Source organism: Mesorhizobium sp. M0960, assembly GCF_040319055.1.
Classification (GTDB): Bacteria; Pseudomonadota; Alphaproteobacteria; order Rhizobiales; family Rhizobiaceae; genus Mesorhizobium.
Map to the genome: position 1 here is coordinate 1 of NZ_JAMYNN010000008.1, position 53,951 is coordinate 53,951.

A 53,951-nucleotide genomic window follows, 5' to 3' on the forward strand; every position below is an offset into this window, starting at 1 on the left:
GAAACCCCAAACAAGACGTCAAATCCCCCGCAAACAAGCGAACAACCGCCGCAACCCCGCCGCCGCAAGCTTTGCTCATGACTGCCCAACAGGTCCACAAGGGGAGAAGGGAAGGTTTCTACGCATCCGCCCTGAACGTCTGCTTCTGGATACCCAGCCCTTCGATACCGAGCTCGACCACATCGCCGGGCTTCAGGAACACCGGCGGCTTCATGCCGAGGCCGACGCCGGGCGGCGTGCCGGTCGAGATGATGTCGCCTGGATGCAGCGACATGAACTGGCTGAGATAAGACACGAGATAAGCGACGCCGAACACCATGGTCTTGGTCGAGCCGTTCTGCATGGTCTTGCCGTTGACCGTCAGCCACATCGGAATGTTCTGCGGGTCCTTGACCTCGTCCTTGGTCACCAGCCACGGGCCGATCGGCCCGAATGTGTCGCAGGACTTGCCCTTGGTCCACTGGCCCTGCCGCTCGGCCTGGAAGGCGCGTTCAGAGACGTCATGTGCGACGCAGTAGCCGGCGACATAGTCCAGCGCCTCGGCTTCGGTGACATATTTAGCGGTCTTGCCGATGACCACGCCGAGCTCGACTTCCCAATCGGTCTTCACCGAGCCGCGCGGGATCAGCACGTCGTCGTTCGGCCCGACAATGGCCGAGCTTGCCTTCATGAAGATGATCGGCTCCGGCGGCACGGTTGCGCCGGTTTCTGCGGCATGGTCGGAATAGTTGAGGCCTATGCAGATGAATTTGCCGGTGCCGGCGACGCAGGCGCCGATGCGCGGTTTGCCGGAAACTGCCGGCAGCGATTTCGGATCGAGCTTCGACAATGACTCGAGCGATGCCGGGTCGATCGCCCTGCCGGCAATGTCGGTGACATGGGCGGAGAGGTCGCGGATCGTTCCATCCGCATCAAGGAGGCCAGGGCGTTCGCTCCCCGCCTCGCCATAGCGTAGCAGTTTCATGCAGTTTTCTCCCAGTTGCGACCAGAGGCCGTTTGCAAACTCGCTCCGCTGCGGCGAATGGCGTGGGTTTCGAGAACCGGAGCGGAGCGTACTTAAAGTACGTGAGCCTAGGCAAGCGCGGACGCCGCGCCAGGCGCCCGGCAGAATTGGATTTTCAGACTCCTAGATCGACCAGCCACCGTCGATATTATAGGCCTGCCCCGACGTATAGGTGGCACCGGCGAGATAGACGGCGAGGTCGGCGATTTCCTCGGGCGTGCCGAGCCGGCCCATCGGCTGACGGGCGATGAAGGCGGCGCGGGCTGCTTCGTAGTCGCCCTGCGCGTGCATGCGGTCGTGCAGCGACGGGCTTTCGACCGTGCCCGGGCAGATCGCATTGCAGCGTATGCCCTTGCCGACATAGTCGGCGGCAACCGATTTGGTCAGGCCGATAACGGCCGCCTTGGTCAGGCCATAGACGAAACGGTTGGGCACGCCCTTGGTCGAGCTGGCCAGCGACGCCATGTTGATGATCGAGCCGTCGCCGCGCTCAAGCATGCCGGGCAGCACGGCGCGGATGGTGCGGATCATCGAGCGGACATTGAGATCATAGGCAAAGTCGAGATCGCCGTCCTTCATCTCGAGGATCGAGCCGGAATGGACGAAGCCGGCGCAGTTGAACAGCACGTCGACGGCGCCGATCTCGGCAAAAGCGACGTTCACCGCCTCGTCGTTTAGGACATCCAGCTTGCGGGTCTTGATACCGGGGGTCTTGCCGAGGTCGGCGAGCACCACTTCGTTGATGTCGGTGGCATGGACGACGGCGCCGGCCTTGGCGAAAGCCAGCGCACTTGCCCGGCCGATGCCTTGCGCCGCCGCCGTGACGACAACGACCTTGCCTGTCAGATCCGCCATGCTTTTCTCCTCGCCCGTCTGTGATCGTTCGGCTTTTTACCGGCACAAGGCCGGGGCGCAATGTGCCAGACGGGCACCACCATTCCGCCTGTTTCGATATTCGCCCTGCCGGCCAAATGTTTTTTCTCGGTAAAGAACATCTTTTGGCCCGTCAAGCCCGGACGTCCCTCCGGGACACTCAGTCGCCGTAGGGCACCCAGACGTTCTTGACCTCGATCGCACGGCGCAGCAAGGCATCGCCGGCTGCTTCGCCCGATGTCCAGTCAAGGCTGTGGCCGTTGCCGGTCCAGACACGCTTGAGATTGCCGATGGACTCGGCCTCCGCCTTGGCACAGGTCTCGGCATCGGCGAACATCCAGAGCCCGTCGACATCGTCGTGCTTGGCCAGCACGCCGGCCAGCTCGGCGCTACGGCCCGTAACGATATTGATGGCGCCCGCCGGAACGTCGGAATATTCGATGACCTGGTAAAGGTCGGTGGCAAGCAGTGGATATCGTTCGGACGGCACGGCGACCACGGTGTTGCCCATGGCGAGCGCCGGCGCAACCAGCGAGATCAGGCCGAGCAAAGGTGCGTTGTCCGACGCGACGATGCCGACGACGCCGACCGGTTCGTGCAGCGCCAATGTGACGGCACGGGCCGGCGGCTGGTGGACGCGGCCCTCGAACTTGTCCGCAAGCCCGGCATAGAGGAACAGCCGCTCGATCGATAGCTCGACCTCTTCACTCGCCGCCTTGGCCGTCGCGCCGGTGAGCTGGATCAGACGGGCGGCAAACTCGTCGGCGCGGCCGGACAGGTTTTCGGCCAGATAGTAAAGCACCTGGCTGCGATTGTAGGCGGTCGCTTCCGGCCAGGCCTTGCAGGCGCGCGCGGCCGCGACGGCGTCGCGGATATCCTTGCGGTTGCCGAGACCGACCTCGCCGGCGAGCTTGCCCTTGGCGCTGGCGACGGCAAGGGAATAATTGCCGTCCGGCCGGACCTGCTTACCGCCGATGAACAGCTTTGCCGTGCGGTCGATGGCATCGCCTTCCGGGCGCTCGATGGGCTGGGCAGTGGCCACAGCCGGTTTGATGATCGGGCCGAGCGGCAGTTTTGCCGAGAGGTACTCGAACATGCCCTCGCGCCCGCCTTCGCGGCCGAAGCCGCTCTCGCGATAGCCGCCGAAGCCGCAGGCGGCGTCGAACATGTTGGTGCCGTTGACCCAGACGACGCCGGCCTTCAATTGCGGCGCGACGTGCAGCGCAAGATTGATGTTCTCGCTCCACACCGAGGCGGCTAGGCCATAGCGTGTGTTGTTGGCGAGCTCGACCGCTTCCTCGGTATTGCGGAAGGTCATGGTCGCCAGCACCGGCCCGAACACCTCTTCCTGGGCCAGAATGTTAGCCGGCGAAACACCTGTCGCCAGCGTTGGCAGATGGTAATAGCCCGAGGCGGGCAGTGCCGAGTCCGGCTGCCAGCATATCGCGCCCTGCTTGGCGCCTTCGGCAATCAGGCCCTTGACGCGGTCGAGTTGGGTCAAATCGACCAGCGGGCCGATATCGGTGTTCTTGTCGAGCGGGCTACCGACGCGCAGCCGGCTCATCCGCGTCTTGACCTTGGCGATGAAGGCGTCGGCGATGCCTTCCTGCACCAGAAGGCGCGAGCCGGCACAGCAGACCTGGCCCTGGTTGAACCAGATGCCGTCGACCAGACCCTCGACGGCGCTGTCGAGATCGGCATCCTCGAAAACGACGAAGGCCGACTTGCCGCCAAGCTCCAGCGAAAGTTTCTTGCCCGAACCGGCGGTGGCCTTGCGGATGATCTTGCCGACCTCGGACGAACCGGTGAAGGCGATCTTCTGGATGCCGGGATGATTGACGATTGCCCCACCCGCTTCCGGCCCGCCCTGGACGATGTTGACGACGCCCTTCGGCACGCCGGCGCGTTCACAGATCTCGGCAAACAGGATGGCGGTGAGCGGCGTGAATTCCGCGGGCTTCAGCACCACGGTGCAGCCCGCAGCGAGCGCCGGCGCGATCTTCCAGGCCAGCATCAAAAGCGGGAAGTTCCACGGGATGATCTGGCCGACGACGCCGACGCCCTTATGGGCTGGAAAGTCCCTGTCCAGCGCCTGCGCCCAGCCGGCATGATGGATGAAATGACGGATCGCCAGCGGCACGTCGATGTCGCGGCTTTCGCGGATCGGCTTGCCGTTGTCGATCGATTCCAGCACCGCGAACAGCCGTTGGTGGCGCTGCATGGCGCGGCCGATGGCATAGAGCACTTTGGCGCGTTGATAACCGGTGCTGGCGCTCCATTTCGGCAGCGCTTTTGTGGCGGCCGAAACCGCCGCATCGATATCGGCAGCACCGGCATCCGAGACCTTGGCCAGCAATTTGCCGGAGGCGGGATCGCTGGTGTCGAAGGTCTTTCCATTTGCAGCTGCTTTCCAGTCGCCGCCGATGAACAGGGCTTTCGAGAAATCACGGGTCGTCAGCCAGGCATCGGCCTCGTTGCGGGCCTCCGGCGCCGGGCCGTAATCCATGGCGTGATAGCGTTCGAGAATGTTCATGAAGCGCTCCGAATCACGCCATTGCGTGGCGATGATTGGCCGAGTAGTGGCCGGTCAGGTGATGCTCGAGCTGGCGCTCGATGTCGGTCAAAAGGCTCGATGCTCCGAAGCGGAACAGCTCCGGCTCCAACCACGGCCGGCCCAGCTCTTCTTTCATCAGCACCAGCCAATCGAGCGAGGCTTTTGCCGTGGAAATGCCACCGGCCGGCTTGAAGCCGATGAGATAGCCGGTTTCCTCGAAATAGGCGCGGATGGCGCGCACCATGGCAAGGCCAACCGGCAGTGTCGCGTTGACGCTTTCCTTGCCGGTCGAGGTCTTGATGAAGTCCGCACCCGCCATCATCGCCACCATCGAGGCGAGCATGACATTGCGCAGCGTGGCGAGGTCGCCTGTGCCGAGGATCACCTTCAGATGCGCCTCGCCGCAGGCGGCCCGCATCGAGACGATCTCGTTATAGAGCTCCTGCCATTTCGCCCCAAAAACCAAGCCGCGCGGGATGACGACGTCGATCTCGTCGGCGCCGTCGCGGACCGATGCTTCGATCTCCTGCAGACGCGTCGAAAGCGGAGCAAGGCCATGCGGGAAAGCCGTGGAAACGGCGGCGACACGGATGCCGCTGCCGCGCAGTGCTTCGACGGCAGTGGCGACGAAGGGATGATAGACGCAGACCGCCGCCGGACGGATGTTTTCACCGGCAATGCCGAGCCCCTCGGCAATGTCGCGGCGGAACGGGTTGACCGCCTTGGCACAGAGCCGGCGCACGCGCTCTTCCGTATCGTTCGAGTTCAGCGTCGTCAGGTCCATGCAGGCGACGGCGCGCAGCAGCCAGGCAGCCTGGTTATCGGCCTTGATCGAGCGTCTTTTGGTCAGGCTGGCGACGCGGCGTTCCAGCGCCGAGCGGTTGACGCTGCGCATTGATTCCATGAAGCCAAGATCGAGCCTCATGCCGGGATTGCGAGCAATAGCATGGGCCTGCGGCATCGGCGCATTGGCGGCGGCGCGCGCCGGCAGCGGCGTGATCTTGGACGTGCCCAGATCGGTTTCGCGGATTGTGCTGCTCATCTCCTGCCCCTTGTTCAGCGACTTATGCCGAAGATAGACCGTGAAGCAGCGCTTCACGAGTCCTTCAGGCGGTCATAGCGGAAAAAGACAGTCAAGGCAGCCGATTTTTGACCGTCCGGTCAAAATCAGGGTCTCAAAGCAGTGGACGCTGAACTGCCGCGTCTCAGCCGACGAAGGCGCGCTCGACTACGAAGCTTGCCGGATGATGCAGCGAGCCTTCCTGGAAGTCGAGGCTTTCGGCCAGTTCCTTCACGTCTTTCAGCATATGCATCGAGCCGCAGATCATGATGCGATCGGTCTCGGGATTGAGCTTGTCGATGCCGAGATCGGTGTAGAATTTGCCCGAGCCGATCAGCGCGGTGATGCGGCCCATGCGTTCGGACGTCTCACGCGTCGTCGAATTATAGAGCGTGACGCGGCCGCCGGTCAGTTCGCCGATCAGCGGGTCGTTCTCCAGCGCGGCCACCAGTTCCTGGCCGTAGATGAGCTCGGCATTGTCGCGGCAGGTGTGGGTCAGCACGACTTCACCGAACTTCTCATAGGTGTCGGGATCGCGCAGCAGGCTGGCGAAGGGCGCAATGCCGGTGCCGGTCGAGATCATGAACAGGCGCTTGGCCGGCGTCAGCGCGTCGACCACCAGCGTGCCGGTCGATTTCTGCCGCATGATGACGGTATCGCCGATCTGGATCTTCTGCAGCTCCGAGGTAAGCGGGCCGTCCGGCACCTTGATCGAGAAGAATTCCAGCTCGTCGTCCCAGGACGGGCTGGCGATCGAATAGGCGCGGAACACCGGCTTCTCGGCATTGGGCAGGCCGATCATGACGAACTCGCCGGAGCGGAAGCGCAGCGACTGCGGCCGGGTGATGCGGAACGAAAACAGCCGGTCGGTATAGTGCTTCACCGAGACGACGGTTTCGGCATAGACATTGGCCGGTATCGGAAACTGCAGCGGCCGCGCGCCGGCGGTGTTGAACGCGGATGTGGTGTTCATCAAACCTAACCTTCTGGGCCAGCTCAGCGCCCGCGCCAAATCTTCACCTGCGCGCCCGAACCGGTCAGGTTCCTGCGTGCCCTTGCACACTCCGAAGCGGTAAGCTCTTGTGTCCGGAATTTATTAGTATACAAACGATATTTGCGTCAAGACGCCGCCGTAAAACAGCTTTCCAAACTGAGGCATGTAAGCAGTTCGGGCATTTCGGGTTTCGACAATGGAACAGAATTTTTCGGCGCAAGCTCTGGATTCGAGGGGCAGCGTCGTCGCCGGTATCGATGTCGGTGGCACCTTTACCGATCTGCTTCTGATCGACGGCCGTGATGGTGGCCGGGTGCATATCGCCAAGACCCCGACCACGGTCGACAACCAGGCTTTCGGCGTCGTTGCAGCTCTTGGTGCCACCGGCTTTCGCGTGGACGGCATCGACCTCATCGTGCACGGCACGACGACCACAACCAACGCGGTGCTGGAGCGCCGGCTGGCCAAAACCGGCATGATCACCACGCGCGGCTTTCGTGACGTCATCGAGCTTGGCCGGCGGACACGGCCGCAAGCCTATGGCATGACAGGCACCTTTGTGCCGATCATTCCGCGCAATCTGCGGCTCGAAGTGTCGGAGCGGGTCGAGGCCTCGGGCGCGGTGCGCATACCGCTCGACGAGGCCGAGATGCGGGCAGCGATTTCACAACTGATCGAAGCCGGCTGCGAATCGCTCGTCATCCATTTCCTGCATTCCTACGCCAACCCGGCGCATGAGCGGCGCGCGGCCGAGATCGGCGCCGAGCTTTGGCCGAACGGCTACATCACGACAGGCCATGCGCTGCTTTCGGAAGCGCGCGAATTCGAGCGCGGCGTTACCGCTTCGGTCAACGCCTCGGTGCAACCGATCCTCGAACGCTACGTCGAACGGCTGCGCAAGGAGCTGGCGTCAAAAGGCTACGCCCGCGACTTCCTGATCATGAACGGCAATGGCGGCATGATATCGGCCCGCTTTGTCACACGTGAATCGGCCAAGACCGTTATGTCCGGCCCCGCCTCCGGCGTCATTGCCGCGGCCTATACCGGCAAGCGCGCCGGCTTCGAAAACCTGGTCACCTACGACATGGGCGGCACCTCGACCGACGTGGCGCTGATCCGCAAGGCCGAACCGGCGGTGTCGAACGAGATCGAGATCGAATATGCGATGCCGATCCACGTGCCGATGGTGGCGGTGCACACGGTCGGCGCCGGCGGCGGCTCGATCGCCCGCGTCGACGCGGCCGGCCTGATCCAGATCGGCCCGGAAAGCGCCGGTGCTAATCCCGGCCCGATCTGCTATGGACGCGGCGGCGTCGAGCCGACCATCACCGACGCCAATCTGGTGCTCGGCCGGCTGGCGCCGAAGAAGCTGCTGGCGGTCGAGAACCCAGTCACCGTCGAGCATGTCACCGGCATATTCGAGGACCGGATCGGCCGACCAACCGGCCTGTCCGGCGTCGAGGCGGCGGGAGCGGTGCTGCGACTGGGCAACATGAAGATGGCCGGCGCCATCCGCATGGTCTCAGTGTCGCGCGGTCACGACCCGCGCGATTTCGCGCTGTTCGCCTTCGGCGGCGCCGGGCCGCTGCATGCGACCGCCCTGGCGCGCGAGCTCGGCCTGCCGCGGGTGCTGGTGCCGGCGCGGCCGGGCATTACCAATGCGCTCGGCTGCGTCGTCGCCGATCTGCGCCATGACTTCGTCAACACGGTCAACCAGCCGGTGGCGGGGCTCGATGAAGCCCAGCTCCACGCTATATTGGAACGGCACCGAAACGAAGGCGAAGAGTTGATCAGCAAGGAAGCGGTGAAGCCGGAGACGATCCGCGTCACGCATTCCGCCGACATGCAGTTCGTCGGCCAGACGCATATTATTAACGTGCCGCTGCCGTCGTTTGCGGTGACGCGCGAGGTCCTGCAGCAACTGTTCGAGAAGGCCTATTTCGCCCGCTTCAAGGTCGAGCTGCCGGAAATCCGCGCCAATCTGGTCAATCTCAACACCTCGGTGACCGGCGTGCGGCCGGCGATCGATCTGTCGCGGCTGATCGATCCGGCTGGCCGCGCCAAAACGCTCGAAGAGGCGCGGCGCGAGATCCGGCCGGTCTGGTATGGCGGGCGCTGGTACGACACGCCGGTCTACAGTAGGGAAAAGTTGCCGCTTGACGCCATCATCGAAGGCCCGGCGATCCTCGAACAGATGGATGCCACAACCGTACTCGAGCCCGGCGACCGGGCGCGCTCGGATGCCGACGGCAACATCATCATCGACATTGGTGAGGCCTGAGATGCAAAAGCTCGACGCCATCACCCTTTCGGTCCTCCAGGCGGCGCTGCAGCAGGTCTGTGACGAGATGGACCTGACGTTTTCGCGCGCCGCTTTCTCGCCCGTCATCGCCGAGGCCAATGACCGCTCCGACGGCATCTATTCGGCAGTCGATGGTTCGCTGATCGCGCAAGGCAGCCAAGGCCTGCCGGTGTTCGTCGGCGTCATGCAGTATTCGACCAAAACGGTGATCGAGATGATCGCCGACGGACGCTGCCTGCCGCCCGAGCCGGGCGATATCTACATCGTCAACGATCCTTATCTCGGCGGCACCCATCTGATGGATGTGCGCTTCGCCATGCCGGTCTATCGCGACGGCAAGATATTCTGCTGGCTGTCGAACACCGGCCATTGGCCCGACATTGGCGGTTCGGTGCCGGGCGGCTTCTCCGCCTCGGCGACTGCGGTGGAGCAGGAAGGCTTGCGGCTGCCGCCGGTGAAATTGTTCAAGAAGGGCGTGCTCGACCCTGAGATCTACGCCATCATCTGCTCGAACATCAGGGTTGCCGACCAGCGCATCGGCGACATCCGCGCGCAAGCGGCAGCACTGCTGATCGGCCAGGACCGGCTCAACGGCATTTCGGATCGTTACGGAGACGAAACAGTCGTCGAAGCAATCGCCGAATTGCGCCGCCGGGCCGCTGAACAGATGCGTGCCAACATCGCGGCAATTCCCGATGGCATCTACCGGTCGCAGGCCTTCGTCGATTCCGATGGGGTGGTGAACGAGCCGCTGACCATTGCGCTTGCCGTCGAGAAAAAAGGCGACACGCTCCGCTTCGACTTCTCAGGCTCGTCAAAACCCTGCGCCGGGCCGATGAACAGCGTGCTGGCGACGACCTTGTCCTCGGTCTACCTCGCCATGCGCCACATTTTCCCCGACGTGCCGATCAGCGCCGGCGCCTTCGAGCCGCTCATCGTCAAGCGGCCAGAAGGCACCTTCCTCGATGCCAAATATCCGCGGCCGGTATCGGGCTGCGCGGCCGAGGTTTCGCAGCGCATCGCCGAGGCGGTGTTCGCGGCCATGGTGCAGGCGCTGCCGGACAGGGTGACTGCGGCTCCCGCCGGCTCCAGCGGCAATTTCGCGCTCGGCGGCAACGATCCGCTCCGTGGCCGCGACTACGTCATGTACCAGATATCCGGCGGCGGCTATGGCGGCAATGCCGATCATGATGGCCTGACCAATGGCTGCTCGACCATCGGCATTTCCAAATCGCCGCCGGTCGAGATCATGGAACAGGCTTTCCCTGTGCTCTATCGCCACTATGCCTTGCGCGAAGGCTCGGGTGGCGCCGGCAAGCATCGCGGCGGTTTTGGCCTCGCCTATGAGGTCGAGATCCTGCGTGGCGACGCCCGCGCCTCCTTCGTCATGGACCATGGCCGTTTCGGCCCGCAAGGCGCGCTCGGCGGCAAGGACGGCGCGGTCAACACGGTGACCGTGTTCCGCGACGGTGAGGCCCATGTGCCGCCGCACCTCTCCAAGGAACAGGACATCGCGCTGAAGGCCGGCGACCGCGTGCGAGTTGGCACGCCGGGCGGCGGCGGCTACGGCAATCCCTGGCAGCGTGATCCGGAATTGGTCGCTCGGGATATCGCCCTAGGCTATTACACACCCGCAGAAGCCGGCGAAAAGTTCGGCGTCGCGCTGTCGGCGAACGGGTTGGCGATTGACCGGGCAGCGACCGAAAAGAAGCGCGCCGGCTGACGATGCTGGCCAGCATCTCCGCTGTGCCACGCTCAGTTCCGATGATCCAGCCTCGCGACCAGCCGGTCGCCGGCCCACTGGATGCCGCAGACCAGGACGATCAGGACGATGACCACGGCGATCATGACTGACGTTTCGAAGCGCTGGTAACCGTATCGGATGGCGAGGTCGCCCAGCCCGCCGGCGCCGATGGCGCCGGCCATGGCCGAGGCGCCGATAAGCGTCACCAGCGTCACCGTGAAGCCGGCGACGATGCCGGGCAGCGCTTCCGGCACCAGCACCTCGCGGATGATCGTCCAGCGGTTGCCGCCCATGGCGCGCGCCGCTTCGATCAGCCCGTGGTCGACCTCGCGCAGCGACACTTCGGCGATCCGGGCATAGTAGGGCGTGGCCGCGATCGACAGCGGCACGATGGCGGCCCATGTGCCGATCGAGGTGCCGACGATCAGCCGCGTCACCGGGATCAGCGCAACCAGCAGGATGATGAAAGGCACCGAGCGGAAACCGTTGATGACCGCGCCGAGCGCACGGTTCACCCACAGGTTTTCGGCGATGCCGCCGCGGTCGGTGGCGACCAGCGCCAGGCCGAGCGGCAGCCCGAAAACCAGCGAGATGAGGCCGGAGGCGGCCGTCATCAGGATCGTTTCCCAGATGGATCGAAGCAGGAGTTCAAACAGAATTGGCGACATGGCCAAGCACCTCCACCCGCGCATTGCGGGCTTTCAAGAACGCGATCACCTGTGCCAGGTGAGCTTCATTGCTACCGGCGACCGCGACGAACAGCGTCCCGACAGGCTGCTGCTGGACGTGATCGATGCCTCCATGAACGAGGCGGAACGAGCCGGGAACTGCCGAGGCAAGATCGGACAAAAGCGGGCTTCGCGCGGCCTCACCCGCCACGTCGATCCTGAGGATCGCCTCCACGCCGGCGTTCTGCGTTAGCCGGCTTGCGATCTCCGCCGGCAATTGCGGCCTGATGCCGCCGAGCAGGCTTTGTGTGATCGCCGACTTCGGATCGGCAAACACCGACCACACCGGCCCTTGCTCGACGATTCGTCCGGCGTCGATCACCGCGACCCGGTCGGCGATCGAACGGATCACCTCCATCTCATGGGTGATGAGCAGGATGGTCAGGCCGAGCTGCCGGTTGATGTCTCTGAGCAAGGCAAGGATGGAGCGCGTCGTCTCCGGGTCCAACGCCGAGGTCGCTTCGTCCGACAGCAGCAGCGCTGGGCGCGCCGCAAGCGCCCGGGCAATGCCGACGCGCTGTTTCTGTCCGCCCGACAGCGACGCCGGATAGGCTTTCGCCTTCTCCGACAGGCCGACGAGCTCGAGCAGCTCGGCAGCGCGCGCCAGGCGTTCGGCCCTGGGCCGGCCTTCGATCTTGAGCGGCAGCGCTACATTGTCTTCGACCGTCTTGGCGGACAGCAGGTTGAAATGCTGGAAAATCATGCCGATACGCCGGCGCAGCGGCTGCAATTCGCGCTCGCCGAGCCGGCTGATGTCGCGGCCTTCGATGAAGACCTGTCCTGTATCCGGCCGCTCCAGGCCGTTTAGGCAGCGTATCAGCGTCGACTTGCCGGCGCCGCTCCGGCCGATGATGCCGAGGATCTCGCCCTGGCGCACGCTGAGCGATACGCCGTCCAGCGCCGCTGTTGCGCCGAAGCGGCGCTTCAGCTCGATGAGGCGTACGACATCGTGCGGTCCCGCGGAACGGCTGCCGACGGGATGCATGACTTCGGTGACCGGGGCGAAATGCTGGTTCATGAAAGTTCCTGTATTGGTGTCCCGCAAAACGCGATCGCGGTCCGCGTTGGAGCGCGGACCGCTTTATCATGCCGGGCTTCAGCGCCAAGTCGAGCTCGGTATCAATAGGCGCTGATGCCGGTTCCCTTGTAGACCCGGTCGAATTCGGCCTTCACCTTTTCGTTCTGGTAGGAGGCGACCAATGTCTTTACCCAGGGCTGGTTTTCATTGCCGGCCTTGACCGCGATGAAGTTGCGGTAGGGATTGTCGGCCACCGCCTCCTGGGCGATGCGGTTCTCCGGTGTGAGGCCGCTTTTAAGCGCCCAATCCGTGTTGACCACGGCCCCGTCGAGATCTTCCACCGAGCGCCCGACAATGCCAGCGTCGAGCTCCTTGACGACCAATTTCTTCGGGTTTTCGGCAATGTCGGTCGTCGTAGCCAGAATGCCGGTTCCTTCCCTGAGCTTGATCAGACCTTCGCTCTGCAGGACACGCAGCGCGCGCCCTTCATTGGACGGATCGTTCGGCACGCCGACGACGGCGCCTTCGGGCAAGTCGCCAATCTTCGCGTACTTCTTGGAATAGAGGCCGATCGGCCAGACCCCGGTATAGCCGACCGGGACGATGTGATAGCCCTGCGTCTTGATCTGGTTGTCGAGATAGGGCTTGTGCTGGAAGGCGTTGGCGTCGATTTCGCCACGCTCGAGTGCTTCATTCGGCTGGGTGTAGTCGTTGAACACCACGGTCTCGATCGTCAGCCCCCTCTCCGCCGCCTGGGCGGTCACGACCCGCCACACATCCTCGTCCTCGCCGCTCATGATGCCGACCTTGACCGCCGTCTTGTCTTCGGCGAACGACGGCGCAGCAAGGCCGACAATCGCAACCGCCGACGCGAAAAGTACAGCCAGACCGGCGCGCCGGTTTATAGTTGCTGAGAAGAATGGAAGCAAAGTGTTGATAGTCCCAGGCATGGTCAATCCCATCGGTTTTGAAATCATTGCGGCCAAGCGGAATGCGAAGCCTTGCGGGCATCATCGGAAATGCTGATCGCCAGATCAAAGAACGGTATTTCCCGCCAAATGAGGAGCCTGGAATATCCTCTCAAAGTTTCTGGCCTAGCGAGCACAGGACGCTGCCGCCTAGCGCGCTGACTCCGCTATGAGGCCCGCCGTGCGTCGGAACGGCGGGCCTTTCTGCGTCCGAATGCCCAGGCACGGGCACCAGTTTGGGATGTCGACAATGCAGGACGCGCCGCATGTCCCTTCAAAAAACGACGCGCATTGCTCACTGGATGACCTTCACGATCCTGCGTGTGCCCGGATCGACCAGGACGGTCTGGTTGTCGACGACGACATAGCGGTATTTGACGTCGGGAACCTCATGAAGCTCGACGGTATCGGGCACGGTCGAGCCGACATTGAGCTCCACGCCGGGAAGCTGGACGGACGCCAGAGGCTGCTTTTTCACATACTCGCGTACGATCGTCTCCTGCTGCGGTTCGATGACCACGTCCTGAGCGGCAGCGGCGCCAATACCCGCAAGCAGCAAGAACCCAGCCGCGGCTGCCGAAAGATGCATGCTCATGATTGTCTCCTTTCGTGGTGGGCCACCTCTGCGCTGCGCCGCGTCATGCTGTTCGCAGCGGGGTCGCTATAGGCGGGTAACGTCATCAGGTGGAGCTTGTTCCGCCGCTCGGATCGCTTGCCGTTTCGCTCCATTGGTTTGGAACAAAATTTTTTAGCCGCAGTTTTACGCGGTGAAGGGACGCATTTTCCAAGGAGATCTCTCATGAAAGGCGTTCTGATCACCAGCTTGCTAGCAATCAGCGTCAGCTGCGGAGCTGCACTTGCCCAGACGCAGCAGTCGACCGACGACCAGTCCGGCGCCAATTGCGCAGCCGGCGCTGCCAATTGCCAGAATGGCGCCAAGATGGACGAGCAGGCTCAGGGCAAGGCCGGCGCTGCGACTGATCAACAGGCGCAGGGCAAACCGAAGCTGAAGACCGACGAGCAAGCCCAAGGCAAGGCCGGCGCCACGACCGACCAGCAGGCCACGGGCAACACCAAGATGAAGACCGAGGAACAGGCCCAAGGCAAAACCGGAACCACCACTACCGAGCAGGCCCAAGGCAACACGAAAATGAAGACCGAGGAGCAGGCTCAGGGCAAGACTGGGACCACGACCACCGAGCAGACTCAGGGCAATGCTTCTACGCAGACGCAGGACCAGAGTTCGACCGCTTCCATCAGCAATGTGACCGTTGAACAGAAAACCCAGATCACTCAGGTCATCAAGGAGACCAACGTCCAACCCGTTTCCAGCGTCGATTTCGACATCTCTGTCGGCATCGAGGTTCCGCGGAAGAAGGTCCGGCTGCATCGTCTGCCGGCGCGCATCGTCAAGATCGTTCCGGCTTACGAAGGCTATGAGTATTTCGTGCTCGCCGATGGTCGGATCGTCATCGTCGACCCGAATACCTACAAGATCGTGATTATCCTGACCTAGTCGCGGCCAGACGGTTTGATTGAACCAAAGGGTCCGTCGCGCAGGTCGCGTGGCGGCCCTTTCCGCATCTCCTCGCTCCGCGTCTGCTGCAAATCGCAGATCACGGTCCGTCCTCGGGGCGAGGAGTGAGCACGGTGTGATCGATGGTGTCGGGCAGGCATGGACTGGGCACGCAGCTTGTTCGGACTGACGCGGTGGTCATGCCCTCGATATCCGTAACTAGCACCATTCTCGCGTAGTGCCGCGGCCACAGCGGCTCTCCAAACAGGACGAAGACGCCGCCAATCATCAAGGCCAGCAACATGAGTGCCGTAACATTTGCAAATATCTCGCCGTAGCGCATGAAGGCAGCCTGTCCCGTTCGGAAAGCGATTTCAGCCTGTGACAGCGGCGACCAGGATGGCGCCGAAACCCAGCGCTAATGCCCTTGGCGCCTCGCGAATGCCGCCTTCCATTGGATACTCCCCGGAATAAGCCAGGTGAATAACGGCACTCTCGGTGCTTTGTTCCGGGCCGGACGACAGCCGCTTCATTCATGCCGGGGCGTTTCCGTTGGCAAGACCGCAGGCGGTCTTCGCCCTCATTGATGCGCAGCAGCGAGATCCTTCACGTGACGTTCGTGCATTTGCAGCACCGGCAGCGTCTTCTTGGCAAACTCCTTCATCGCCGGATCGTCGCCGGAATTTGAGTAAGCGGAAAACAGCGCCACCGCTTCCTTATGCGCCTGGGTCTGCATGTCGATATATTTCGATTGGAAGCTGTCCCCGCTGGCCTCCTTGAGTTGGTCGAGCAACGCCTGGTGCTTGGTGTCCAGCGGCGGGCCGGCCGGCGTGGTGGCCGAAGTTGTCTGACCTTTGCTGAGCGCCGCCTTGAAGTCCTCGCCGGCCTTGGTGTGGTCCGTGACCATTTGCGCCGCGAAGGCCTTCACATCGTCGGCCGTCGCCTGCTTCTGTGCAAGTCGGCTCGACTCGATTTCAAATGTATTGGCGATGGGCACCGTCTTCACGAACGTCGCCGTGTCAACCTTGCTCATGGTGTCGGTCGTCAGAGGTGTCAGCGTCGCCGATTGGGCAAAAGCAGCCAAAGGCGCGCCGGCCATCAGCGCTGCCGCAGTGATGGATAGAAGTGTTTTCATGGAAGTTCTCCGAGGCTGATGTCATCCCTCCGATGGCTCAACGCGGAAGCTGCGGCGAGGTTGCCTGGTCGCGGCGGCCAGAGCCGCTGCGACGCCAAACAATGGTTTGGAAAGGCAAAACAAAGGACGCCGGCCGCGTCGCGCAAAGTGCAACGCAAGCCGCGAGATCGTACGGAATCGTACAAGCTCTTTCGCTTTGCCGCAGTCTTGCTATCGTTGCCTGGGAGAGATGGGTGGAGGCTTCCGTGGGGCAGATCAGGTCGCCGCTAGGAATCGGTATTGATACCGACGCTGCCGTTCACACCATCATGGCCGACTACCATTCCGGCGACATTCTCTCGACCACCGTCGTCATAGCCGATTTGCGCAGACGCTTTCCTTGGTGCCGGCAAACCGACGAGGAGCTGGTTGGCTTCATCGTTCGGGCGCTGGACGGTCGGGAGATCGCCGTCAGCTTCGACCACCGCGGCCGTTAGGCGGCTGATTCATGGCAAACTGACGAGGCTGCGGAGCGCACGCTCCGCAGCCTCGTCAGGCTATGATCACAGGGCGTTTACTTGCCGCAGTGGTTATCGTTCACCGTCGGCGCCATCGTTCCCGGAGCCTTGCCGGTCGCATCGGGCAGAGCCCCCTGCGGGCCCGGCGGGCAATTCCGGTCGGCATTCGAATTCGTCGTTGAGAAATCGCGAATGCTGTTGGTGATGGTCGAATCCGTGCCGGTGTCAGGGCCGCCATTATCCGGGACTACGACCGTCCGCCCGCTGCCGTCGGCAGCGGCTCCGGAGGGGTCGCCGACGTTCTGGGCCATCGCTGACGTGGCCAGACCGATCGTAAGCGCCGAAGCTGCGAGAATTTTCGTGAGCATGATGCTTCTCCTTTTTACGAGGGTCGTCGCGTTGCGACTACGAAAACAACCGTTCGGGCGGGCGAAGGTTCCGACAAATTTCCTATGAATTCAGCATGTTCTCAGGTGTTCAAGGTGGCCGGCGCGCCATTGCACAGCCCGGCGTTTTCCTCGCTGCATGAGCGTGCGCCTTGCTGTCCCGCCGGAACAGGAATGCTCCTTGCGAGTTCATACCTTTGTACAATGCGAACGCGCTGATGCGAATGGCGGCAGCGCAAACAAGGAGAGCAGACATCATGGGCCTTGGAACCATTCTCATCATCATCTTGGTCCTTGCCTTGCTTGGCGGCTTCAGCGGCTTGGGCGGCGGACCGTTCTACGGCACCGGCTATTACGGTGGCGGTGGCCTCGGCCTGGTGCTGCTCATCGTCATCATCTTGGTCGTGCTTGGGCGCATTTAGCGTCACGCTCACGACAAAACGCCTGCCGCCGGGTAATAAGCGGCGGGCGTTTTGTCGTGAATAGACGAAAAGTCTCTAGGACTCTGGCTAAAAAGGCCGACCTGGCGTCGGACCCTTCGACACCGAGGACCCCGCCATAGCAGCAGCTTTAGTGTTGGCGATCGGCGGCCAGTGCTTCCTTTAGATCGGCGCTTAGCACGCCCTCGTTGAACAGCGACATGATACGGGCGGCCAACCGCTCGCGGACCGGACTGTCGTCCGCAACACCCAACTCGCGGCAGCAGTCGTCGAGCGCTTTTCTCAGCACGCTCAGTTCGGCTGGAGTTGCTGCACCATGCATCGACATGCCATCCTCCCTGAAAAGGGCGAAAGCGCGAAGCGTCTTTCAAGCATCCACTCGCCATGCCTGTGTGGATGACTCAAATTCAATTAGCGCCGCTTGCCTCCAAACTCAATGTACGGAAATTACCGAGCGGACAGATCGGGAACGACTGCCTTTCACCTGCATTATTGTAGTGATCCAAGCCACCCTCATTTGGATCACTGGGCGTAGCCCACGACGCCCGAATGGAGCCCGTTGCATCCCTCGCGACGGGCTCTTTCGCGCCCGACATTTTTGATTTATCGATTTCGTACCAAGCACCTTTGGTACGTTTTCAACTCTAACTTTCAGTCAGATGTTTTCGTAGGCAAGCGGCAGGAGAAACTGCCGTGCATCGAATTCATTTATTTAGTAGGCTCCATACCTTTCAGCGCTTATATAAGCCGTATCGTCAGCAGGTTATACCGGGCGCGGACGGCTGGGAGATCAAAAAGCTCTTGCCCTGTTTTGGGCCCAGCTATGTCCAATCAAAATCTATTCAAAAACAAGCTGTTGCGCCGGATGAGCGCCGGCGATTTTGCATTTCTCGAGCCGCACATCGAGCGCTGTTCGCTGGAGTTGCGGCAATCGCTCGAAGTATCCGGATCACCGATCGAGGCCATCTATTTCGTCGAGGACGGCATTGGTTCAGTGGTTGCGAAAATGCCGAATGGCAGCGATGCGGAAGTTGGCCTCATTGGCTTGGAAGGTATGACCGGCTCGGCCTTGGTGATGGGCGACGACCGCATGGTCCATGATTGCTATGTGCAACTGGCGGGAGAAGCCGCCAGGATAGATGCCGAGCCATTCAAGGCAGCGCTGACGCAAAGCCCGACATTGCGGCTGTTTTTGTTGCGCTACGTGCAGTGTCTGCATATCCAGACCGGCTACACCGCGCTGGTCAACGCGCGATCGAAGCTTGAAGACCGGCTGGCGCGCTGGCTGCTCATGTGTGACGATCGGGTGGCCGGCGACCGGCTGACGATCACCCACGAATTCCTGTCGATCATGCTCGGCGTAAGACGTCCGGGCGTCACGGTCGCGCTCCAGCTGCTTGAGGGCCGAGGGCTCATCCGGTCCCGCCGCGGCGAAATCATTATCCGCGACCGCGATGGTCTCGTTTCGCTAGCGGATGGCGGCTACGGCCTGGCCGAGGCCGAATATATCCGCCTGGTCGGACATACCGGCGAGCGCTGAGTGCTTTTCTCGCCTGTTGCTACCGCAGGTCGAGGCCCCTTGCGATACGACACAAGTGCCGTCGGAAAAATTTTCAAAGCTCCTGAACCGTCAGGGAACTTGTTTCCCATCGGAGGGTTATCGGACGCCTCTACTTTGCGAGGCTGCCACCAACTCCCGGGAGACGACCATGCCGACTACGAAAAAGGCCGCGAAGGCGGCAAGCAAGGGCCTTGAGGACCTGTTCCTCGACGGGCTCAAAGACCTCTACTACGCCGAGAAGAAGATACTGAAAGCGTTGCCCAAAATGGCCAAGGGCGCGGAGTCGGAAGAAGTGACTGCCGCCTTCGAGAAACACCACATGGAAACCGAAGGACATGTCGATCGCCTGGAGGAGGTGTTCGAGAAATTCGGCAAGCCGGCCCGCGGCAAGACCTGTCCAGCGATTGACGGCATCATCGAAGAGGGCTCGGAAGTGCTCGAGGAGTATAACGGTGCTCCTGCGCTCGACGCCGGGCTTGTCGGCGCGGCGCAGGCCGTCGAGCATTACGAGATCGCTCGTTACGGCACTTTGATCGCATGGGCGGAAGAACTCGGCAAGAGCGACGTTGTCGAACTGCTCAGGGCAACACTCAAGGAAGAGGTCGCGACCGACGAAGCGCTTTCCAAGCTCGGCGAAAGCGGTGTCAACGAACGCGCAATGCAAGAAGCCGCTTGATTTTCAGACTGCATCCCGAGCCTCGGCAATGGATTGCCGAGGCTCGGCTAGTGCGGCGAACCAGTGAATTCTGCATCGGTTCCGTCGTAGGCGGCAGAACGGAACACCAAGAGCGCCTTGAAGCGTTGCCTCCGGCGGGACTTACTCCATCTGCTCGAACGTACATTGCCGGGGCTCCTTGTCCGGCCGCCAGCGCAACAGCTTGGTTCCGTGCCGGAACCGGTCGCCTGTCACATGGTCGAAACGAACCTCGACCACCAGTTCAGGCTTTATCGGTTCCCATTGTGCGCTGCGCTCCGTGCTCCAGCGGCTTGGCCCGCCCGGCGCCTCGCCGGTGAAACCCGGTTTGGCCCGCAGTTTTTCCAGCCGTCTGGTCAGCGCCGCCCTGTCGTCCTTGCCGATGGTCGAGGTGAATCCGACATGGTCCAACCTGCCTTCGTTATTGTAGAGGCCAAGCAGCAGGGATCCGACTTCGTTGCTGCCGGCGAGATAGCGAAAGCCGCCGACCACGCAATCCGCAGTGCGCAGCCGCTTGACCTTGACCATGGCGCGCTCGCCGGGCTGGTATGGCTCGGCGATCAGTTTTGCAACAACACCGTCGGTCGAGCCATGGCCGGCGCCTTGCAGCCAGCGCTCGGCGGTAGCGGCATCGTGCGTGCATTTGGACAGGCGCAGTTCGCGCCGTCCCGCCGACGCGACAAAGGCCTCGATCGCCCGTCTCCTGTCGGTGAGGGGTTGTTCGATGATAATCTTGCCGCCGGGTTCGGCCAGCATATCGAACAGGACCAGCATGGCAGGCGTCTCCAGGCTCAACTTGCGGATCCTGCTTTCGGCTGGATGAAGGCGCATTTGCAGGGCCTCGAACGAGGACGATCCGTCGACCTCGATGACGATCTCGCCGTCGGCAACAAACCGTCGCGACCTCACATCGCGCAGCACCGCGATCAGTTCGGGAAAATAGCGGCCAAGCGGCTTGCCCGATTTTGCACGCAGATCGACGGCATCGTCACCCTTGAACACGAGGCACCGAAACCCGTCCCATTTCGGTTCGTACTGCCAAAGCCCGTCGCCGCCAGGAATTGCGTCGGCGGCTTTGGCTTCCATCGGACGAAGGTCGAGCGGCAACGGAAATGCGGTCATGGCTGGTCCGCGCCGCCGCCGCTGAGGCATTCGCTACCGCCGTCGGCCATTCCCCTGGGCCCTGCTTTGCCGCCTCGCCACCTTGCGGCCGGTCTGGTCGGGCGCAGGCGACAGCGGATCGACTTCGTCGGACCCGCCGATCTCCTTGGTAATGCGATAGGCCAGATAAGCGACGGCTCCGGCAACCAGCAAGCGGACCATGTTTGAAAATCCTTCGTTGGCGTGAACCCACCAACCCCGGGCCGAAGGTTTTGTTCCGTCGCTGCCCATAGCCGAGGTGAATCGTCGGCTGCGCAACCAAAACCTAAGCGCATCGTTTGTTGCTTATCGACGAAAAGAATTTGCGATGAAGACGCTGTTACCCTTGTTCGCTTTGACCCTGGCGCCAATCCAGGCCAGCAGCGCTTGGCCTGACGGGTGACCGCGATGCTCCTCGTTGTTCCGGTTTGGCAAGACATCGCGGCACGGCTGCTTCTGACCGCGCTCGCAGGCCTTTTGATAGGCCTCAACAGGGAGGCGCGCGGGCACGCGGCGGGGCTACGCACCACCGTGCTGGTGGGATTGGCCGCCGCCATCACAATGATCCAGGCCAGTATTCTGCTGGAGACCGTTGGCAAGCACCCGGATTCGTTTGCATCGATGGACGTCCTGCGCTTTCCGCTGGGCGTGTTGACCGGCGTCGGCTTTATCGGCGGTGGCGCCATTCTTCGCCGCGGCAATCTTGTCAGCGGGGTCATCACAGCGGCCACGTTGTGGGTGATGACGGCGATCGGATTGGCTTTCGGTGGCGGCCAATACGGCTTGGGCGCGGCCGGCACGGCGCTGACGCTGGCCACTTTGCTGGTCCTGAAATGGGTGGACCTTCGAATGTCGCGCGAACACCATGCCCAGTTGGCACTGACGTGGAAGGCCGCGGCTCGACAGGAGCTCGATGCGCTCATCGGGCCGCTTGGCTACCAGGCACGCCTCGTCGCAATAGAGAGGCGCCCAGATCTCAAGGACCCTGTGTTCTCGTTCGAGATCAGTTGGAGGCGGCCCGACACTGGCGCACCGCCAATGGATCTGCTGGCATCGGTGGGCGAGCATTGCGAGATTCAAAAGTTTGATCTCCTCAGCGAGCCTGCCCGGTAGAGCGGTTCATCGTTTCACGGAAACGCCGAACCGCTCTATCTCTTTATTTCTGCGCAATCTCGGACGGAAAACCGTTTCACACTTTTCCTGGAAGTGCTCTAGCGGCTCGCAACGATCGCGGCCTGAATCAGGCCATCGCTTCTTCGCGGCGCTTTCGATACCTATCTGTCGAGGCAGGACTCAAGGAGCAAGCAAAGAGCGTGGCACAGCGATCGGGAAGTGCTGACCTTCCACTTCACGGCGGGCGCGTGCCGAAATGGCTCGGCGACCGCATGACGCGGCTTGGCGCGGTCATGTGCGAGGCGATCATCCACCATTACGGCCGCGATGAATTGCTGCGCCGGCTGGCGCATCCGTTCTGGTTCCAGTCTTTTGGCGCCGTGATGGGGATGGACTGGCACTCCTCCGGCATCACCACCAGCGTCGTCGGTGCCTTAAAGCGCGGCCTGTCGCCGCTTTCCAGCGAGCTCGGCATTCACGTTTGCGGCGGCCGCGGCGCGCATTCGCGCAAGACCCCGCACGAGCTTGCCCTGATCGGCGAGCGTGTCGGCCTCGACGGGCAGGGCCTGGCGACTGCCAGCCGGCTTGTCGCCAAGGTGGACAGCGCCGCGGTCCAGGACGGTTTCGATCTCTATCTGCACGGCTTCATCGTCACCGATGACGGCAAGTGGGTGGTGGTGCAGCAAGGCATGAACGGCGACAGCAAGGTGGCGCGCCGCTATCACTGGCTGTCGGAGGGCCTGAAGAGCTTTGTCGACCAGCCGCATGCCGCCATCGAAGGCGCCAACCAGGGCGAGATCGTCAACCTGACCGACCGCCGCGCCGAAGCGTCGCGCCAGGGACAACTGGACCTTCTGCACGATCTTGGACCGGATCGCATCGTGAGGGAGCTTGCCGCTTTGGAGCGGGGTTCGGCGCCAGTGCCGGAGCCGGCACAGAAGCTGCTGCCGCATCTGGTGATGCCGGCGCACCACGATGTACGCGAAAGCGATGTCGTCATGCGCCGCCTGCACGGCAACATCGCGGCGGCGGCCGAGCGCGGCCCGGCGGATTTCGCCGGCCTTCTCCTGGTGCCCAATGTCGGCGCGCGCACGGTGCGGGCGCTGGCGCTGGTCGCCGAAGTCGTGCATGGCGCGCCATGCCGTTTTTCCGATCCAGGACGTTTCTCGCTGGCGCATGGCGGCAAGGACAGGCATCCGTTCCCTGTGCCGTTGAAGGTCTATGACGAGACGATCGGCGTGCTGAAGTCGGCTGTCCAGAAGGCCAGGCTCGGCCGTGAGGAAGAGGTCGGCGCCTTGCGGCGGCTGGACGACCAGTCGCGGCAAGTCGAACGCTATGCCACCGGGCCGAGCCTGAAGGAAATCGTCGCCGGGGAGTTCGAGCAATCGCATCTGCTCGGCGGCCGCAGCGTCTTCGGTTGGGAAGTCGCCCCCGAAACGACCGCAGTTAAATCAACGAAGTGATCGGCTCGGATCAAGCCTCCAGGTCGATCAACGCGACACCGAGCTCGGGACGGTGCCTGCGGCGCAGATGTCCAGGCGTTTCCACCAGCGTGACCTCGAGCGTCGGGCGAACGATGGCGTCCAGCAGATGGCCGCCCCTTGTGCTGCCGTCGCTCAATCCGAGCACGGCATGGACGTGCAGGCTGGGCTTGCCGTCGTCGCCGATGGCAACATCGCCAATCGCGCTCAGCACCTCGCACTGTTCCCGGATGGGAATTTTCCGGTAGGTCCTTTCCCTAGGGTCGAACCAGCCGACAGTTGCCCTTTCGAAAGCGCCGAGCGCGCTCAGCGACGCGCTGCCAACGCCGTGGTCGGCCGCAAACGAGGTCAGCTGCGCAAACGCCTCTTCGCCGGGATCAAGCACAACGACGAACGTTCTTTGGCCGGCGCTTTCGGCAACAATCTGTGACTTCATGATCTCGCTCCAGACGCCATTTCGGTTCTGTCCGATCGGGGTTGAACGGCAAGCCGGCTCGAGAGTTCCCCGGCACGGTTCGGATGAACATAGGATCACAGCCACGTGAGGCGGAGGAACCTTGCCTTGCGTGACTGGTTCGGCCGGCTTGAGACCCAGCCAGCCGGGAGCCAGCCATGTCCGAAACCCCTCTTGCCAGCCTGAGCCGACGCAGTTTCATGACCGGATCCGTTTCGGCGGCTGCGGCAGGGCCGCTCATGGCCACGTCGGCAAAAGCCGCCGCCCCGCAACCTGCCGCTTCGGCCGAGCCGCGCGATCTGTCGGCGATTTCACTGCGCATCAACAAGCAGCCCTACAATCTCGCCCTCGACAATCGCACCAGCCTGCTCGACGCGCTGCGCGACCATGTCGGCCTGACGGGTACCAAGAAAGGCTGCGACCATGGCCAGTGCGGGGCCTGCACCGTTCTTGTCGACGGCAAGCGGGTGCTGTCGTGCCTGAGCTTCGCCGTGATGAACAAGGGCCATGAGATCACCACGGTGGAAGGGCTCGCTTCCGCCGACGGCAATCTGCATCCGATGCAGCAGGCCTTCATCGACAATGACGCCTTCCAATGCGGGTACTGCACGCCCGGCCAGATCATGTCCGCCATCGGTTGCATCAACGAAGGCCATGCCGGCTCCGAGGACGATATCCGCGAGTATATGAGCGGTAATCTCTGCCGCTGCGCTGCCTACCCCAACATAGTCGCGGCCATCGTGCAGGCCCGGGACGAAACAAGGAAAGCCTGAGATGCGCCCCTTCGTTTACGAGAGACCGGCCAGCGTGTCCGCGGCGGCCGCCATTGCTTCCCGTTTTGCCGCAGAGGGTGTTCCGCCGACCGAGGCCGCCGCGCAATTCATCGCCGGCGGCACCAATCTGGCCGACTACATGAAGCTTGGCGTGGCCCGGCCGGAACGGCTGGTCGATCTCAATGGTCTCGGTGACAGGGCCCTGCGGCAGATCGAGGTCGGCGACGACAGCATCCGCTTCGGCGCGCTGGTCCGCATGGGCGAGGCTGCTGACACAGGCGAGATCAAGCGCCTTTGCCCGATGCTTGCCGAAAGCCTGAAGTTCGCCGCCAGCGGCCAGATCCGCAACATGGCGAGCCTGGCCGGCAATGTGTTGCAGCGGACGCGGTGCGAGTATTTTCGCGAGACCTCCTGGCCATGCAACAAGCGCGAGCCGGGCTCCGGCTGCGCGGCCATGGAAGGCTTCAACCGGCAACATGCGGTCCTTGGCACCAGCAACGCCTGCATCGCCACCTACCACGGCGATTTCGCCCAAGCGCTGATCGCGCTCGGCGCGACGGTCGAGGTGGAGGCAAGGCGCGGTATGCGCAAGATAGCGTTTTCGAGGCTACATCGCCTGCCGGGAGATACGCCCAACGTTGAGACCGAACTGGCCTCCGACGAGGTGATCACGGCCATCGAGGTGCCGCTTGGCGCCTGGAGCCGCCGCTCACGCTACCTGAAGATCCGCGACCGCGAGTCCTATGCGTTCGCGCTGGCCTCGGCGGCCGTGGCTCTGGATATGGACGGCGACACCGTCAGCCAGGCGCGCATTGCGCTTGGCGGCGTGGCAACCGTGCCATGGCGGGCCAAGGCGGCCGAGGAAGCACTGAGCGGCAAGGCACTCGACGATGAGGCGGCCGAAGCTGCCGCCGAAGCCGCGTTCGCCGAGGCGAAACCGCGCGAACACAATGCGTTCAAGGTACCGCTCGGCAAGCGCACGCTTGTGCGGGCACTGCTCGAAACGCGCGACATGAAGGTCTGACCCATGAACCAAGCTGCTCCCGCGCCGAAAGAGAACATGGGAAATCCCGTTCCGCGCATCGATGCCCGCCTGAAGGTCACCGGACAGGCCGGCTATTCGGCTGATCTTCCAACCGCCAATATGGCCTATGGCGCACTTGCTACCAGCAGCATCGCCAAGGGCAGCATCACCGCCGTCCGGCTCGAAAGGGCGCGTAAGGTGCCCGGCGTTCTCGATATCGTCAGCGTCGGCGACATGGACGGCATCGACAAGCCGAAATTCGGCAACACCGGTGCAAGTTCGATCGCGCCGCTGCATGACAAGGCCATTTTCCACGACGGCCAGATCATCGCGCTGGTGGTGGCTGAAACATTCGAGGCGGCCGAGGAAGCCGCGGCGCTGATCCGCGCCGACTACGCCGAAGAGACGCCCAGCGCCGGCTTCGATTCCAGGGGAACGGAGATGGAGCCGGCCGCCGGCAAGAGTCCGTTGTTCAAGGAGGACGTCAAAGCCGGCGACTTCGATGCTGCCTATGCCGCAGCCGCAGTGAAGATCGACGAGAAATATTCGACGCCGACCCAGCACCACAACCCGATCGAGCTGTTCTCGACGACGGCGGTCTGGCAGGGCGATCAGCTCACGGTCTATGAACCGAGCCAGAACGTCACCGGCTGGAAGGCCGAGCTCGCCCGGCAGTTGAAGATCGATCCGGCCAATGTGCGGATCGTCAGTCCCTATGTCGGCGGCGCCTTCGGCTCCAAGGGGCCGATGACGGCCCGCACGGCGATCGTTGCCGTTGCGGCCCGCCGCGTCGGCCGGCCGGTGCGCTGCGTCGTCAGCCGCATTCAGGCGTACGGCACGCAGACCTACAGGGCGGAGACCCGGCACCGCATCCGCATCGGCGCAAACCAGGACGGCCGCATCACCGCCTTTGCACACGAAGGCTGGGAAGTCACGTCGCGGCCCGATCCCTATGTCGTCGGTGGCACTTCGGCCACCGGACGCATGTACGATTACGGCTCGGTGCTGACCCACGTCTCGCTGGTGCATGCCGACCGCAATACGCCTGGCTACATGCGTTCGCCGCCGGAGACGCCCTATGTCTATGCGCTGGAAAATGCCATGGACGAGATGGCGGTGGCGCTCGGCATGGACCCGGTCGAGTTCCGCCGCGTCAACGAGCCGCAGAAGGAGCCGATCGGCGGCAAGCCCTTCTCCAGCCGCTCGCTCGTGAAATGCTACGACCAGGCCGCCGAGGCCTTCGGCTGGTCCAAGCGCGAGGCCGCGGTTGGCTCGATGCGTGACGGCGACTGGCTGGTCGGCATGGGCTGCGCCACCGCAATCTATCCGACGGCGGCTGCGCCATGCGCCGCCCGCGTCCGCCTGACCACTGACGGCGAGGTTCGCGTCCAATGCGGCTCGCATGAGATCGGCACCGGCGTGCGCACGGTGGCAGCGCAGATGGCAGCCGAACGGCTCGGGATAGAAATGGACAAGGTCAGCGTCGAAATGGGCGACAGCGCCTTGCCGCCGGCACCGGTGTCCGGCGGGTCGATTTCGACGGCAAGCGTGTGCTCGGCGGTGCTGAAGGCCTGCGATGCCGTCCGCGCAAAGCTCTTCGCCGCGGCCGTCGCCGAAGCCGGGCCGCTGGCCGGGTCCGGCAACGCCAAGCTTGAAATGAGCCAAGAGAAAATCGTCGCGGACAACGGCAAATCGGCCAAGCTGTCGGATGTTTTCAAGACGATGCAGATCGGTGCGATCGAGGAATATGCCGAATTCGCGCCAAAGGGATCGTCACCGGAGGCGCTGAAGAAGCTCTATGCCGGGCAATCGGAGTTCCACGGCGGCGACCAGGACAAGGATTCGGTGAAATACGCCTTTGGCGCGGAATTCGTCGAGGTGCGCATCAACAGCCATACGCGCGAGATCCGCGTCCCGCGCATCGTCGGCGCCTTTGCCGCGGGGCGCATCATGAACACCCGCACCGCGCGCAGCCAGCTGATGGGCGGTATGATCTGGGGCATCGGCCAAGCCTTGCACGAGGCGACGGAAATCGACAAGCGTTATGCGCGCTACGTCAATCGCGACCTGCAGGACTATCTCGTGCCGGTCAACGCCGACGTGAAGCAGATGGAAGTGATACTGGTTCCGGAGATCGACCACGAGGTGAACCCGGCCGGCGTCAAGGGTTTGGGCGAACTCGGCAATGTCGGGACCGCGGCGGCGGTCGCGAGCGCGGTCTACCACGCCACCGGCAAGCGCATTCGCGACCTGCCGATCAGGATCGATCACCTGATCGTCTGACCTCTCCAACTCAGCCGGCTTCGGACCGGCTAGGCGCAGTTTGCATCTATTCCTTCGGCGCGGTGGCGGGCGCGGTATAGCGGCGGCGCACTGCGTCCAGGACGTGGTTGCGGCTCTCCTGCGCCGAAAGTGTGTCGTCTTTCTCCGCTTCGGCGGTTTCGCGCGCCAGCTCCTTATCCCTGATCTGGTGGCGAAACCATTTGGAATAGTCGCCGGCGCGCAAATGATGTTCCCAGGTCTTATCGTCAATGCCCTCGGCGATCTGGGCGAAAATCATCAGATTATGGGCGCGCAGGTTCATCGCATGGTCGGGGCCGCGGAAATAGAAGCTGCCCTTCTCGTCGAGCTGGCCCTCGGCATATTTGCGGCTATGGCGCTTGAGCGACTGCCGCGGCTCGATCGGCTCGACCATGGCAGGTTTCTTGTGCGCCTGCGGCCGCCAGAACAGCACGTGCTCGTCTTTTGGAGAGCTCAGATCCTTGTCCTTTGGCGGTTCGGTGCCGGTCTCGCGACAGAACGTCTTGACGACCTTTTTCGCCTTGGGGCCGAGTGCGATGACGGCGGTGACCAGCCGCAATGCTTCGGTTGAGATCGCATCCGGATGAACGGTGATCAGGATCGTGCCCGGCAATTCCATCGCCAGAACCATTGGCGTGTCGTCGCGCCGCTTCGGCAAGAGGTGATGCGCCTCATCGATGATCAGCCAGTGTGGTCGCGCGGTGCGGAAGCGAACACCGCCAAGGCCCGGCAGCAGGTCGGCAAAGAAGTCCGGCCGCTCGTTGACGCGCAGCGCCAGGCCGTTGACGACCAGATTGTTGTCCGGCTTCTCCAGGAGATCGAGCAACTGCGTCTTCGTCGGCGCGTTCGAGCCGTCGCCCAGCCGGACGGCGCCCTCGAGGCCATCGTAGTCGCCTTCCGGATCGAAGATGCAGAACTGGAACTTTCTCTCGACAAAACGCTCCGTCAATGCGGTCGCCAAGGTCGATTTGCCGATGCCCGAGCTGCCGGCGATCAGCACCGTATCGGTTGGCGACAGATACACCTCCTTGCCATCGTCCGAGCCAAGCAGAATGCCATCGCGGCTTGGCACAAGCTCGCGATCGCGCTCGACCACCTTGGCGATCAGTTCCTCGACGCCTTTTCCGCGCGCGCCTCGTGTCACGAGATCCGCCGTATCCTTGACTGCCGGCAGTGCGTTGTCGACGGCGACGCTGAAGCCGCAGGCGCGCAGGAAGGCGTGGTCGTTTTCGGCGTCGCCGACACCGACGACGTTGTGCGGCGACAATCTGAGGTCCTGAAGCGCGGCTGTCAGCCCGGTCGCCTTGTTGATGCCGCTGGGCAGGATCATCACCGCGCCCTTGTTGAAGATGATTTCCAGCTCCAGCCCCAATTTCTTGATGACCTCGAGCGCGGTAACCTGATGCGGTTCCCAGGTGGCGACGATCGAGCGTCCGACCGAAAGCGGTTTGACACCGTGTTTCCTGAGTTTGGCGATGAACTCGGGGGCGGGCGGCGGAGATATCGTCCGCTCCTCCTCGCTGGCCGGCGTGTAGATCAGCGCCCCGTTTTCCGCGACCACCTTGTCGAAGATCGCGACTTCGGGAAAGACGCGTTTCAGGTCGGGCAGCTCGCGCCCGGTGACGAGAATGAGCTTGCGGCCGCTCTTCTTGAAGCGTTGAAGCGCCGCAAGTGTCTTTTCGGCGACAATCCCTTCATGCGCCAGCGTGCCGTCGTAGTCGGTGGCCAAGGCTATGAAATACATGTCGTCAGTAGCCGCCGACGATTGGCAATATCTCGCCGGTGATGTAGCTCGAGCAGTGCGGCGAGGCGAGGAACACATACGCTGGCGCGATCTCTTCCGGTTGTGCCGGTCGTTTCATCGGTGTGTCGGCGCCAAATTTCGAAACATCGCCGGCTTCCTTGTCCGAGGGGTTGAGCGGCGTCCAAACCGGGCCTGGTGCCACGGCGTTGACCCTTATGCCCTTGTCGACAAGGTTGCCCGAGAGCGCGCGGGTGAAGGCATGAATGCCGCCCTTGGTCATGGAGTAATCGACCAGTTGCTTCGATCCCTCGATGCCGGTCACTGAACCGGTGTTGATGATCGCCGAACCGGGTTTCATGTGCGGAACGGCCTCCTGCGCCATGTGGAAATAGCCGTAGAGGTTGGTCTTCAGCGTGGTGTCGAAATGCTCCTCGGTCAGCTCGCTGAAATCGCTGGAATGGACCTGGAAAGCGGCGTTGTTGACCAGCACGTCGATCCGCCCAAACTGCTGCACGATCTCAGCCACCGCGTTGTGGCAGTGGCCGCGTTCGCTGACATCGGCCTTGATCAGGATGCATCGCCGGCCTTCGGTTTCGACGGCCCTTTTGGTCTCTTCGGCGTCCTTGTCCTCCGACAGATAGACGATCGCCACATCGGCGCCTTCACGTGCATAGAGCACGGCCACCGCGCGGCCGATGCCTGAATCGCCGCCGGTAATGACGGCCACTTTGCCGTCGAGCTTTTTCGATCCGATATAAAATGGCGCATCGTAAAGCGGCGCCGGCTCGATCGCCCATTCATGCCCCGGCTTCGGCTGGTGCTGCTCGGGGAAGGGCGGCTCGGGATATTTGCGGGCACCGGCCTGCATGGCGCCTTTTGGCTTGCCCTTGGACTTGGACTTGTCCTTCTCGTCGATACGGCGCTGGATGTGCCGTTGCTTGGCGGCCTCGCCGGCGATTTCCGATTTCATCTGCATGGTCATCTCCCTGGCTTGAAACCCAACAACGCACGTCCGGCGAAAAGGTTTATGCGACCACTTCATTCCTTCAGCCCGGCGACCCGCTCCAGCAGTGGCCGTTGCAGCCGCGGTAGATGGCCGACGACGCTGAAGGCCGCGTTCCTGAAGCTTTGCATGATGCCATTGTCCGACCGGGCCATTGACAGGATGCGCTCGCTGAGGGTGATCCACCGTCGCCCTATCGGGTGGCGTTCGCTTGTGTAGCCGGCCAGCGTGCCTTCGACGAAACGCCTGGCGAATGATGCGGCGAGATTCATGCCGCGCGCGCCCAGCGGCGAATGGGATGGAGGTCGGGGATGGTCATGATGGTTGTCCGGGTGAAACGAAACGTGACCTCATCCGAACGCATGGAGTGTTCGATGGTTTCCGGTCAGCCGACCCGATGGGCCAGGGCGGGGTAACCATTCTGTGATCTCCGCTGCCCCGGCCGGAACTTACCCACGCAGCCGCAGTTAGGGGCTTTGGGGGGTGGATACGGTTGCTGGATGTGAAATCGGCGAGGGGATGCCGCAGGTCTTTTCAAGGAGCGCCAACGGCATTTCACGCTTCGCTCTGTGGGGCGCGTGTTTCATGGCCATCTTTGCGGCTCTCGGCGGTACCGCCATCCTGCGTTCGGACTTCGTCACCGGCATTGGCCGGCCGTTGGCGCAACCAGTGCCGTTCAGCCACAGGCACCATGTCGGCGAGCTCGGCCTCGATTGCCGTTATTGCCATAGCGGCGTCGAGACTTCGTCATCGGCTGGTCTGCCGGCGACGGAGGTGTGCATGACCTGCCATTCGCAGCTCTTCACCAACGCGGACATGCTGGCGCCGGTACGGGCGAGCCTTGCCTCCGGGCAGCCATTGCAGTGGCAGCGGGTGAACAGTGTGCCCGACTTCGTCTATTTCAATCATTCGATCCATATCGCCAAAGGCGTCGCCTGCGAGACGTGCCATGGCGAGGTCGACGACATGCCGCTGATACGGCGGGCGCACGCGCTGTCGATGGAATGGTGCCTGGGATGCCATCGCGATCCCGAGCCCAATTTGCGTCCGCCGCAGGACGTGTTCCTGATGCACTGGAAGCCGCCGGCCGGCATCGCCGAAATCCGCCGGTCGCTCATCAGCCTTCTCGATATCCACCCCGAGACCATGACCGACTGTTATGTCTGCCACCGCTGACAAGCCGATTGCGGCTCCAGACATGGCCGGCCTGCGCGAACGGCTTTCGCCTGGTCCGGAGCTGTGGCGGAGCCTCGACGAACTCGCCGATACACCGGAATTCCGCCGCTTCGTCGATGCCGAATTTCCTTCGATCGCCGAGCGCATCCCGGCGCGGCTCGACCGGCGCACGCTGCTGAAGCTGATGGGTGCATCGCTGTCGCTGGCCGGGCTTGCCGCCTGCAGCCGGGCCGAAGACATCCTGCCTTATATCCGCCAGCCGGAAAACATCGTTCCCGGCCGGCCGCTTTATTACGCGACCACGCTGTCGAGCGACGGCTACGGCATCGGTGCGGTGGTCGAAAGCCATGAGGGCCGGCCGACCAAGGTGGAAGGCAATCCCGACCATCCGGCCTCGCGCGGCGCGACGGACGCTGTCATGCAGGCGGCGGTGCTGTCGCTGTTCGACCCCGATCGCTCGCGCATGCCGCTGAAGCATGGCGAACCCGCAGCCTATGACGACTTCCTTGCCGACATGGCCGAGCTCACCTCGCGGCTCGCTGGAGCTGGCACGGCGCTGCTGATCGAAGCAACGACCTCGCCCACCATGAAGGCGCAGCTCGAGGCGCTGCGCGCGCGCTATCCCAGGCTGAGGCTGTTCCGGCACGATCCCCTGGCGACGCCGTCCGGCACCGAAGCCACACAGATCCTGTTCGGCAGGGCGCTTGCACCGGTCTGCCGGTTTGATCGCGCCGACGTGATTTTCAGTCTCGACGCGGATTTCCTGGGCGAAGGCCCCGGTCGTCTCGCCTACGCCCGTGATTTCGCTGCAAGACGCCGCGTGCGCCGGGCGGACGATACGATGAGCCGGCTCTATGCGGTGGAGTCGACGCCGACGATCACCGGCGCTGCCGCCGATCATCGCCGGCCGGTGCGGCCGAGCGAGGTCGAAACCGTCGCAGCGGCGCTGAGCGCCGTGCTTGGCGGCGAAGCGGCGCCAAGCGCCTTGGCATTGGACCCGACCTGGCTGGCTGCCGCCGCGAACGACCTGAAGGCGGCCGGCCGCTCGGCGCTGATCGTGCCGGGCGCCCATCAAACGCCGTTCGTCCATGCCGCCGCTCTTGCCATGAATGCGCGGCTTGGTGCGCTTGGCAACACCGTGGAACTGATCGAGCCGCCCGACGCGATGCCCATCGAGGGCGACCTCGCGGCACTTTGCCAGGCGATCGCCGCGCGGGACATCGACACCGTTGTCATACTTGGCGCCAATCCTCTCCACACTGCGCCTGCGGGACTTGATGTCCACGACGTGTTTTCGCAGGTGAAGCTTCTTGTCCACTGGGGTCTCCACCGCGACGAAACCGCCTTCGTCGCACACTGGCATATCCCTGCTGCGCATGATCTCGAGAGCTGGAGTGACCTGCGCGCCCATGACGGAACCGCGTCGATCGTGCAGCCGCTGATCAGGCCGCTTTACCGGGGGCGGACCGTGCATGAACTCCTCGCCGTGCTTGGCGGTGAATTAGCTGTTTCTGCGCTGCAGCTCGTCCGCCGGACCTGGGCGCAGACACTGGACGATCCTGCGTGGCGAAAGGCGCTTCGCGACGGCTTTGTCTCCGGCAGTGCCAGCATTCCAGCCGATGTCGCGATGCCCCCGGATTTGCGCGGCCTGAAGCCGCGCATCGAAGCGGCAAAAGGCGTCGAAATCCGTTTCGTTGCCGATCCCTGGCTGCGCGATGGACGCAATGCCAATTCGTCCTGGCTGCAGGAGCTGCCGCGGCCGCTGAGCAAGATCGTCTGGGGCAACGCAGCCCTGATGTCGCCGGCGACATCAGGACGGCTTCAGGTGGAAAACGGCCGGGTCGTCAACATCGCCTCGAACGGCATGGACATCGATGCGCCGGTCTGGATCATGCCTGGCCATCCCGACGACACCGTGACGCTTGCTCTGGGTTTCGGCCGGAAGCTCGGTTCGGTGGCAGCACTCGCTGACGGCCACGACGCGTACAGGCTGCGAAGCCCTGAGGCTCCCTGGATCGTCTATGGCGCCATGATCACGCCGCGCGACAGCAGCGCACGGGTCATCACCACACAACACCACCAGGCGATGGAGGGCAGGGCGATCGTTCGCCATGCCTCGCTCGATGCCTTTCGCAAAGATCCGCACTTCGTGCGCGACGGCGTGCCGCCGACGCCAAGCGAGTCGCTCTATCCTGACTGGCAATACAGCCAGGAAGCCTGGGCCATGTCGATCGATCAGTCGGCATGCATCGGCTGCATGGCCTGTGTTTCTGCCTGCCAGGCGGAAAACAACATCGCCACCGTCGGGCCGGACGAGTCGGCACTCGGCCATGAAATGCATTGGCTGCGGATCGACCGCTACTATTCCGGCCCGCTCGACGATCTCGACGTCTTTTTCCAGCCGGTGCCTTGCATGCATTGCGAGAAGGCGCCGTGCGAGGTCGTCTGTCCGGTCAACGCCACCACCCACACCCATGACGGGCTCAACGCGCAGGTCTATAACCGTTGCATTGGCACGCGCTACTGCTCGCAGAACTGCCCCTACAAGGTGCGGCGCTTCAACTTCCTGGACTTCCAGGAATTCGACAAGGATGCCGCGGGACCTGAACAGGCCGTGCACAATCCAGACGTCAGCGTCCGTTCGCGCGGCGTGATGGAGAAATGCACCTACTGCGTCCAGCGCATTTCCGAAAAGCGCATCAAGGCTCAGATCGAAAACCGCGCCATCGCCGACGGCGAGGTGGTGACCGCCTGCCAGCAGGCCTGCCCGACGCAGGCGATCGTCTTCGGCGATCTCAACAGCAAGGGCGCCAGGGTGGCGCAGGAAAAAGCGGCACCGCATCACTACGCCTTGCTCGAGGAGCTGAATACGCGACCGCGCACCACCTATCTCGGCAAGATCATAAATATCAATGGCCGTCTCTCGTCAGGCGGGAAAGCCGATGGCTGAGGCTTTTGCTGCAAAACCGGGCGCATTGCCCGTTCTGCATGGCAGGCACGACCTTCCGGAGATCAGCGGCCGTATCAGTGCGATCGTCCTCGACGGCAGGCTGCCGCGCTATTTCTGGGCAGCTTTTTTTTCCTGCTTCGTCTTCGTCCTCATCTTCCTCTATTCGATCACCTATCTGATCTCGGTCGGCGTTGGCGCCTACGGCATCAACGTCCCCGTCGTCTGGGGCACGATGATCGGCAATTTCGTCTGGTGGATCGGCATCGGCCATGCCGGCACGCTGATCTCGGCCGTGCTCCTGCTTCTGCGCCAGCCATGGCGCGCCTCGATCAATCGCTTTGCCGAGGCGATGACGCTGTTTGCCGTTGCAATGGCCGGGCTTTTCCCGATCCTGCATCTCGGCCGCCCGTGGTTCTTCTACTGGTTGCTGCCGCTGCCCAACACCCATATGCACTGGCCGCAATGGCGCAGCCCGCTGGTCTGGGATTTCGCGGCGATCGCCACTTATGCCAGCGTTTCGCTGATGTTCTGGTATATGGGCCTGCTGCCCGATCTCGCCGTCCTGCGCGACCGAGCGAAATCGCGCCCGGCGCAGCTGTTCTACGGCATACTGGCAATCGGCTGGCGCGGTTCGGCCTTTCATTGGGCGCGCTATCAGACGGTCTATTTCCTGATGGCGGCACTGGCCACGCCGCTGGTCGTCTCGGTGCATTCGATCGTCTCGCTCGACTTCACCTTCGCCATCACGCCGGGCTTCCACTCGACGATCTTTCCTCCCTATTTCGTTGCCGGAGCGCTGCTGTCCGGCTTCGCCATGGTGCTCACCATCGCCATCCCGCTGCGCTGGGCGTTTTCGGTCCAGGATCTGATCACGCTGCGGCACATGGACAATGCCGCCAAGCTGATGATCGCCGCCGGCATGATCGTCATCTATGGCTACGCGTCCGAGGCCTTCTTCGCCTGGTATTCGGGCGAGATCTACGAGCGCACGATGATGTGGCAGCGCGCCTTCGGACCTTATGCGCCGCTGTTCTGGGCCATGCTCGCCTGCAACGGCGCAGTTTTGCAATTGCTCTGGTTCCGACGGGTGCGCCTCAACATGCCGGGGCTGTTCGCCATTGCACTCATCATCAACGTCGGCATGTGGATCGAGCGCTATGTCATCGTCGTCACCGGGCCAAGCCGCGATTACCTGCCGTCGTCCTGGGGCGAGCAGTCATTGAGGTGGCTCGACTTCGGCATCCTGTTCGGCTCGATCGGCACCTTCTTCGCATTGGTCTTCCTGTTCATCCGCATCCTGCCGGCCATCACCATCTTCGAGGTCGAGAAGCTGGCCGGGGAGAGGGGCAGCACAGGATGAGCCTTTACGGCGTCATCGCGGCTTTCGCCGATCCGGAAGCGCTGACCGAGGCGGTCCGCACCATGCGGGCGCGTGGCTACCGGCGCATGGACGCGTTCTCGCCATTCCATGTGCGTGGGTTGGCCGAGATGCTCGGCATGCGCAAAACGCGCTTGCCGTGGGCCATCCTTGGCGGCGCCATCGCTGGCGCGGTGTTTGTCTACGGGCTGATCCTCTATTCGGTCGAGATCGACTATCCGCTCAATGTCGGCGGCCGGCCGCTGCATTCCTGGCCGGCCTTTCTCGTCATTGCCTTCGAGGCGGCGATACTTGGCGCCGCGCTGGCCGCATTCTTCGGCGGGCTGGCCGCCAATCGCCTGCCCGAATATTACCACCCGGTCTTCAATGCCACGAGCTTCACCTACGCGCGCGGCGGCAAGTTCTACCTGCTCGTCGAAGCCGCCGATCCGAAGTTCCGCAAGGGCGTGACCAAGGGCCAGCTGACCCGGCTTGGCGCCGAAACCGTCGAGGAGGTGGAGGCGTGAACATGCGCACGAGTCTGCTGGCGGCAGCCTTGCTGCTCGCCGGCTGCCGGCAGGACATGGAGGACCAGCCGCGCTACGATCCGCTCGAAAAGAGCAACCAGTTCGCCAACGGCATGTCGGCGCGGGCGCCGGCCGAGGACACGGTCGCACGCGATGCCGATCTTTCGCCGGTGCCGGACACGTTTCCCTATCCGGTCACCATGACGCTGCTGCGGCGAGGCCGGCAGCGCTTCGACATCTTCTGTTCGCCTTGCCACGGCCGCACCGGCGACGGCCACGGCATGGTCGTCGAGCGTGGCTTTCCAGCGCCGCCCACCTATCATCAGGACGCGCTGCGCAAGGCGAGTGACAGGCATTTCTATGAGGTCATCAGCTACGGCTATGGCGCCATGTTTTCCTACGCGGCGCGCGTCCCGCCTGCCGACCGCTGGGCGATCGTCGCCTATATCCGCGCCCTGCAATATTCGCGCGAGGCGCCAATTGCCGAACTGCCGGAAAGCCTCCGCGCCGAGCTCAATGCGGAGCCAGATCGATGATGCGGCTTGCCACCGAACGTTTGATTTTGCCGGCGCTTGCCGTGGCCGCCGCCGGACTTGTGCTTTGCGCCGCGGGATTGGCCTTCGACCTCAGAGCCATGTTGGCCGGCTGGCTGCCTGCGGCGCTGTTCCTGCTCGGCCTGCCGCTCGGTGCGCTGACCATCCTGATGGTGCATGGGCTGACCGGTGGCCGCTGGGGCGAGGCAATCCGCCAGCCGCTACGCGGCTTGGTCACGACGCTGCCGCTGGCGCTGCTTCTGCTGCTGCCGGTTCTGCCCAGGCTCGACCTGGTCTTTCCCTGGGCGAGTGCCGACGCGGCTGCATTGCCCGAGACGGTGCGCCTGAAATTCTCTTATCTGAACGTTCCGTTCTTTTTGTTGCGCTTTGCCGCCTGCGCTGCGATCTGGCTGGTGCTGGCGTGGCGCGTGCTCGACTGGACAACGACCGATAGCGGCCGCGGCAGCGCCGGCCGCGGCAAGGCCTATGCCGCTGGATTGATTGCGCATGGGCTGACGGTGACGATCTTTGCCATCGACTGGATGCTCTCGCTCGAGCCGGAGTTCTCCTCGACGATCTATGCGCTGCTGGAAGCATCCGCCGAAGTCGTCGGCGCTTACGCTCTGGCAATGACGGTGCTGTGTGCGAACCGCTCGATCGAGGTCATGCCGGGCGGCGAGGAGGATGTCGCGCTGAGCGAGGATTTGGCCAACATGCTGTTCGGCTTCGTGCTGCTATGGGCCTACCTGTCGTTCATGCAATGGCTGGTGACCTGGGGCGGCGACCTGCCGAACGAGATCCGCTGGTACCTCATTCGCAGCAGCAATGGCTGGCAATATCTGCTCTGGCTGCTGATTGCGCTGCAATTCGCGATCCCCTTTGCCGGGTTGCTCAGCCGGGATCTAAAGCGCAGCCATGCCGGCCTTCTGTCGATCTGCGGCATCGTGCTGGCCGGCCATTATGTCGATGTCCTGTGGCGGATCAGACCGCCGCTTGCCGGTGGCGGTGTGACAGCGTTCTGGTGCGACCTTGCCGCGCTGGCAGGAGCCGGCGGCCTCTGGCTTGCGCTGCTGCTTTTCGTGCTTGGCCGGCCGGACGGTATCGGCTTCTGGCGCCGGGGGCCGGCGCATGGCTAGGGCGGCCCGCCATCCCGAAACGCGCGATATCTGGCCGGGCGCGCTGCTTGCCTTCGCGGCCGGCTTGCTGCTGTTCCTGGCGGCATCAGCCATCGTCCTCGGGCTCGTCTTCGACACCAGACCGTTGTGGCCGCTGCCGGGGCCATCGTCGGCCGGCAACCGAGCCAGTCCCGCCTTGCAGCGCTTTCCGGAAGACGACCTAGCCGCCTTCCGCAAGGCGGAGGAGCAGGCACTGAACAAAGTCGGCTGGGTCGACCGCACCGCCGGCATTGCTCGCATTCCGATCGAGGACGCCATGTGGGCGATCGTCAGCCACGGTTTGCCGAACTGGGGGCAGCCGCCGGCGGCCGCCGGCGCCGACTGCGGATTGGTCGAGGCCGAGATACCACGCGCGCCACAGGCCGCTCGCTGCCGGACCGCGCCAGGCCAGGGAGGCCGGCCGTGAAGGCTTGGCTAACCGCTTTTTCCCTCCTCGTGGTGCTGCCCGCCTCAGCCGTCGCACGCCCGGCCTTCGATCCCGAGATCGGCGCACAGCTCAGCCTCGACCGGGTGTTTCGTGATGCATCCGGCGTGCAGCGCACGATCGGCCAAACGCTTGCGGGCCGGCCGGCGCTGCTGATTTTCGGCTATGACAAATGCCCGAACCTTTGTGGTGTGACCCAACAGGCGGTCGCTTCGGATTTGAAAAAGACGTCGCTCGATCCCGAAACCTATCGCGCTTTGTTCGTCTCGATCGATGCCGCCGACACGGCCGGTGATGCGAGCGATGCGCAAACCACCGTCGCCGCTGTGGCCGACGCGAGGAACCTGTCGGCATGGCGGTTCCTGACCAGTGCCGACGGCGCCGGTGCCGCCCTTGCGGCGGAGGCTGGCATCAGCTTCGACACACGCGCCAGGATCGACCAGTTCGCCCATCCGATCGCCGTCATCGCGCTGACGCCGAAAGGCCGGATAGCGCAGGTGCTGCCGGCGCTGAGCTTCACGCCGCGCGATCTTAAGCTTGCCCTTGTCGAGGCATCTTCCGGCAAGCTCGGCTCGATCGCCGATCATGCCTTCCTGCTCTGCGCCGGCTTCGATACCTCTAAGGGGCAATATACGCCGGCGATTTGGGCTGCCTTGAAGCTCGCCAGCATCGTGATGGTGGTGGGGTTGGCGACGGCCATACTGCAGCTGGCGCGCAGGAGGCGGGCGTGAGCTTCGGTATCCGGTTTTTCCCGCCGGAAGCCTCGTCGATCGCAAGCAGCATCGATGCGTTGTTCTATACATTGCTGGCCTTCGCGGCCGCGCTCGGCCTGTTCCTGACCGTTCTCGTGGTCGGCTACGCCGTCAAATATCGCGTCGGCTCCGCCGCCGACCGTACCGGGGCGCGTGCCCGCAGCCTGCCGCTGGAGATGACATGGAGCATTGCCAGCCTGGTGATGGCCTTCATCTTCTTCGGCTGGGGCGCAGTCCTGTTTGTGCGGCGCGACCATCCGCCGCCGGACGCTATCGAGATCGCCGGCCTCGGCAAGCAATGGATGTGGGAGTTCCGCCATTCCGGCGGCCAGCGTGAGATCAACGAGCTGCACGTGCCGGTCGGCAAGGCGGTGGTGGTGTCGCTGGCATCGCAGGACGTCATCCACTCCTTCTATGTGCCGGCCTTTCGGGTGAAGCAGGATGCGGTGCCGGGACGCACCACCAACGTCTGGTTCATTGCCACCGAACCGGGCCGCTACCATCTGTTCTGCGCCGAATATTGCGGCACCCAGCATTCCGAAATGGGCGGCTGGGTAACGGTGCTGGCTCCGGAGCAATATGCGTCGTGGCTGGGCAGCCAAGATGAAGGCGAAAGCCTCGCCGCGAGCGGCGGGAAACTGTTCCGCGCGCTCGGCTGCTGCGGCTGTCATGGCAATTCCAGTAAGGTGCGGGCGCCCGGCCTCGATGGGATTTTCGGCCGGCCGGTGGCGCTGGCGAACCGGCAGACGGTCATCGCCGACGAACGCTATCTGCGCGATTCGATCCTTGTCCCGAACAAGGAAATCGCCGCCGGCTACCAGCCGGTGATGCCGAGCTTCGACGGTCTGGTCGATGAAGCCGAGTTGCAGATGCTGATGGCCTATCTCAAGTCGCTTTCGTTCCAATTTCCCTCGTTCCCGGCGGCAAACAGCGAGGCGCCGCAATGAATCGCGATTTGGCGCCGGCAAACTATCTCAGTGAGGGTGCCTGGCCGCGCGCCTGGCTGCTGACAACCGACCACAAACGGGTAGCGTGGCTCTATCTCGTCTCGCTGACGGCCTTCTTCTTCCTCGGCGGTGCGTTTGCCGTGCTGATGCGCATCGAGCTTGCGACGCCGGCCGGCGACCTGGTCTCCGACGATGTCTACAACCGGCTGTTTTCGCTGCACGGCATCATCATGGTATGGTTCTTTCTGGTGCCGTCGATCCCGGCGACGCTCGGCAATTTCCTGTTGCCGCTGATGATCGGCGCGCGCGATCTTGCCTTTCCCCGCCTCAACCTGGCCAGCTGGTATGTCTTCATGTTCGGCAGCCTGTTCGCGCTCGCCTCGGTGCTTTTGGGCGGCGTCGACACCGGCTGGACCTTCTACACGCCGCTGTCGACGCTCTATGCCAACGGCTTTGTCTCGACCGCGGCATTTGGCGTTTTCATCGTCGGCTTTTCGACAATCATGACCGGCATCAATTTCATCGTCACCGTCCACACCTTGCGGGCGCCCGGCCTCACCTGGTTCCGGCTGCCGATCTTCGTCTGGACGCTGTACGCCACCAGCCTGGTGATGGTGCTGGCAACGCCGGTGCTCGCAGCATCGCTGATCCTCATCGTGCTGGAGCGCGTCTTCGGCATCGGCATCTTCAATCCCGACCTCGGCGGCGATCCGCTGTTGTTCCAGCATCTGTTCTGGTTCTACTCGCACCCCGCCGTCTACATCATGATCCTGCCGGGCATGGGGGTGGTCTCGGAAGTGCTGCCGTGCTTCAGCCGCCGGCCGCTGTTCGGCTACAAGGCCGTCGCCCTGGCTTCAATGGCGATCGCCGTCTTCGGCTTTCTCGTCTGGGGCCACCACATGTTCGTCAGCGGGCAGTCGGCCTATGCCGGCGTGGTGTTTTCGTTCCTGTCCTTCTGCGTCGCGATCCCATCGGCGATAAAGGTGTTCAACTGGAGCCTGACGCTGCGCAAGGGCGAAATCAGCTTCGAGACGCCGATGCTTTATGCCCTGTTCTTCCTGGCGCTATTCACTTTTGGCGGGCTGGCCGGCCTTTTCCTTGCCGCCCTCGCCGTCGACGTCCACGTTCACGACACCTATTTCGTCGTCGCCCATTTCCACTACATCATGGTCGGCGGCATGGTGACCGCCTACATGGCCGGGCTGCATTTCTGGTGGCCGAAGCTCACCGGCCGCATGTATTCGGAGATTTGGGGCCGTATAGCCGCGGCTGTGACCTTCATCGGTTTCAACCTGACCTTTTTTCCGCAATATGTGCTCGGCTTTTTGGGCATGCCGCGGCGCTACTATACCTATCCGCCGGAATTCGCTTTCTGGCACATCCTGTCGTCGGCAGGCGCCGTGGTGCTGGCGATCGGCTATCTGATGCCGCTCCTCTATTTGGCGTGGTCGCTGTTTCGAGGCGCGCGGGCGCCGGATAATCCATGGCGAGCCACCGGGCTCGAATGGCAAACAAGCTCGCCGCCTCCGGCGCATAATTTCGATCGCATGCCGACCGTCACCAGGCCAGCCTACGATTATCCGATGAAAGGCCTGACCGAGAAACGGTCGGACCCGGTGGAGGATCTGGTTTGAAGTCACCGATGACAAGCATCGCCTTCGACCGGCCGGCTCGCGAAACGGCAGCCGCCAGCTTTGCCATGTGGGTGTTCATCGGCTCCGAGGCGATGCTGTTCGGCGCCATCCTGCTCGTCTTCATGTTTGCCCGGTTGAGTTATGGCGACGCCTTCGCCGGCGCGGCGAAGCATCTGTCGCTGCCACTGGGCACGGCCAATACCGTCGTCCTGATCACCAGCAGTTTCGCCATGGCGCTCGCCCATATGTACACGGCCGCGCGGCGATGGCGCGCCGCCGGCCGGGCATTGGCTGCGACGGCGCTGCTCGGCGTCGTCTTCCTGGCGATCAAGGCGACGGAGTACGCCAGGGAATTCGGCGAAGGGCTGGCGCCGGTGCTCGGCGCGCCTTTCATCTATAAGGGCCCGGATCCTGTCCATGCCGAATTCTTCTTCGGCCTCTATTTCGCGATGACCTCACTGCATGCCTTGCATCTGATTTGCGGCGTAATCGTCATCGGCGGCATCCTCGCTCTGTGGCCGCGCACGATCGAGGCCAGCCGGTTCCGCCGCGTGCAGGCAATCGGCCTCTATTGGCATTTCGTCGATATCGTCTGGGTCTTCCTGTTCCCCGTCCTCTATCTGATCAACAGATGAGCGAGTTCCGCAAACTCACGCTTGCCTATGTCGGGCTTCTGGCCTTGCTGGCCCTGACTGTCGGCTCGTCCTTCCTGGCGCTTGGCGCCTTCAATTCGGCACTCAACCTGACGATCGCCGCGGCCAAGGCTGCCGTCATCGCCATCCTGTTCATGCATCTGGCCAGCGCCGGCGTCCTGCCGCGTCTTGCGGTCGCTGCTGCCGGGCTTTGGCTGATGATCCTGTTCGGGCTGACGCTGATCGGACAATAGGCCGAAGCGGCGCACCTCGTTCATACCCTTACAGCGGCTCCGGAACGGCTTTGCACGGACGGCTTTTGCTCGGCCGCGGGCATGGAAGCCCTTTGGCCATCGCCATTCAGATGCCGGGCCTCGTCCTCGGCTGCGTCTTCAAGCTTGGCGACGAGCAGATCCTTGAGGTCGCCAACCTCTTCCTCGATGTCTTCGATGGGTACGCCGGCGTCGGCCGCCTCTTCCTCGCATTCCCTGGCGAGGATTTCCGCCTCTCTTTCAAGCCTGATCGGAGGCGGCGGCACATGAACGTTTTCGTGAATCCAGTCCTGCAAGAATTCTATCGCACTATCACTCATGGGGCTCACCTGTAGCGGCAAACTGTAGTGCCATTAACGTACGTGCTGCAAAATGGATGCTTGGCAACGCCGGATTTCGAATAGCGATACTTGACAATAGCGTGATCGCCAACGAGCTAGAGCTTTGCAGCCAGGGAAATCATTTGGCGTCGCAGAAATGCGGCTAACCAGACAGTTGGAGCGGGATGTAATTTGAAGGCATCCCGCCCTAAGACGCGTTGCGCCGTCGCGCCGATGTTGCGCGATTCGGGTCGCCGGACGGCCGAACATCGTCATCTGCGGCAGATCGTGTCGGCCGCTCAGCGGCGCGGTCGGCGCGCATTTTGCGTTTATGCGCCATCCAGAACGGCAAGAGCTCGGCAAGAAAACTGTATATCGTGGTCTTCATCGGCATGCTCCGGACAACGGTTACAACTCGTGGTCCCGCATTTCCGTTCCGACAAAGAGTTCCGTTCCGACAAATCCGTCGCTTCTACAATTGCGATTCGATCGGCAGGCAGCCAACCAGCGCTGCAACGATGCGCCGATAGAGACTGGCCTCCGGTTCACGCGAATATTGACGCATCTCGCCATCCGCCATGCCGAGCCACCGCAAGGCCCCTTTGTCCAGGACCAGTTGATAGCTCGTCTGCGGCGACTTTTCGTGCTCGAACAGCCGGCGCAACTCCATCACCAGATTGGCATCGTGGAAAAGCACGCCCATTTCCGCATTCAACGACACCGAACGCGGATCGAAATTGAAGGAACCGACAAACCCCAGCGTGTCGTCGACCGTAAAGGCTTTGGTATGGAGGCTGGCTCCCTTTGAGCCGAAAACGGAGATGTTGGCCTGGCGGTTGAAGGGTTGCAATTCGAAAAGCTGGATACCTTTTTTAAGCAGCTTGCGGCGGTATCTGGCATAGGCGCCGTGCACGGCGGCGACGTCCGTCGCGGCGAGCGAGTTGGTGAGGATTGCAACCTCGGCGCCACGATCCACCAGCTTCGACAGGATGGCCAACCCGGTGCGGCTGGGGATGAAATAGGGCGAGACGATTTCGAGGCGCTGCCTGGTCGCCGCGATAGCGGGAAGCAGCTCTTTGGTCAGCCAGTTCCTGCGCCGCTTGCCGCGCACCTTTTCCGGCGGATCGGAAATGACGCGAACGCCTTTCGTCCAGCAGACGTCGCTGTGCGCTGCAATGAACTCCGTGATCGTGCGCCAGGCACTGAGGCTGTTCAAAAGCTGGCCGTCCGCGGTCGCATCGAGATTGTCGAGGAAATCGGCGCGCGAGCCCACCGCAGCCGGGTTGAGCAGCTGGATCGGCTTTGCCGCCTCGCAATTCCAGAACGCCTCGAAGATCTGCATCGTCTGCCCTACGGCAGGACCGAGAAGCAACAGGTCGAGATCACGGAAATTTGTCTCCGCGGCGTCGAAATAGGCATCGCCGATATTTCTTCCTCCGACGATGGCCAGGCTCCCGTCGGCGATCCAGGCCTTGTTGTGCATGCGGCGGGTCATCGCAAACAGCCGGGCGACCATCTCCAGCGAGCGAAAGATGCTGCCGTTCCTCATGCCGCTGGGGTTGAACAGCCTCAGCTCGATGTTCTTGTAGCTGTTGAGCGCCAGGTAAGCGGCGTCGCTGTTGCGCGGATTGATATCGTCCAGCAGCATGCGGACGCGGACACCGCGCTCCGCCGCCTTGACGACCTCCTGCATCAGCAGCCGGCCGCTATGGTCGTCGTGCCAGAGATAGTACATCAGGTCGAGGCTGCTGGTGGCACTGCGCGCGGCAAGGATTCGTGCGGCAAACGCGTCATAATTGTCGGCGATCAGCACCAGCCCGCTATTGCCGGCAGCGATCTTGTCCCGGGCAAACCGCGAAATGGCTGTATCCATAAAGTGCACCGACAAACATCAGCGAAGCAAACCGTCTGAAATCTGACTAACAACCCTTCAGGTTCATTCTGGTTGCAGTCGCGGCTGCCTTATCGCGTCAAGGTTCAGCCGGGCCTTGATGGGCAGATGGTCGGAGGCGCGCTGCGCCAGCGGCGTCTTGTGCACCTCGATGCTGGAAATCAGGTGCGGCGGCCTGGCCAGGATGCGGTCGAGCGCAAACAGCGGAAAGCGCGACGGAAAGCTCGGCAGAACCGCATCGATCGGACCGAAATGCGGCAGCAGGGCCAGCAGCGAAGACCTGTTGCGGACGCGCCATTCGTTGAGGTCGCCAAGCAGGATTGTTGGCCGCAGAACCGGGTGCGTGGCTTCGACAAGTGCGTTGGCTTGCTGCGAGCGCGAGCGCCGCAGCAAGCCGAAATGCGCGGCTATGATCCTGAGCGAGACGCCCTTCAGCTCCAGGTCCGCAATCACCGCGCCGCGCGGCTCGAGGCCGGGCAGCCGGATCTGGTTCACGCTTTCGACCACGCCGCGGCGTGCCAGGATCAGATTTCCATGCCAGCCATGGCTGCGGCGGTTTTCCGGGATGTGTGTGGGGACGAGATCGCTGTCGCGCTCGAGTGCTGCGAGATCCAGCAATCCCTGCCTGCTTCCGGTTCTTTCGTCGGCCTCCTGCAAAGCGATGATATCGGCGTCGAGTTCCTTGACCACGGCCGCGACCCGCTCCGGATCGAACCTGCCGTCGGTGCCGACGCATTTATGCACATTGTAGGATGCGACCGTAGTGCATGAAATTTCATTGCCGGGTGCCGCAAACCGCGGCACTTCCCTTCGCAGCGCAGCGCCAAGCGACCTTGGGAGGGTAGGCGATCGATCCAGCATGTGGTCCATTTGCTGTTGAGTCGGCGAGTGGCGGCCATTGCGATTATGGCGCGTGCGGAGGTCTGAAACAACGACGACCTTGGAAAACCGTTCCCGTCGGTCTTCTTCCACCGCGAGCAGCGGTGAGGTTTCATTGGAACTCCGCCTCTGTCATGGAACAATCGCAGCCGCGCGCGGTTCAGCAAACTTGCGCCGAAAACGATCTGACGCCATGCGGCGTGATCGAAACGGGATGGCCGGATCATGGAAACACCCACCTTCTGCACCACGCCGTTGCTGCGCATCGCGTACATCGCCGGTGGCCCTGGAGCCGGCGCGCCCGTTCTGCTTCTCCACGGCTGGCCGGACGACGCAACCACCTTCACGCGCATTGCGCCTGTCCTGCATCGTGCCGGCTTCCGCACCTTTGCGCCGTGGCTGCGTGGGTTCGGCAAAACCACCTTCCTGTCGGACGAGACCATGCGATCCGGTGAAATTGCCGCCATGGCTCAGGACGTGATCGATTTCGCCGACGCATTTGGCCTCGGCCGTTTTGCGGTCGTAGGCCACGATTGGGGCGCGCGGATCGCTTACCTGCTCGCCTCGGTATTTCCCGAACGGATACGGTGCTGCTCGGCATTGTCGCTTGGCTGGCAGCCGGGCGAATTCGCAACGCCGCCGTTGGACCAGGTCAGGGCATTCTGGTACCAATGGTTCATGGCAACGGATCGCGGCGCCGAGATCGTTCGCCAGCAAGGCAAGGCGTTCGCGCATTTTCAATGGGAAAGCTGGAGCCCGCCCGGCTGGTTCGAGGAAGAGCTTTTTGACAGCGTTGCCGCTTCCTTCGAAAATCCCGATTGGGCCGACGTGACGTTGCACTCCTACAGGGTTCGCTGGGGCGAAGCCGATCCCGATCCGCGCTACGCCGATCTTGCCCGGCGCCAGATTTCCGCCAAGTCCATTCCCGCGCCTACTCTGACGATCCACGGCGATGCCGACCGCGTTGTGCTGCCACAATCGTCCGAAGGCAAGGAACTATACTTCACGGCCCATTACGAGCGCCAGCTTCTGGCTGGCATCGGCCACTTTCCGACGCGCGAAGCACCCGAGCGCGTTGCCGATCACCTTGTCGGGTTCCTCGACAGTTTCGGAAGAGGAGAAGCGTAGAACTGGAACCCTGACCGGCGATAGTACGTTTCGGGAAGGCAGCGCAGTCAACGGAGAAGTCGAATGCAGTCCTTAGCCGCAGATTCCGCCCCCCGCCCAGGCCCGCTCAGGATTGTCCCGTTTGATGGAACCGTGACCGTCCGGTTCTCCGATGCCATTATTGCGTCGAGCGAGCGGGCAAAGCTGCTCTATGAAGACGGCCATGATCCTGTTTTCTACATCCCCTTCGAGGACATCTATTTCGACCTCTTGGAGAAGACGAACACGACGAGCCACGGCCCGCTGAAGGGCACGGCAAGCTATTGGCGTGTTCATGCGGTCGGTTCGTCGGCAGAAGACTTCATGTGGGCCTACGAGACGCCCGACACCCCGGCATTGGCGATCGCCCGCCATGGTGCGTTCGATCCCGGCAGGGCGCGGATCGACGCCGATCCCGCGGAAGACAAGCGGCACACGCCGCACGTCACCGAGTAGACCCACATCGGCGACAGCCGCCAGCTGTCCGTCAGCTCGGGAACTCTTCCTTGAGGATGCGCAGGCCGTCTTCGTATTTCGCCGTCGAGGCACCGATCTGCCGTGCCTGCCATAGATTGTCGGCGAGATCGGCGCGCTTGACCGGCAATGCCAGCGGGTTAGCCGCGGCCCTGCGAACGAAGGCGGCATCGTCCTCGTTCGGCCGCCGCGTCATGGCATCGACGGCAGATACGATGGACGGTCCAAACCCGGCCGCCTCAAGCCGGTCGCGGTTCCAGCCGTCGCCTTTTTCGATGACGTCGTGAAGATAGGCGATGGCTTTCTGGTCGAGCGTTTCGACGGCATCGACGACCCGGCGGCAATGTTCGATATAAGGCCTTCCAGTCTTGTCCGCCTGTGCGGCATGGGCCTGTTCGGCGATTTTTGCCGCGCGATACAGCACGCTCATCGGATCGACCTCGTAACGAACAGCGCATTCCTGGCGCACCAACGCGCCATAGTCAGCGCGAGTTCCGATGCACAACGGGACGCCCTGCTCCCTCACTTGCGTGCTGAATGCCGCCGCAGCAGGCGCGACACGTCAGGAGACGCGTTCAAAACTGTCGAGGCTGGTTCCAAAGGCGCGCCAGGCGGGGAGTTTCCTGGCTCGGGCCGGCGCCCCTTCCTTTTCCGCCGACAAAGCGGCATCGGCAACAGTGTGCCACAGCATCTCCAGCTTCCCGTTCCTGAGGATGCCGGTATAGCTCACCGCTGCGGCTCCGACCCGCCCTTCGGCCGCGCAGGTGAAGCCGATGACGTCTCCATGGCAGGCACCGAACAGCGGCACCGTCATGCCGAAGAAGGCGCTGTCCTCCAGCGCCGTCCTGAAGGTTCCGCTGATCCGTCCGCCTTCTTCGCCGGTTATTTCGACCACCGACCCGTACTGGTTCCGCCAGGTGCCCAGCCAACTCATCGTTGCTCCTCCTGATTGCCTCCACAGGGATTGCGTTGCCACACGGCCGCCAAGCCGCGGCCGGTGTAGCGGCCTTCAATCAGCCGCGATGCCAGTCATCGACATCTGCACGAAGTGCAGCGGCGCCTCCAGCGTCCAGGTGATGCCGCTCCTGTCGAATTCCAGGCGTCCGGTGCCGCTGAGCGCCTGCGGCGTGACGCGTTTGAGCACAACCGTTCCGAAACCGCGTCGCGTGTTTTCATCCACCAATGGCCCGTCCAGTTCGCGCCAGACAAGGCGAAAGCCGTCGCTGCCATCGGCGGCTGGCATCACGGTCCATTCGACCTCGACCCGTCCGTCATGGCGCGACAGCGCTCCGTGCTTTACCGAATTGGTGGCCAGCTCGTGAAAGGCAATGCCGAGATATTGCACGGCGTTCGGCTGCAGCATGATCATCGGCCCGCTCATCGACAGCCGGGCCTGTGTCGCGAAGGCCTTGGTCTGGGCATGGATCAATTCGCCGATGGTCGCGCCACGCCATTCCGCATCGACCAGGAGGTCGTGCGATTCCGAAAGCGCCATGATGCGTTCCCGGACCCGTGAAAGGAAGGCCTCTGGCGTACCCGCCAGCTTGCTGGTCTCGCGGATCATCGAGACGATCACCGAATACTGGTTTTTAACGCGATGGTTGACTTCGCGCATGAGTGTGCGGATGCGCCGTTCGCTTTCCTTATGCGGGCTGATGTCGCGCGCGATCTTGGAGGCGCCGATGATACGCCCGATGCCGTCGCGTATCGGCGAGATGGTGAGCGAAACCGGTACCAGGGTGCCATCCTTGCGCTGCCGGATAGTCTCGTATGAGGGAATCCGTTCGCCGGCGCGAATGCGGCTGATAATCATGGCTTCCTCATCCAGGTGGTCGGGCGGGATGAGGATCGTCACCGGGCGGCCGATCGCCTCGGCGGGCGTGTAGCCGAACAGGCGTTGTGCGGCGTCGTTCCAGCTGGTGATAATGCCGTTCAGGTCTTTCGACACGATCGCGTCCATCGAGGATTCGACGATGGCAGCGAGCCTTATGCCGACGTCGTCAGCCAGCGCCTGGGTGCGGAGGTCGAGCAAGGTGTTGATGGCGCCGACGACCTCGCCGGTCGCATCGCGAAGCAGGGCCGGGTGCGCGCTGAACGGGATGAACTGGCCGTCCGGCCGCTCGACGATCGCCCGGCCCCCACGAACGTCCCGCTCTTCCAGCAAGGCAACGGCCATCGGACATTCGTCGTGCGCCATCGGTCGCCCGTCGAGGTGGCGAAGCTTCCATGACCCGCACCAGCGGTCCTGGCCGATAACCGGACGATATCCCCAAAGATCGGCAGCGGCTTCGTTGAAGAAGGTGATGTAGCCTTGTCTGTCGGTGGTGTAGACGGCCACAGGCAACGCCTGCATCAGATCGGCGGAGGAAACTTGCGGGATTCCGCCAGTCTTTAGTTCAACGACGTCCACCAGTCCCCCGCTCCGCTTGGCTTGCCGACGGATTGCTTCGTCATCTAAATGCGCGCGAGCGTTTTCGGTTCCGTTCGGTCTGCTTTCGGACATTCAGGCTGATTTGCGTTTCGCGGCCGTTCCCGGACCTTTGCTCGGAGCCTTGCCGCCTTCTTGCGCCAGGCTCTTGCGCAGAACATCGGCGAGATTGACGACGTTCGTCCTCGGCTCGGGTGCCGGCTTGGGCGGTTTCTTGCCCTTGCGCTTGGCTTCGATCATCGCAACCAGCGCCTGTTCATAAGTATCTTCGAACTTCGACGGGTCGAATTTGGCCGGCTTCTTGTCGATCAGCAATTGCGCGATTTCCTGCATCTCCGGATCGACCTTGCGATCCTTCAGCCCTTCGAACACCGCGTCCGCCGCGACCACTTCATTGTGGTTGCGTAATTCAGTCATCACCATGCCCTTGCCCAGCGGCTGGATCAGCACCTCTCGGCCACGCTGGTACAGTACGACGCAGGAGCGGGCTGCTACCTTTTTCCTGGCCATGGCGTCCCGGATCACCGCGAAAGCCTCCGTGGAGGGCGCGTCGGCCGGAACGAGATAGTAGGGTTTTTCGAGGTAGCGTGCGTCGATTTCGGCGGCAGGCACGAACTCGCCGATCTCGAGCGTATGCTGCGATACCATCTTCAGTTTCTTGATTTCGTCCGGCTCAATGCGGATGAACTCGCCCTTTTCGACCTCGTAGCCCTTTACCTGCTCGGCCGCCTCGACCGTGTCGCCGGTCTCCTCGTCTATATAGGCGCTCTTGACCGGAAGACCGTCCTTGCGGTTCAGGATCCTGAAATGCACTTTCTCGGCCTCGCTGACGGCGCCGATGATCTTGACGCCACAGGAAACAGATCCGACTTTCATAAAGCCCTTCCAGGCAGCTCGTGGCGTCGCCATGTCGATCACTCATTTGCCGAACGGACGGAACGGCTGCGAGCGGAAATCGTTCCGCCGTGGCAGGCTATTCCATAGGCCCGCCCGGACGAGAACGTTCGTTTCATTTTCGTCAGGGGAATAGCGCAATGGCCAAACGCAGCGCAGGGTTGCTGATCTTTCGCCGAAGCGAAGGACATTTCCAGGTCTTGCTGGTGCATCCGGGCGGCCCATTCTGGGCGAAGAAGGACGACGGCGCATGGTCGATCCCGAAGGGCTTGATCGACGAGAACGAGGACGAGCTAGCGGCGGCAAAACGCGAGGCCGAAGAGGAACTCGGCGTCGCCATCGATGGAGGTTTCGAACACCTTGGCAGCTACCGGCAGCCGGGCGGCAAGCTCGTCATCGCATGGTGCGTCGAGGCGGATTTCGACAGCGACGCCATCAGCAGCAACACCTTCGTCATGGAATGGCCGCCAAGGTCCGGCTCGATGAAGGAATTCGCCGAAGTCGACAGAGCGGGCTGGTTCTCCCTGCCTGAAGCCAACCATAAGATCCTGAAAGGCCAGCGCGCCATGTTGGCGGACTTTGCCAGTCGGCATGGCGACGGATGAATTTGTTTCAGCCCAGTTCTTAAGGGCAGTGCTTGGGCTTCCTCACCGCTCTGCTTTAAGCGCGTTGCGGCCGCAGCGTGCGCAACGTGATCGAATAGCGGTGCTCGGCAACCGGCGGGATGCTGTGCTCCCATTCACTGCGCGCGGCGCCCGTCATCAGATAGGCCGATCTTGGCTCGACGGTGACCGTCTTGCGGTTCCATCGCGTGCCGTTTTTCCGGCGCAGGCGAAAGCTGCACGCGGCCAGCAGGGAAACGCCGGCGACCGCCTCGAAGTGAGGCTTGTCGCGGTGCCAGCCGATACCGGCGCCCGGCCGGTACTCGTTGATCAGCACCTGCACGAAGGTCTCGGCGGGCAGGCGGGCAAAGGCTGCAACCTTTTCCCTGAGCGGCAGCAGAAAGCCGGGTATCGGCGGTGCCTCGACGACTGCGCGCCGGTCGTAGTCGTAGCGCAGCCCGAAGCCGACTATCCGCCGGTTTGCCAGATGGCCATGAAAGTCGAAAGCCTGAAATGGCTGGCTTGCGAGCTGGCTCGCCAACGCTGCTTCTTCGTCCGGCGTGATCAGTTCGGGCCGGTAGCGGAATCCTTCCGGCCGGTCGTCGGTGGCGGCAAAGAGATCGCCCTGGCGGGCTGCAGCCGATGTCTTGGGCGATGGCATCAACCGTATTTGGTGAAGCCGCCCCGTAGCGGCAAGGCTGCTTCGGCAGCAAGGAACCTCGCTCTCCGTGCAGGGTTATTCACACGACGGCATGGAATGGAGCACTGCCGAGCATTGGACCTGTCGAGGATGCCTTCAACTGCAATCAGGAACATCGATTACCAGCCGGCGACGAGGGTACTCTCCGTATGGTTCGTCCCGAGCGGAAACCGCTATGATTACGAGGACGTGCCGCCGCAGGTCCACGCGGCATTCCGCAAAGCCTCGTCAAAGGGCCGGTTCTTCAACGAGCATATTCGTGACCGGTACAGATACCATCTGGTCGAGCAGAGCCATTCGAAGTGAGCCTTCAGGCGCTTCTCAACCACGGTCTCGGTTCTCCGCCATGCCTAGCCGCGCGGTGGCAATGAGCGGACTTCGCAGTTGGCGAGCGACCTGATATTGACCATGGTCCTACCCGAAACATCGAAAGCCTGGAATGTCCGCCGAAGCCGAAAAAACCGAGCAGCTCCAGCAATTGCTCGACAACCTCGACCTGGCGGGCGCCCTGGACAGTGACAGTTATAAAAGGTTCCTCGACCAGCCGCCGATTGCGATCGCAATTTCCGATTTGGGCGGCGATGAACGTGTTGTTTACGTCAATTCCGAGTTCCAGAAACTGTCAGGCGTTTCCGTCGCAGAGCTGGAGCGCCGCAACTGGGCTGCGCTGAGCGGACAAGGCTTGGGCGAATACAAGGACCGGCCGCTGGCCCGGGCCATCGTCGAGCGTCTCGCCGGCCGCGTCGATGCACTCGCAATTCTTTATCAGGCGCTGTCGGCCGACGAACAGAAGGCCGAAGTTGACCTCGGCGTCTATCTCAGCCAGATCGCTTCCGCAGTGATGACGTCGCACGCCGTGCAAGGCATCCGGCTGGATATGAAGGTCGACACCTATCCCGTGTCCATCAACGTGGCGATGCCAACCGGCCTGGTGGTCAACGAGCTTTTGACGAACGCGCTGAAACACGCCTTTCTGGGTCGCGAAGGCGGGACAATCACGCTGCGCAGTGTTGTCGACGGCGACGGCTTTCGCATCGTTGTCGCCGATGACGGCATCGGCCTGCCCGAAGGCGAGACCTGGCCGAAACCCGGCAAGCTCGGAGCGTTGATCGCGCAATCGCTGACCGAGAACGCCAAAGCCCGGTTCGAGGTGGACTCGACCCCCGGCAAAGGAACGCGAGTGACCATCGTCTTCAACAGATCGGCCGCGCTCGCTTCGTAGCCGCACGAGCAGGGCTGCCGCAAGCGGGGTCATTCGAGGCCATCCGCATCAGCCGGGCCCCTCCATTACCTTGCGCGTGTGGCGGGCGATGACACCTTCTTCGTCGGTCGCCACGACGCGGACTTCGACCTTGCTCTCCGCCTGGCTCATCAGCGCGGCATGGGAGCTGTTGGCCGCCTCGTCGATCGCCACGCCGAGCCAGCCAAGCCTGTCGCAAATCGCTTTGCGGGCCGGAGCCGAGTGCTCGCCGATGCCGCCGGTGAACACCAGGCATTCGAACCCGCCCAGCGTGTTGGCGAGGGCGGCAATCTCCCTGGCGGCGCGGAAGGCGAAAAGCTCCACCGCTTCGCGCGCCCGGCGGTCGTCGCTGGCTTCCAGCGTGCGCATGTCGCCGGAAATGCCGGACACGCCGAGCAGGCCGGATTCCTCGTAGAGCATGTCTTGCAGCGCCTCTCCCGAAATCCCTCTTTCCAATAGCAGGTACAAAAGCACGCCCGGATCGATGGCGCC

Annotated in this window: 58 protein-coding genes (1 of these 58 running past the window's edge); 29 read left to right on the plus strand and 29 right to left on the minus strand. The window is 63.0% G+C overall.

Annotation, left to right across the window (positions count from 1 at the left end; translation table 11 throughout):
- Window positions 1–118: 118 nt before the first annotated feature.
- The 5 genes from NKH63_RS16295 to NKH63_RS16315 all read right to left on the minus strand — a co-directional run bounded on the left by NKH63_RS16295 (window position 119) and on the right by NKH63_RS16315 (window position 6,463).
- Window positions 119–964 carry a fumarylacetoacetate hydrolase family protein gene (locus NKH63_RS16295; protein ID WP_023720565.1) on the minus strand — a complete coding sequence of 282 codons (846 nt, stop codon included), beginning with the start codon at window positions 962–964 and terminating at the stop codon, window positions 119–121.
- Window positions 965–1,126: 162 nt separating this feature from the next.
- Window positions 1,127–1,858 (minus strand): SDR family oxidoreductase, encoded by a 732-nt coding sequence (locus tag NKH63_RS16300; RefSeq protein WP_352495108.1) that lies wholly within the window; start codon window positions 1,856–1,858, stop codon window positions 1,127–1,129.
- 178 nt (window positions 1,859–2,036) lie between these two features.
- Window positions 2,037–4,409, minus strand: a complete 2,373-nt coding sequence (locus NKH63_RS16305) for an aldehyde dehydrogenase family protein (RefSeq protein WP_352918110.1) — start codon at window positions 4,407–4,409, stop codon at window positions 2,037–2,039.
- Between the two features lie 13 nt (window positions 4,410–4,422).
- Window positions 4,423–5,472, minus strand: coding sequence for a deoxyribose-phosphate aldolase (gene deoC / locus NKH63_RS16310; RefSeq protein WP_031194457.1), 1,050 nt, complete (start codon window positions 5,470–5,472; stop codon window positions 4,423–4,425).
- Between the two features lie 163 nt (window positions 5,473–5,635).
- Window positions 5,636–6,463, minus strand: a complete 828-nt coding sequence (locus NKH63_RS16315; protein WP_352481417.1) for a ferredoxin--NADP reductase — start codon at window positions 6,461–6,463, stop codon at window positions 5,636–5,638.
- 217 nt (window positions 6,464–6,680) lie between these two features.
- On the opposite strand from NKH63_RS16315, the gene NKH63_RS16320 reads away from it, so the two are divergent.
- Both NKH63_RS16320 and NKH63_RS16325 read left to right on the plus strand, forming a co-directional pair.
- Entirely contained in the window at window positions 6,681–8,765 is a 2,085-nt protein-coding gene (locus NKH63_RS16320; protein WP_352918112.1) for a hydantoinase/oxoprolinase family protein, read from the plus strand.
- Window position 8,766: 1 nt separating this feature from the next.
- On the plus strand, window positions 8,767–10,509 hold the full coding sequence (locus NKH63_RS16325) for a hydantoinase B/oxoprolinase family protein (protein WP_023720559.1): 1,743 nt from the start codon (window positions 8,767–8,769) through the stop codon (window positions 10,507–10,509).
- A 32-nt stretch (window positions 10,510–10,541) separates the two neighbouring features.
- On the opposite strand, the gene NKH63_RS16330 is transcribed toward NKH63_RS16325, so the two are convergent.
- The 4 genes from NKH63_RS16330 to NKH63_RS16345 form a co-directional block, all read right to left on the minus strand.
- Window positions 10,542–11,198: a methionine ABC transporter permease gene (locus tag NKH63_RS16330; protein WP_023720558.1), complete on the minus strand. Its 657-nt coding sequence runs from the start codon at window positions 11,196–11,198 to the stop codon at window positions 10,542–10,544.
- Window positions 11,179–12,243 (minus strand): methionine ABC transporter ATP-binding protein, encoded by a 1,065-nt coding sequence (locus tag NKH63_RS16335; protein ID WP_156948146.1) that lies wholly within the window; start codon window positions 12,241–12,243, stop codon window positions 11,179–11,181. The genes NKH63_RS16330 and NKH63_RS16335 overlap by 20 nt, the downstream gene beginning before the upstream one ends.
- A gap of 134 nt (window positions 12,244–12,377) precedes the next feature.
- Window positions 12,378–13,226, minus strand: a complete 849-nt coding sequence (locus tag NKH63_RS16340) for a MetQ/NlpA family lipoprotein (protein ID WP_352481419.1) — start codon at window positions 13,224–13,226, stop codon at window positions 12,378–12,380.
- 313 nt (window positions 13,227–13,539) lie between these two features.
- A complete protein-coding gene (locus NKH63_RS16345; protein ID WP_023720555.1) occupies window positions 13,540–13,839 on the minus strand; it encodes a DUF1236 domain-containing protein in 300 nt (99 codons plus the stop codon).
- 96 nt (window positions 13,840–13,935) lie between these two features.
- Here NKH63_RS16345 and NKH63_RS16350 point away from each other — a divergent pair, with 96 nt between their 5' ends.
- The gene (locus NKH63_RS16350) at window positions 13,936–14,760 is read left to right on the plus strand and encodes a DUF1236 domain-containing protein (protein ID WP_502896335.1); all 825 of its coding nucleotides are present in this window, start codon (window positions 13,936–13,938) and stop codon (window positions 14,758–14,760) included.
- Window positions 14,761–14,860: 100 nt separating this feature from the next.
- Here the strand turns inward: NKH63_RS16350 and NKH63_RS16355 are convergent, their stop codons facing one another.
- The 3 genes from NKH63_RS16355 to NKH63_RS16365 are packed head-to-tail and all read right to left on the minus strand — an operon-like array spanning window position 14,861 to window position 15,859.
- Complete coding sequence (locus tag NKH63_RS16355) at window positions 14,861–15,103, minus strand: hypothetical protein (RefSeq protein WP_023720552.1); 243 nt, start codon at window positions 15,101–15,103, stop codon at window positions 14,861–14,863.
- A 31-nt stretch (window positions 15,104–15,134) separates the two neighbouring features.
- Complete coding sequence (locus tag NKH63_RS16360) at window positions 15,135–15,293, minus strand: hypothetical protein (protein ID WP_352816788.1); 159 nt, start codon at window positions 15,291–15,293, stop codon at window positions 15,135–15,137.
- Window positions 15,294–15,340: 47 nt separating this feature from the next.
- Window positions 15,341–15,859 (minus strand): DUF4142 domain-containing protein, encoded by a 519-nt coding sequence (locus NKH63_RS16365; protein WP_245278645.1) that lies wholly within the window; start codon window positions 15,857–15,859, stop codon window positions 15,341–15,343.
- Between the two features lie 281 nt (window positions 15,860–16,140).
- Here NKH63_RS16365 and NKH63_RS16370 point away from each other — a divergent pair, with 281 nt between their 5' ends.
- A complete protein-coding gene (locus NKH63_RS16370; RefSeq protein WP_156948137.1) occupies window positions 16,141–16,371 on the plus strand; it encodes a hypothetical protein in 231 nt (76 codons plus the stop codon).
- 77 nt (window positions 16,372–16,448) lie between these two features.
- Here NKH63_RS16370 and NKH63_RS16375 read toward each other — a convergent pair whose 3' ends face one another.
- Entirely contained in the window at window positions 16,449–16,760 is a 312-nt protein-coding gene (locus NKH63_RS16375) for a hypothetical protein (protein ID WP_023720549.1), read from the minus strand.
- A 275-nt stretch (window positions 16,761–17,035) separates the two neighbouring features.
- On the opposite strand from NKH63_RS16375, the gene NKH63_RS16380 reads away from it, so the two are divergent.
- The gene (locus tag NKH63_RS16380; RefSeq protein ID WP_023720548.1) at window positions 17,036–17,200 is read left to right on the plus strand and encodes a DUF3309 family protein; all 165 of its coding nucleotides are present in this window, start codon (window positions 17,036–17,038) and stop codon (window positions 17,198–17,200) included.
- A gap of 148 nt (window positions 17,201–17,348) precedes the next feature.
- On the opposite strand, the gene NKH63_RS16385 is transcribed toward NKH63_RS16380, so the two are convergent.
- Window positions 17,349–17,546, minus strand: coding sequence for a hypothetical protein (locus NKH63_RS16385; RefSeq protein WP_023720547.1), 198 nt, complete (start codon window positions 17,544–17,546; stop codon window positions 17,349–17,351).
- A gap of 495 nt (window positions 17,547–18,041) precedes the next feature.
- Here NKH63_RS16385 and NKH63_RS16390 point away from each other — a divergent pair, with 495 nt between their 5' ends.
- Both NKH63_RS16390 and NKH63_RS16395 read left to right on the plus strand, forming a co-directional pair.
- A complete protein-coding gene (locus NKH63_RS16390) occupies window positions 18,042–18,758 on the plus strand; it encodes a Crp/Fnr family transcriptional regulator (RefSeq protein ID WP_352548102.1) in 717 nt (238 codons plus the stop codon).
- A gap of 169 nt (window positions 18,759–18,927) precedes the next feature.
- Window positions 18,928–19,455 (plus strand): YciE/YciF ferroxidase family protein, encoded by a 528-nt coding sequence (locus NKH63_RS16395; protein WP_023720545.1) that lies wholly within the window; start codon window positions 18,928–18,930, stop codon window positions 19,453–19,455.
- A gap of 141 nt (window positions 19,456–19,596) precedes the next feature.
- Here NKH63_RS16395 and NKH63_RS16400 read toward each other — a convergent pair whose 3' ends face one another.
- Both NKH63_RS16400 and NKH63_RS16405 read right to left on the minus strand, forming a co-directional pair.
- Window positions 19,597–20,595, minus strand: a complete 999-nt coding sequence (locus NKH63_RS16400; protein ID WP_023720544.1) for an ATP-dependent DNA ligase — start codon at window positions 20,593–20,595, stop codon at window positions 19,597–19,599.
- Between the two features lie 33 nt (window positions 20,596–20,628).
- Window positions 20,629–20,796 carry a hypothetical protein gene (locus NKH63_RS16405; RefSeq protein WP_023720543.1) on the minus strand — a complete coding sequence of 56 codons (168 nt, stop codon included), beginning with the start codon at window positions 20,794–20,796 and terminating at the stop codon, window positions 20,629–20,631.
- 225 nt (window positions 20,797–21,021) lie between these two features.
- Here NKH63_RS16405 and NKH63_RS16410 point away from each other — a divergent pair, with 225 nt between their 5' ends.
- The gene (locus NKH63_RS16410) at window positions 21,022–21,726 is read left to right on the plus strand and encodes an MgtC/SapB family protein (protein WP_352918114.1); all 705 of its coding nucleotides are present in this window, start codon (window positions 21,022–21,024) and stop codon (window positions 21,724–21,726) included.
- Between the two features lie 200 nt (window positions 21,727–21,926).
- Window positions 21,927–23,189: a DUF763 domain-containing protein gene (locus NKH63_RS16415; protein WP_352481422.1), complete on the plus strand. Its 1,263-nt coding sequence runs from the start codon at window positions 21,927–21,929 to the stop codon at window positions 23,187–23,189.
- A gap of 10 nt (window positions 23,190–23,199) precedes the next feature.
- On the opposite strand, the gene NKH63_RS16420 is transcribed toward NKH63_RS16415, so the two are convergent.
- Window positions 23,200–23,643, minus strand: coding sequence for a PPC domain-containing DNA-binding protein (locus NKH63_RS16420; protein ID WP_352481423.1), 444 nt, complete (start codon window positions 23,641–23,643; stop codon window positions 23,200–23,202).
- 176 nt (window positions 23,644–23,819) lie between these two features.
- Between NKH63_RS16420 and NKH63_RS16425 the strand changes: the two genes are divergently transcribed.
- The 3 genes from NKH63_RS16425 to NKH63_RS16435 are packed head-to-tail and all read left to right on the plus strand — an operon-like array spanning window position 23,820 to window position 27,741.
- The gene (locus tag NKH63_RS16425; protein ID WP_352548009.1) at window positions 23,820–24,434 is read left to right on the plus strand and encodes a (2Fe-2S)-binding protein; all 615 of its coding nucleotides are present in this window, start codon (window positions 23,820–23,822) and stop codon (window positions 24,432–24,434) included.
- Between the two features lies 1 nt (window position 24,435).
- Entirely contained in the window at window positions 24,436–25,458 is a 1,023-nt protein-coding gene (locus NKH63_RS16430) for an FAD binding domain-containing protein (RefSeq protein ID WP_352918116.1), read from the plus strand.
- Window positions 25,459–25,461: 3 nt separating this feature from the next.
- Complete coding sequence (locus NKH63_RS16435) at window positions 25,462–27,741, plus strand: xanthine dehydrogenase family protein molybdopterin-binding subunit (RefSeq protein WP_352918118.1); 2,280 nt, start codon at window positions 25,462–25,464, stop codon at window positions 27,739–27,741.
- A gap of 46 nt (window positions 27,742–27,787) precedes the next feature.
- Here the strand turns inward: NKH63_RS16435 and NKH63_RS16440 are convergent, their stop codons facing one another.
- From NKH63_RS16440 to NKH63_RS16450, 3 genes are all read right to left on the minus strand, one after another.
- The gene (locus NKH63_RS16440; protein ID WP_023720538.1) at window positions 27,788–29,503 is read right to left on the minus strand and encodes an HAD family hydrolase; all 1,716 of its coding nucleotides are present in this window, start codon (window positions 29,501–29,503) and stop codon (window positions 27,788–27,790) included.
- A 4-nt stretch (window positions 29,504–29,507) separates the two neighbouring features.
- The gene (locus tag NKH63_RS16445) at window positions 29,508–30,479 is read right to left on the minus strand and encodes an SDR family oxidoreductase (RefSeq protein ID WP_352481428.1); all 972 of its coding nucleotides are present in this window, start codon (window positions 30,477–30,479) and stop codon (window positions 29,508–29,510) included.
- A gap of 62 nt (window positions 30,480–30,541) precedes the next feature.
- Window positions 30,542–30,778 carry an FAD-dependent monooxygenase family protein gene (locus tag NKH63_RS16450; RefSeq protein ID WP_352548013.1) on the minus strand — a complete coding sequence of 79 codons (237 nt, stop codon included), beginning with the start codon at window positions 30,776–30,778 and terminating at the stop codon, window positions 30,542–30,544.
- Window positions 30,779–31,025: 247 nt separating this feature from the next.
- On the opposite strand from NKH63_RS16450, the gene NKH63_RS16455 reads away from it, so the two are divergent.
- The 12 genes from NKH63_RS16455 to NKH63_RS16510 are packed head-to-tail and all read left to right on the plus strand — an operon-like array spanning window position 31,026 to window position 42,867.
- The gene (locus NKH63_RS16455; RefSeq protein WP_502896336.1) at window positions 31,026–31,682 is read left to right on the plus strand and encodes a cytochrome c3 family protein; all 657 of its coding nucleotides are present in this window, start codon (window positions 31,026–31,028) and stop codon (window positions 31,680–31,682) included.
- The gene (locus NKH63_RS16460) at window positions 31,666–34,632 is read left to right on the plus strand and encodes a TAT-variant-translocated molybdopterin oxidoreductase (RefSeq protein ID WP_352918122.1); all 2,967 of its coding nucleotides are present in this window, start codon (window positions 31,666–31,668) and stop codon (window positions 34,630–34,632) included. The genes NKH63_RS16455 and NKH63_RS16460 overlap by 17 nt, the downstream gene beginning before the upstream one ends.
- Entirely contained in the window at window positions 34,625–35,992 is a 1,368-nt protein-coding gene (gene nrfD / locus NKH63_RS16465) for an NrfD/PsrC family molybdoenzyme membrane anchor subunit (protein ID WP_352481430.1), read from the plus strand. Before NKH63_RS16460 ends, nrfD begins: the two co-directional genes overlap by 8 nt.
- Window positions 35,989–36,516, plus strand: a complete 528-nt coding sequence (locus tag NKH63_RS16470) for a DUF3341 domain-containing protein (protein WP_352481431.1) — start codon at window positions 35,989–35,991, stop codon at window positions 36,514–36,516. Before nrfD ends, NKH63_RS16470 begins: the two co-directional genes overlap by 4 nt.
- A gap of 2 nt (window positions 36,517–36,518) precedes the next feature.
- Window positions 36,519–37,052 (plus strand): c-type cytochrome, encoded by a 534-nt coding sequence (locus NKH63_RS16475; RefSeq protein ID WP_352481518.1) that lies wholly within the window; start codon window positions 36,519–36,521, stop codon window positions 37,050–37,052.
- A complete protein-coding gene (locus NKH63_RS16480; protein ID WP_352481432.1) occupies window positions 37,049–38,185 on the plus strand; it encodes a hypothetical protein in 1,137 nt (378 codons plus the stop codon). The genes NKH63_RS16475 and NKH63_RS16480 overlap by 4 nt, the downstream gene beginning before the upstream one ends.
- Window positions 38,178–38,630, plus strand: a complete 453-nt coding sequence (locus NKH63_RS16485; protein WP_023720528.1) for a hypothetical protein — start codon at window positions 38,178–38,180, stop codon at window positions 38,628–38,630. The genes NKH63_RS16480 and NKH63_RS16485 overlap by 8 nt, the downstream gene beginning before the upstream one ends.
- Complete coding sequence (locus tag NKH63_RS16490; RefSeq protein ID WP_352481433.1) at window positions 38,627–39,379, plus strand: SCO family protein; 753 nt, start codon at window positions 38,627–38,629, stop codon at window positions 39,377–39,379. The genes NKH63_RS16485 and NKH63_RS16490 overlap by 4 nt, the downstream gene beginning before the upstream one ends.
- Window positions 39,376–40,347 carry a cytochrome c oxidase subunit II gene (gene coxB, locus NKH63_RS16495; RefSeq protein WP_352918124.1) on the plus strand — a complete coding sequence of 324 codons (972 nt, stop codon included), beginning with the start codon at window positions 39,376–39,378 and terminating at the stop codon, window positions 40,345–40,347. The genes NKH63_RS16490 and coxB overlap by 4 nt, the downstream gene beginning before the upstream one ends.
- Complete coding sequence (ctaD, locus tag NKH63_RS16500) at window positions 40,344–41,981, plus strand: cytochrome c oxidase subunit I (protein WP_352918126.1); 1,638 nt, start codon at window positions 40,344–40,346, stop codon at window positions 41,979–41,981. Before coxB ends, ctaD begins: the two co-directional genes overlap by 4 nt.
- A gap of 8 nt (window positions 41,982–41,989) precedes the next feature.
- Entirely contained in the window at window positions 41,990–42,616 is a 627-nt protein-coding gene (locus NKH63_RS16505) for a cytochrome c oxidase subunit 3 (protein WP_352495088.1), read from the plus strand.
- Window positions 42,613–42,867 carry a cytochrome C oxidase subunit IV family protein gene (locus NKH63_RS16510; protein WP_352481436.1) on the plus strand — a complete coding sequence of 85 codons (255 nt, stop codon included), beginning with the start codon at window positions 42,613–42,615 and terminating at the stop codon, window positions 42,865–42,867. The genes NKH63_RS16505 and NKH63_RS16510 overlap by 4 nt, the downstream gene beginning before the upstream one ends.
- Window positions 42,868–42,887: 20 nt before the next feature.
- Here NKH63_RS16510 and NKH63_RS16515 read toward each other — a convergent pair whose 3' ends face one another.
- From NKH63_RS16515 to NKH63_RS16525, 3 genes are all read right to left on the minus strand, one after another.
- On the minus strand, window positions 42,888–43,205 hold the full coding sequence (locus tag NKH63_RS16515) for a DUF768 domain-containing protein (protein ID WP_023720522.1): 318 nt from the start codon (window positions 43,203–43,205) through the stop codon (window positions 42,888–42,890).
- A gap of 472 nt (window positions 43,206–43,677) precedes the next feature.
- Window positions 43,678–45,078, minus strand: a complete 1,401-nt coding sequence (locus NKH63_RS16520; protein WP_352846807.1) for a phospholipase D family protein — start codon at window positions 45,076–45,078, stop codon at window positions 43,678–43,680.
- 63 nt (window positions 45,079–45,141) lie between these two features.
- The gene (locus NKH63_RS16525; protein WP_023677076.1) at window positions 45,142–45,957 is read right to left on the minus strand and encodes an endonuclease/exonuclease/phosphatase family protein; all 816 of its coding nucleotides are present in this window, start codon (window positions 45,955–45,957) and stop codon (window positions 45,142–45,144) included.
- A gap of 243 nt (window positions 45,958–46,200) precedes the next feature.
- On the opposite strand from NKH63_RS16525, the gene NKH63_RS16530 reads away from it, so the two are divergent.
- Together NKH63_RS16530 and NKH63_RS16535 are read left to right on the plus strand one after the other, a co-directional pair.
- Window positions 46,201–47,103 carry an alpha/beta fold hydrolase gene (locus NKH63_RS16530; protein WP_352457822.1) on the plus strand — a complete coding sequence of 301 codons (903 nt, stop codon included), beginning with the start codon at window positions 46,201–46,203 and terminating at the stop codon, window positions 47,101–47,103.
- 63 nt (window positions 47,104–47,166) lie between these two features.
- Entirely contained in the window at window positions 47,167–47,577 is a 411-nt protein-coding gene (locus NKH63_RS16535; protein ID WP_023677075.1) for a DUF427 domain-containing protein, read from the plus strand.
- A 31-nt stretch (window positions 47,578–47,608) separates the two neighbouring features.
- Here the strand turns inward: NKH63_RS16535 and NKH63_RS16540 are convergent, their stop codons facing one another.
- The 4 genes from NKH63_RS16540 to ku form a co-directional block, all read right to left on the minus strand.
- Window positions 47,609–48,025 (minus strand): HD domain-containing protein, encoded by a 417-nt coding sequence (locus NKH63_RS16540; RefSeq protein ID WP_023720518.1) that lies wholly within the window; start codon window positions 48,023–48,025, stop codon window positions 47,609–47,611.
- A gap of 132 nt (window positions 48,026–48,157) precedes the next feature.
- On the minus strand, window positions 48,158–48,529 hold the full coding sequence (locus NKH63_RS16545; RefSeq protein ID WP_023720517.1) for an avidin/streptavidin family protein: 372 nt from the start codon (window positions 48,527–48,529) through the stop codon (window positions 48,158–48,160).
- Between the two features lie 75 nt (window positions 48,530–48,604).
- Entirely contained in the window at window positions 48,605–50,005 is a 1,401-nt protein-coding gene (locus NKH63_RS16550; protein ID WP_352909713.1) for a PAS domain-containing HWE histidine kinase family protein, read from the minus strand.
- A 93-nt stretch (window positions 50,006–50,098) separates the two neighbouring features.
- Window positions 50,099–50,932: a non-homologous end joining protein Ku gene (ku, locus tag NKH63_RS16555; RefSeq protein ID WP_352909716.1), complete on the minus strand. Its 834-nt coding sequence runs from the start codon at window positions 50,930–50,932 to the stop codon at window positions 50,099–50,101.
- A 125-nt stretch (window positions 50,933–51,057) separates the two neighbouring features.
- Between ku and NKH63_RS16560 the strand changes: the two genes are divergently transcribed.
- Window positions 51,058–51,522 carry an NUDIX hydrolase gene (locus NKH63_RS16560; protein WP_023720514.1) on the plus strand — a complete coding sequence of 155 codons (465 nt, stop codon included), beginning with the start codon at window positions 51,058–51,060 and terminating at the stop codon, window positions 51,520–51,522.
- A 55-nt stretch (window positions 51,523–51,577) separates the two neighbouring features.
- Here the strand turns inward: NKH63_RS16560 and NKH63_RS16565 are convergent, their stop codons facing one another.
- Window positions 51,578–52,180, minus strand: a complete 603-nt coding sequence (locus tag NKH63_RS16565) for an alpha-ketoglutarate-dependent dioxygenase AlkB (RefSeq protein ID WP_352791029.1) — start codon at window positions 52,178–52,180, stop codon at window positions 51,578–51,580.
- A gap of 129 nt (window positions 52,181–52,309) precedes the next feature.
- Here NKH63_RS16565 and NKH63_RS16570 point away from each other — a divergent pair, with 129 nt between their 5' ends.
- The gene (locus tag NKH63_RS16570) at window positions 52,310–52,525 is read left to right on the plus strand and encodes a KTSC domain-containing protein (protein WP_352791030.1); all 216 of its coding nucleotides are present in this window, start codon (window positions 52,310–52,312) and stop codon (window positions 52,523–52,525) included.
- Between the two features lie 133 nt (window positions 52,526–52,658).
- Window positions 52,659–53,441: an ATP-binding protein gene (locus NKH63_RS16575; RefSeq protein ID WP_352918129.1), complete on the plus strand. Its 783-nt coding sequence runs from the start codon at window positions 52,659–52,661 to the stop codon at window positions 53,439–53,441.
- A 48-nt stretch (window positions 53,442–53,489) separates the two neighbouring features.
- Here NKH63_RS16575 and NKH63_RS16580 read toward each other — a convergent pair whose 3' ends face one another.
- On the minus strand, window positions 53,490–53,951 hold the 3' end of the coding sequence (locus tag NKH63_RS16580) for an acetate/propionate family kinase (RefSeq protein ID WP_023720510.1). 720 nt of this gene lie beyond the right edge of the window; the window shows 462 of its 1,182 coding nt (coding positions 721–1,182); its start codon lies off the right edge, out of view — the gene reads right to left on this strand; it ends in the stop codon at window positions 53,490–53,492.

What these genes read in the sequence shown, in the direction of transcription:
- NKH63_RS16485 (WP_023720528.1), top strand. Translation starts at nt 38,178, where the DNA reads ATGGCTAGGGCGGCCCGCCATCCCGAAACGCGCGATATCTGGCCGGGC.
- NKH63_RS16475 (WP_352481518.1), top strand. Translation starts at nt 36,519, where the DNA reads ATGCGCACGAGTCTGCTGGCGGCAGCCTTGCTGCTCGCCGGCTGCCGG.
- NKH63_RS16510 (WP_352481436.1), top strand. Translation starts at nt 42,613, where the DNA reads ATGAGCGAGTTCCGCAAACTCACGCTTGCCTATGTCGGGCTTCTGGCC.
- NKH63_RS16440 (WP_023720538.1), bottom strand. Translation starts at nt 29,503, where the DNA reads ATGTATTTCATAGCCTTGGCCACCGACTACGACGGCACGCTGGCGCAT.
- NKH63_RS16375 (WP_023720549.1), bottom strand. Translation starts at nt 16,760, where the DNA reads ATGCTCACGAAAATTCTCGCAGCTTCGGCGCTTACGATCGGTCTGGCC.
- NKH63_RS16520 (WP_352846807.1), bottom strand. Translation starts at nt 45,078, where the DNA reads ATGGATACAGCCATTTCGCGGTTTGCCCGGGACAAGATCGCTGCCGGC.
- NKH63_RS16330 (WP_023720558.1), bottom strand. Translation starts at nt 11,198, where the DNA reads ATGTCGCCAATTCTGTTTGAACTCCTGCTTCGATCCATCTGGGAAACG.
- NKH63_RS16385 (WP_023720547.1), bottom strand. Translation starts at nt 17,546, where the DNA reads ATGTCGATGCATGGTGCAGCAACTCCAGCCGAACTGAGCGTGCTGAGA.
- NKH63_RS16560 (WP_023720514.1), top strand. Translation starts at nt 51,058, where the DNA reads ATGGCCAAACGCAGCGCAGGGTTGCTGATCTTTCGCCGAAGCGAAGGA.
- NKH63_RS16505 (WP_352495088.1), top strand. Translation starts at nt 41,990, where the DNA reads ATGACAAGCATCGCCTTCGACCGGCCGGCTCGCGAAACGGCAGCCGCC.
- nrfD (WP_352481430.1), top strand. Translation starts at nt 34,625, where the DNA reads ATGGCTGAGGCTTTTGCTGCAAAACCGGGCGCATTGCCCGTTCTGCAT.
- NKH63_RS16435 (WP_352918118.1), top strand. Translation starts at nt 25,462, where the DNA reads ATGAACCAAGCTGCTCCCGCGCCGAAAGAGAACATGGGAAATCCCGTT.
- NKH63_RS16405 (WP_023720543.1), bottom strand. Translation starts at nt 20,796, where the DNA reads ATGGTCCGCTTGCTGGTTGCCGGAGCCGTCGCTTATCTGGCCTATCGC.
- NKH63_RS16570 (WP_352791030.1), top strand. Translation starts at nt 52,310, where the DNA reads ATGCCTTCAACTGCAATCAGGAACATCGATTACCAGCCGGCGACGAGG.
- NKH63_RS16430 (WP_352918116.1), top strand. Translation starts at nt 24,436, where the DNA reads ATGCGCCCCTTCGTTTACGAGAGACCGGCCAGCGTGTCCGCGGCGGCC.
- NKH63_RS16335 (WP_156948146.1), bottom strand. Translation starts at nt 12,243, where the DNA reads ATGCATCCCGTCGGCAGCCGTTCCGCGGGACCGCACGATGTCGTACGC.
- NKH63_RS16345 (WP_023720555.1), bottom strand. Translation starts at nt 13,839, where the DNA reads ATGAGCATGCATCTTTCGGCAGCCGCGGCTGGGTTCTTGCTGCTTGCG.
- NKH63_RS16455 (WP_502896336.1), top strand. Translation starts at nt 31,026, where the DNA reads ATGCCGCAGGTCTTTTCAAGGAGCGCCAACGGCATTTCACGCTTCGCT.
- NKH63_RS16390 (WP_352548102.1), top strand. Translation starts at nt 18,042, where the DNA reads ATGTCCAATCAAAATCTATTCAAAAACAAGCTGTTGCGCCGGATGAGC.
- NKH63_RS16340 (WP_352481419.1), bottom strand. Translation starts at nt 13,226, where the DNA reads ATGCCTGGGACTATCAACACTTTGCTTCCATTCTTCTCAGCAACTATA.
- NKH63_RS16565 (WP_352791029.1), bottom strand. Translation starts at nt 52,180, where the DNA reads ATGCCATCGCCCAAGACATCGGCTGCAGCCCGCCAGGGCGATCTCTTT.
- NKH63_RS16380 (WP_023720548.1), top strand. Translation starts at nt 17,036, where the DNA reads ATGGGCCTTGGAACCATTCTCATCATCATCTTGGTCCTTGCCTTGCTT.
- NKH63_RS16535 (WP_023677075.1), top strand. Translation starts at nt 47,167, where the DNA reads ATGCAGTCCTTAGCCGCAGATTCCGCCCCCCGCCCAGGCCCGCTCAGG.
- NKH63_RS16460 (WP_352918122.1), top strand. Translation starts at nt 31,666, where the DNA reads ATGTCTGCCACCGCTGACAAGCCGATTGCGGCTCCAGACATGGCCGGC.
- NKH63_RS16545 (WP_023720517.1), bottom strand. Translation starts at nt 48,529, where the DNA reads ATGAGTTGGCTGGGCACCTGGCGGAACCAGTACGGGTCGGTGGTCGAA.
- NKH63_RS16425 (WP_352548009.1), top strand. Translation starts at nt 23,820, where the DNA reads ATGTCCGAAACCCCTCTTGCCAGCCTGAGCCGACGCAGTTTCATGACC.
- NKH63_RS16420 (WP_352481423.1), bottom strand. Translation starts at nt 23,643, where the DNA reads ATGAAGTCACAGATTGTTGCCGAAAGCGCCGGCCAAAGAACGTTCGTC.
- NKH63_RS16300 (WP_352495108.1), bottom strand. Translation starts at nt 1,858, where the DNA reads ATGGCGGATCTGACAGGCAAGGTCGTTGTCGTCACGGCGGCGGCGCAA.
- ctaD (WP_352918126.1), top strand. Translation starts at nt 40,344, where the DNA reads ATGAATCGCGATTTGGCGCCGGCAAACTATCTCAGTGAGGGTGCCTGG.
- deoC (WP_031194457.1), bottom strand. Translation starts at nt 5,472, where the DNA reads ATGAGCAGCACAATCCGCGAAACCGATCTGGGCACGTCCAAGATCACG.
- NKH63_RS16515 (WP_023720522.1), bottom strand. Translation starts at nt 43,205, where the DNA reads ATGAGTGATAGTGCGATAGAATTCTTGCAGGACTGGATTCACGAAAAC.
- NKH63_RS16470 (WP_352481431.1), top strand. Translation starts at nt 35,989, where the DNA reads ATGAGCCTTTACGGCGTCATCGCGGCTTTCGCCGATCCGGAAGCGCTG.
- ku (WP_352909716.1), bottom strand. Translation starts at nt 50,932, where the DNA reads ATGGCGACGCCACGAGCTGCCTGGAAGGGCTTTATGAAAGTCGGATCT.
- NKH63_RS16445 (WP_352481428.1), bottom strand. Translation starts at nt 30,479, where the DNA reads ATGCAGATGAAATCGGAAATCGCCGGCGAGGCCGCCAAGCAACGGCAC.
- NKH63_RS16355 (WP_023720552.1), bottom strand. Translation starts at nt 15,103, where the DNA reads ATGCGCTACGGCGAGATATTTGCAAATGTTACGGCACTCATGTTGCTG.
- NKH63_RS16575 (WP_352918129.1), top strand. Translation starts at nt 52,659, where the DNA reads ATGTCCGCCGAAGCCGAAAAAACCGAGCAGCTCCAGCAATTGCTCGAC.
- NKH63_RS16360 (WP_352816788.1), bottom strand. Translation starts at nt 15,293, where the DNA reads ATGAAGCGGCTGTCGTCCGGCCCGGAACAAAGCACCGAGAGTGCCGTT.
- NKH63_RS16450 (WP_352548013.1), bottom strand. Translation starts at nt 30,778, where the DNA reads ATGAATCTCGCCGCATCATTCGCCAGGCGTTTCGTCGAAGGCACGCTG.
- NKH63_RS16365 (WP_245278645.1), bottom strand. Translation starts at nt 15,859, where the DNA reads ATGGCCGGCGCGCCTTTGGCTGCTTTTGCCCAATCGGCGACGCTGACA.
- NKH63_RS16410 (WP_352918114.1), top strand. Translation starts at nt 21,022, where the DNA reads ATGCTCCTCGTTGTTCCGGTTTGGCAAGACATCGCGGCACGGCTGCTT.
- NKH63_RS16395 (WP_023720545.1), top strand. Translation starts at nt 18,928, where the DNA reads ATGCCGACTACGAAAAAGGCCGCGAAGGCGGCAAGCAAGGGCCTTGAG.
- NKH63_RS16525 (WP_023677076.1), bottom strand. Translation starts at nt 45,957, where the DNA reads ATGCTGGATCGATCGCCTACCCTCCCAAGGTCGCTTGGCGCTGCGCTG.
- NKH63_RS16320 (WP_352918112.1), top strand. Translation starts at nt 6,681, where the DNA reads ATGGAACAGAATTTTTCGGCGCAAGCTCTGGATTCGAGGGGCAGCGTC.
- NKH63_RS16315 (WP_352481417.1), bottom strand. Translation starts at nt 6,463, where the DNA reads ATGAACACCACATCCGCGTTCAACACCGCCGGCGCGCGGCCGCTGCAG.
- NKH63_RS16530 (WP_352457822.1), top strand. Translation starts at nt 46,201, where the DNA reads ATGGAAACACCCACCTTCTGCACCACGCCGTTGCTGCGCATCGCGTAC.
- NKH63_RS16305 (WP_352918110.1), bottom strand. Translation starts at nt 4,409, where the DNA reads ATGAACATTCTCGAACGCTATCACGCCATGGATTACGGCCCGGCGCCG.
- NKH63_RS16400 (WP_023720544.1), bottom strand. Translation starts at nt 20,595, where the DNA reads ATGACCGCATTTCCGTTGCCGCTCGACCTTCGTCCGATGGAAGCCAAA.
- NKH63_RS16295 (WP_023720565.1), bottom strand. Translation starts at nt 964, where the DNA reads ATGAAACTGCTACGCTATGGCGAGGCGGGGAGCGAACGCCCTGGCCTC.
- NKH63_RS16540 (WP_023720518.1), bottom strand. Translation starts at nt 48,025, where the DNA reads ATGAGCGTGCTGTATCGCGCGGCAAAAATCGCCGAACAGGCCCATGCC.
- NKH63_RS16480 (WP_352481432.1), top strand. Translation starts at nt 37,049, where the DNA reads ATGATGCGGCTTGCCACCGAACGTTTGATTTTGCCGGCGCTTGCCGTG.
- NKH63_RS16325 (WP_023720559.1), top strand. Translation starts at nt 8,767, where the DNA reads ATGCAAAAGCTCGACGCCATCACCCTTTCGGTCCTCCAGGCGGCGCTG.